Annotated in this window: 44 protein-coding genes and 1 pseudogene; 25 read left to right on the top strand and 20 right to left on the bottom strand. The window is 71.7% G+C overall.

Features of this window, described 5'->3' with window-relative positions; all coding sequences use genetic code 11:
* Both BXA11_RS38410 and BXA11_RS38405 read left to right on the top strand, forming a co-directional pair.
* On the top strand, positions 1 to 1321 hold a 1321-nt coding region (locus BXA11_RS38410; protein ID WP_143734769.1), incomplete at its 5' end, for an AAA family ATPase.
* 372 nt (positions 1322 to 1693) lie between these two features.
* Positions 1694 to 2629, top strand: a complete 936-nt coding sequence (locus tag BXA11_RS38405) for a TIM barrel protein (protein ID WP_076442641.1) — start codon at positions 1694 to 1696, stop codon at positions 2627 to 2629.
* 66 nt (positions 2630 to 2695) lie between these two features.
* Here BXA11_RS38405 and BXA11_RS38400 read toward each other — a convergent pair whose 3' ends face one another.
* The 3 genes from BXA11_RS38400 to BXA11_RS38390 all read right to left on the bottom strand — a co-directional run bounded on the left by BXA11_RS38400 (position 2696) and on the right by BXA11_RS38390 (position 4917).
* The gene (locus BXA11_RS38400) at positions 2696 to 3346 is read right to left on the bottom strand and encodes a hypothetical protein (RefSeq protein WP_076442638.1); all 651 of its coding nucleotides are present in this window, start codon (positions 3344 to 3346) and stop codon (positions 2696 to 2698) included.
* Positions 3343 to 3951, bottom strand: coding sequence for an RNA polymerase sigma factor (locus BXA11_RS38395; RefSeq protein ID WP_076442636.1), 609 nt, complete (start codon positions 3949 to 3951; stop codon positions 3343 to 3345). The genes BXA11_RS38400 and BXA11_RS38395 overlap by 4 nt, the downstream gene beginning before the upstream one ends.
* A 99-nt stretch (positions 3952 to 4050) precedes the next feature.
* Positions 4051 to 4917 carry an HhH-GPD family protein gene (locus BXA11_RS38390; RefSeq protein ID WP_030512301.1) on the bottom strand — a complete coding sequence of 289 codons (867 nt, stop codon included), beginning with the start codon at positions 4915 to 4917 and terminating at the stop codon, positions 4051 to 4053.
* Between the two features lie 139 nt (positions 4918 to 5056).
* Here BXA11_RS38390 and BXA11_RS38385 point away from each other — a divergent pair, with 139 nt between their 5' ends.
* On the top strand, positions 5057 to 5755 hold the full coding sequence (locus BXA11_RS38385; RefSeq protein ID WP_030512302.1) for a hypothetical protein: 699 nt from the start codon (positions 5057 to 5059) through the stop codon (positions 5753 to 5755).
* Positions 5756 to 5999: 244 nt separating this feature from the next.
* The gene (locus BXA11_RS38380) at positions 6000 to 6668 is read left to right on the top strand and encodes a Type 1 glutamine amidotransferase-like domain-containing protein (RefSeq protein ID WP_076442634.1); all 669 of its coding nucleotides are present in this window, start codon (positions 6000 to 6002) and stop codon (positions 6666 to 6668) included.
* Between the two features lie 103 nt (positions 6669 to 6771).
* On the opposite strand, the gene disA is transcribed toward BXA11_RS38380, so the two are convergent.
* The 6 genes from disA to BXA11_RS38345 all read right to left on the bottom strand — a co-directional run bounded on the left by disA (position 6772) and on the right by BXA11_RS38345 (position 12107).
* Positions 6772 to 7860: a DNA integrity scanning diadenylate cyclase DisA gene (gene disA, locus BXA11_RS38375; RefSeq protein ID WP_231514192.1), complete on the bottom strand. Its 1089-nt coding sequence runs from the start codon at positions 7858 to 7860 to the stop codon at positions 6772 to 6774.
* A 195-nt stretch (positions 7861 to 8055) separates the two neighbouring features.
* A complete protein-coding gene (gene radA / locus BXA11_RS38370; RefSeq protein WP_076442632.1) occupies positions 8056 to 9492 on the bottom strand; it encodes a DNA repair protein RadA in 1437 nt (478 codons plus the stop codon).
* 61 nt (positions 9493 to 9553) lie between these two features.
* On the bottom strand, positions 9554 to 10579 hold the full coding sequence (locus tag BXA11_RS45885) for a metalloregulator ArsR/SmtB family transcription factor (RefSeq protein ID WP_373320630.1): 1026 nt from the start codon (positions 10577 to 10579) through the stop codon (positions 9554 to 9556).
* Between the two features lie 73 nt (positions 10580 to 10652).
* Positions 10653 to 10967 carry a thioredoxin gene (gene trxA, locus BXA11_RS38355; RefSeq protein WP_030512307.1) on the bottom strand — a complete coding sequence of 105 codons (315 nt, stop codon included), beginning with the start codon at positions 10965 to 10967 and terminating at the stop codon, positions 10653 to 10655.
* Entirely contained in the window at positions 10964 to 11341 is a 378-nt protein-coding gene (locus tag BXA11_RS38350) for a MerR family transcriptional regulator (RefSeq protein ID WP_030512308.1), read from the bottom strand. The genes trxA and BXA11_RS38350 overlap by 4 nt, the downstream gene beginning before the upstream one ends.
* A gap of 67 nt (positions 11342 to 11408) precedes the next feature.
* Positions 11409 to 12107 carry a class I SAM-dependent methyltransferase gene (locus BXA11_RS38345; protein ID WP_076442630.1) on the bottom strand — a complete coding sequence of 233 codons (699 nt, stop codon included), beginning with the start codon at positions 12105 to 12107 and terminating at the stop codon, positions 11409 to 11411.
* Positions 12108 to 12270: 163 nt separating this feature from the next.
* Between BXA11_RS38345 and BXA11_RS38340 the strand changes: the two genes are divergently transcribed.
* The 7 genes from BXA11_RS38340 (at position 12271) to BXA11_RS38305 (ending at position 19907) form a co-directional block, all read left to right on the top strand.
* Complete coding sequence (locus BXA11_RS38340; RefSeq protein WP_036409336.1) at positions 12271 to 13086, top strand: sugar phosphate isomerase/epimerase family protein; 816 nt, start codon at positions 12271 to 12273, stop codon at positions 13084 to 13086.
* Complete coding sequence (locus BXA11_RS38335; protein ID WP_076442628.1) at positions 13083 to 13853, top strand: class I SAM-dependent methyltransferase; 771 nt, start codon at positions 13083 to 13085, stop codon at positions 13851 to 13853. Before BXA11_RS38340 ends, BXA11_RS38335 begins: the two co-directional genes overlap by 4 nt.
* Before the next feature lie 18 nt (positions 13854 to 13871).
* Complete coding sequence (locus BXA11_RS38330; RefSeq protein WP_239105145.1) at positions 13872 to 14489, top strand: TetR/AcrR family transcriptional regulator; 618 nt, start codon at positions 13872 to 13874, stop codon at positions 14487 to 14489.
* Positions 14490 to 14715: 226 nt separating this feature from the next.
* Positions 14716 to 16818 (top strand): (Fe-S)-binding protein, encoded by a 2103-nt coding sequence (locus BXA11_RS38325; RefSeq protein ID WP_076442626.1) that lies wholly within the window; start codon positions 14716 to 14718, stop codon positions 16816 to 16818.
* A 159-nt stretch (positions 16819 to 16977) separates the two neighbouring features.
* Positions 16978 to 17937 (top strand): hypothetical protein, encoded by a 960-nt coding sequence (locus BXA11_RS45150; RefSeq protein WP_239105144.1) that lies wholly within the window; start codon positions 16978 to 16980, stop codon positions 17935 to 17937.
* A complete protein-coding gene (locus tag BXA11_RS38310; protein ID WP_076442624.1) occupies positions 17934 to 19013 on the top strand; it encodes a glycosyltransferase in 1080 nt (359 codons plus the stop codon). The genes BXA11_RS45150 and BXA11_RS38310 overlap by 4 nt, the downstream gene beginning before the upstream one ends.
* Before the next feature lie 192 nt (positions 19014 to 19205).
* Positions 19206 to 19907: a hypothetical protein gene (locus BXA11_RS38305; RefSeq protein ID WP_076442622.1), complete on the top strand. Its 702-nt coding sequence runs from the start codon at positions 19206 to 19208 to the stop codon at positions 19905 to 19907.
* A 99-nt stretch (positions 19908 to 20006) separates the two neighbouring features.
* Here BXA11_RS38305 and BXA11_RS38300 read toward each other — a convergent pair whose 3' ends face one another.
* Entirely contained in the window at positions 20007 to 22541 is a 2535-nt protein-coding gene (locus BXA11_RS38300) for an ATP-binding protein (protein ID WP_076442619.1), read from the bottom strand.
* Between the two features lie 65 nt (positions 22542 to 22606).
* On the opposite strand from BXA11_RS38300, the gene BXA11_RS38295 reads away from it, so the two are divergent.
* Together BXA11_RS38295 and BXA11_RS38290 are read left to right on the top strand one after the other, a co-directional pair.
* Entirely contained in the window at positions 22607 to 23704 is a 1098-nt protein-coding gene (locus BXA11_RS38295; RefSeq protein WP_076442616.1) for a phosphotransferase, read from the top strand.
* A gap of 145 nt (positions 23705 to 23849) precedes the next feature.
* Complete coding sequence (locus BXA11_RS38290) at positions 23850 to 24389, top strand: RICIN domain-containing protein (protein WP_076442614.1); 540 nt, start codon at positions 23850 to 23852, stop codon at positions 24387 to 24389.
* 143 nt (positions 24390 to 24532) lie between these two features.
* On the opposite strand, the gene BXA11_RS38285 is transcribed toward BXA11_RS38290, so the two are convergent.
* Both BXA11_RS38285 and BXA11_RS38280 read right to left on the bottom strand, forming a co-directional pair.
* Positions 24533 to 24916 (bottom strand): STAS domain-containing protein, encoded by a 384-nt coding sequence (locus BXA11_RS38285; RefSeq protein ID WP_083744886.1) that lies wholly within the window; start codon positions 24914 to 24916, stop codon positions 24533 to 24535.
* A gap of 109 nt (positions 24917 to 25025) precedes the next feature.
* Entirely contained in the window at positions 25026 to 26102 is a 1077-nt protein-coding gene (locus BXA11_RS38280; RefSeq protein ID WP_204053858.1) for a PP2C family protein-serine/threonine phosphatase, read from the bottom strand.
* 81 nt (positions 26103 to 26183) lie between these two features.
* Here BXA11_RS38280 and BXA11_RS38275 point away from each other — a divergent pair, with 81 nt between their 5' ends.
* The gene (locus tag BXA11_RS38275; RefSeq protein WP_030512322.1) at positions 26184 to 26465 is read left to right on the top strand and encodes a metal-sensitive transcriptional regulator; all 282 of its coding nucleotides are present in this window, start codon (positions 26184 to 26186) and stop codon (positions 26463 to 26465) included.
* A gap of 213 nt (positions 26466 to 26678) precedes the next feature.
* Here the strand turns inward: BXA11_RS38275 and BXA11_RS43775 are convergent, their stop codons facing one another.
* Both BXA11_RS43775 and BXA11_RS38270 read right to left on the bottom strand, forming a co-directional pair.
* The gene (locus BXA11_RS43775) at positions 26679 to 26840 is read right to left on the bottom strand and encodes a hypothetical protein (protein WP_167538777.1); all 162 of its coding nucleotides are present in this window, start codon (positions 26838 to 26840) and stop codon (positions 26679 to 26681) included.
* Between the two features lie 174 nt (positions 26841 to 27014).
* Positions 27015 to 28463: a hypothetical protein gene (locus tag BXA11_RS38270; protein ID WP_204053857.1), complete on the bottom strand. Its 1449-nt coding sequence runs from the start codon at positions 28461 to 28463 to the stop codon at positions 27015 to 27017.
* 339 nt (positions 28464 to 28802) lie between these two features.
* Here BXA11_RS38270 and BXA11_RS38265 point away from each other — a divergent pair, with 339 nt between their 5' ends.
* Both BXA11_RS38265 and BXA11_RS38260 read left to right on the top strand, forming a co-directional pair.
* Entirely contained in the window at positions 28803 to 30047 is a 1245-nt protein-coding gene (locus BXA11_RS38265; protein WP_051762828.1) for a mannosyltransferase family protein, read from the top strand.
* Positions 30048 to 30133: 86 nt separating this feature from the next.
* On the top strand, positions 30134 to 31051 hold the full coding sequence (locus BXA11_RS38260; RefSeq protein ID WP_076442611.1) for an endonuclease/exonuclease/phosphatase family protein: 918 nt from the start codon (positions 30134 to 30136) through the stop codon (positions 31049 to 31051).
* Here BXA11_RS38260 and BXA11_RS38255 read toward each other — a convergent pair.
* Positions 30957 to 31487, bottom strand: coding sequence for a gamma carbonic anhydrase family protein (locus tag BXA11_RS38255; RefSeq protein WP_076442609.1), 531 nt, complete (start codon positions 31485 to 31487; stop codon positions 30957 to 30959). The two genes, BXA11_RS38260 and BXA11_RS38255, sit on opposite strands and share 95 nt — an antisense overlap.
* Before the next feature lie 152 nt (positions 31488 to 31639).
* Between BXA11_RS38255 and BXA11_RS38250 the strand changes: the two genes are divergently transcribed.
* A complete protein-coding gene (locus tag BXA11_RS38250) occupies positions 31640 to 32785 on the top strand; it encodes a hypothetical protein (RefSeq protein ID WP_076442607.1) in 1146 nt (381 codons plus the stop codon).
* A 127-nt stretch (positions 32786 to 32912) separates the two neighbouring features.
* Here the strand turns inward: BXA11_RS38250 and BXA11_RS38245 are convergent, their stop codons facing one another.
* Positions 32913 to 33125: a hypothetical protein gene (locus tag BXA11_RS38245; protein WP_030512525.1), complete on the bottom strand. Its 213-nt coding sequence runs from the start codon at positions 33123 to 33125 to the stop codon at positions 32913 to 32915.
* 115 nt (positions 33126 to 33240) lie between these two features.
* Positions 33241 to 33996 carry a GntR family transcriptional regulator gene (locus BXA11_RS38240; protein WP_030512526.1) on the bottom strand — a complete coding sequence of 252 codons (756 nt, stop codon included), beginning with the start codon at positions 33994 to 33996 and terminating at the stop codon, positions 33241 to 33243.
* Between the two features lie 262 nt (positions 33997 to 34258).
* Here BXA11_RS38240 and kynU point away from each other — a divergent pair, with 262 nt between their 5' ends.
* Entirely contained in the window at positions 34259 to 35497 is a 1239-nt protein-coding gene (gene kynU, locus BXA11_RS38235) for a kynureninase (RefSeq protein WP_076442605.1), read from the top strand.
* 6 nt (positions 35498 to 35503) lie between these two features.
* Here the strand turns inward: kynU and BXA11_RS38230 are convergent, their stop codons facing one another.
* Positions 35504 to 35923: a ClpX C4-type zinc finger protein gene (locus BXA11_RS38230; protein ID WP_159454903.1), complete on the bottom strand. Its 420-nt coding sequence runs from the start codon at positions 35921 to 35923 to the stop codon at positions 35504 to 35506.
* A 70-nt stretch (positions 35924 to 35993) separates the two neighbouring features.
* Here BXA11_RS38230 and BXA11_RS38225 point away from each other — a divergent pair, with 70 nt between their 5' ends.
* A complete protein-coding gene (locus BXA11_RS38225; RefSeq protein WP_204053859.1) occupies positions 35994 to 36422 on the top strand; it encodes a TIGR03668 family PPOX class F420-dependent oxidoreductase in 429 nt (142 codons plus the stop codon).
* Positions 36423 to 36463: 41 nt separating this feature from the next.
* Here BXA11_RS38225 and BXA11_RS38220 read toward each other — a convergent pair whose 3' ends face one another.
* Complete coding sequence (locus tag BXA11_RS38220) at positions 36464 to 37240, bottom strand: isocitrate lyase/PEP mutase family protein (protein WP_076442601.1); 777 nt, start codon at positions 37238 to 37240, stop codon at positions 36464 to 36466.
* Positions 37241 to 37403: 163 nt separating this feature from the next.
* Here BXA11_RS38220 and BXA11_RS38215 point away from each other — a divergent pair, with 163 nt between their 5' ends.
* Complete coding sequence (locus tag BXA11_RS38215) at positions 37404 to 38051, top strand: mycothiol-dependent nitroreductase Rv2466c family protein (RefSeq protein WP_051762905.1); 648 nt, start codon at positions 37404 to 37406, stop codon at positions 38049 to 38051.
* Between the two features lie 10 nt (positions 38052 to 38061).
* Here BXA11_RS38215 and BXA11_RS38210 read toward each other — a convergent pair whose 3' ends face one another.
* On the bottom strand, positions 38062 to 39000 hold the full coding sequence (locus BXA11_RS38210; protein ID WP_030512532.1) for a LysR family transcriptional regulator: 939 nt from the start codon (positions 38998 to 39000) through the stop codon (positions 38062 to 38064).
* A gap of 99 nt (positions 39001 to 39099) precedes the next feature.
* On the opposite strand from BXA11_RS38210, the gene BXA11_RS38205 reads away from it, so the two are divergent.
* The 5 genes and pseudogenes from BXA11_RS38205 to BXA11_RS38185 form a co-directional block, all read left to right on the top strand.
* Positions 39100 to 41178, top strand: coding sequence for an FAD/NAD(P)-binding protein (locus BXA11_RS38205; protein WP_076442599.1), 2079 nt, complete (start codon positions 39100 to 39102; stop codon positions 41176 to 41178).
* Positions 41175 to 42566, top strand: coding sequence for a nitrosuccinate lyase (locus tag BXA11_RS38200; protein WP_076442597.1), 1392 nt, complete (start codon positions 41175 to 41177; stop codon positions 42564 to 42566). Before BXA11_RS38205 ends, BXA11_RS38200 begins: the two co-directional genes overlap by 4 nt.
* Before the next feature lie 9 nt (positions 42567 to 42575).
* A complete protein-coding gene (locus tag BXA11_RS38195) occupies positions 42576 to 43655 on the top strand; it encodes a nitronate monooxygenase (RefSeq protein ID WP_275409731.1) in 1080 nt (359 codons plus the stop codon).
* 240 nt (positions 43656 to 43895) lie between these two features.
* Positions 43896 to 45080 carry an ROK family transcriptional regulator gene (locus BXA11_RS38190; protein WP_030512536.1) on the top strand — a complete coding sequence of 395 codons (1185 nt, stop codon included), beginning with the start codon at positions 43896 to 43898 and terminating at the stop codon, positions 45078 to 45080.
* Positions 45081 to 45316: 236 nt separating this feature from the next.
* Positions 45317 to 45586, top strand: a pseudogene (locus tag BXA11_RS38185) (hypothetical protein); the annotation flags it as partial.

Genomic DNA, 45586 nt, shown 5'->3' with positions numbered 1-45586 from the left:
GATCGACCTGATCGACGAGGCGGGCTCGCGGATGCGGATCCGCCGGATGACGGCGCCGCCGGACCTGCGCGAGTACGACGAGAAGATCGCGAATGTGCGGCGGGAGAAGGAGTCCGCGATCGACGCGCAGGACTTCGAGAAGGCCGCGGCGTTGCGGGATCAGGAAAAGCAGCTGCAGCTGAAGCGGGAGCGGCGGGAGAAGGAGTGGAAGGCCGGCGACATGGATGTCGTGGCCGAGGTGACCGAGGAGCTCATCGCCGAGGTTCTGGCCACCGCCACCGGTATCCCGGTGTTCAAGCTGACCGAGGAGGAGTCGCAGCGGCTGCTGCGGATGGAAGACGAGCTGCACAAGCGGATCATCGGTCAGGACGACGCGATCAAGGGGTTGTCGCGGTCGATCCGGCGCACCCGCGCCGGGCTGAAGGACCCGCGCCGTCCGGGTGGGTCGTTCATCTTCGCCGGCCCGTCGGGTGTGGGGAAGACCGAGCTGTCCAAGGCGCTGGCGGAGTTCCTGTTCGGCGACGAAGACGCGCTGATCATGCTTGACATGTCGGAGTTCATGGAGAAGCACACCGTCTCGCGGCTGTTCGGCTCCCCGCCCGGTTATGTCGGGTACGAAGAGGGCGGCCAGCTGACCGAGAAGGTGCGGCGCAAGCCGTTCTCCGTGGTCCTGTTCGACGAGATCGAGAAGGCCCACCCCGACATCTTCAACTCGCTGCTGCAGATCCTGGAGGACGGTCGCCTGACCGACGCCCAGGGCCGGGTGGTCGACTTCAAGAACACCGTCATCATCATGACGACCAACCTCGGCACCCGGGACATCTCCAAGGGCATCGGGGTCGGGTTCGCCCGCGCCAACGACACCGAGTCGAACTACGACCGGATGAAGTCCAAGGTGCAGGAGGAGCTCAAGCAGCACTTCCGGCCCGAGTTCCTCAACCGCGTCGACGACATCGTGGTCTTCCACCAGCTCACGCCCAAGGAGATCATCCAGATCGTGGACCTGATGCTCGCCCAGGTGGCCGAGCGCCTGAAGGACCGCGACATGGGCCTGGAGCTGACCCCGGCCGCCAAGCAGCTGCTGGCCGACCGCGGGTACGACCCGGTGATGGGCGCCCGTCCGCTGCGGCGCACGATCCAGCGCGAGCTGGAGGACACGCTGTCGGAGAAGATCCTCTACGGCGAGCTGCGGCCGGGCCAGGTCGTCAAGATCGACATCGAGGGCGAAGGCGACGCCGCGACGTTCACCTTCACCGGTGAGGCGAAGAGCCCGGCGGTCCCGGACTCGGCGGCCTCCATCGCCGAGGCGGTCCAGCGCTGATCCGCCTGCGATAACCCGTTCCACCCGAGGGGCGCTCCGTGAGGGGCGCCCCTTCGGCTTTTCGCCGTGCCTCGGTCACGGTGCGGTCACCTTCCCGCCGAGAGGGCGAGAACCGGTATCACGCCACCGGACGTAGTACTACACTTTGTAGAGTCCGCTCGCGGTATGTCCGAGCGCGGCCGGACGGAATGTCATCCCTGCGGCGTACCGGACAATCCGCTGCGGGGCGGACGCGGAGGACCGGGCACACGGGGGAAGCTCGGTCCGCCCGGGAGAGATCCCGGCGGTAGGAGGACCGGAGTCCCATGCGGTCGGGACACGCCCTGTGGGCGAATTGGCGGTCCGGAAGTGCACAAGCCTTGGAGGCACCTGATGCGCCTGTTGCACGACGACGGGACGCTGGTTCACCTGGCCTACAACGCGGGCGTACATCCCGCCGAGGATCTGGAGAACCTGATCGCCCACCTCACGCGCTACGCCGTGCCGGTGCGCAGGAAGCTGGGAGTCGACCGGCTGGGCATCGGGCTGTGGCTCGCTCCCGCCGTGGCGGACCACCTCATCGCCGATCGCATCGAGCTCGTACGGCTGCGCCGGTCGCTGGAGGAGCGCGGCCTGGAGTGCGTGAGCCTGAACGGCACCGGCGGGCGCAACCAGGAGGTTCCCGGACCCGACTGGGCCAAGCCCGAGCGCTACCGCTACACCATGGCGCTGGCGAAGATCCTCGCGTTCCTGCTGCCGGACGACGTGCAGTCGGGCGGCATCTCCACGATCCCCATCGGCTGGCGCCGCGACTGGCCGGCCGACCTGCACACCATCGCCTCCCGCCGGCTCGAACGGCTCTCGCGTGAGCTGCGCGGCCTCTACAGCGTCACCGGAAAGATCATCAGGGTCGGTTTCGAGCCCTGGCCCGGTTGCGTGCTGGAGACCACCGAGCAGGCCCTTGAGCGGGTCTGCGACATCGACTCCGATCACCTCGGCGTCTGCCTGGACGCCTGCCACCTGTCCTGCGGCGCCGAGGAGCCCGACGCGGCGCTGCGTGGCCTGGCCCTCGCCGGCGCCCCCGTGGTCAAGCTCAGCCATGTGCACAACCACAGCCAGGAGATCCCCAGCACCCAGCCGGTGATCGCCGACACGCTCACCGCGATCCTGTCCGGGGCGGTGAACGGCACCGCGCACGTCGAGGTGGAGGCCCACGACCTCACCTCCTCCAAGGCGAAGGGGCCCGCCGCCCTGGTGGCGAAGCTCGCCGACGAGCTCGACTGGACGCGCCGCAACCTCACCGCGCTCGGCCTCAAGCTCGCCGCCTGACAGGCGCCCGAGGCGGGGCGCCGGGCAGGCCGTCTTCGACTGCCGCCCCGGCGCCCGCCGAGGCGGTCAGTCGTCCCAGCCGGATGGGGGGCCGAGCGGCGCCTCGTCGCTGTCCACGAGCGTGCAGGGCGCGACGGGCCCACGGGAGATGTTCGCCCAGATGGCAGCGATCGTTTCGTCGGCGGAGACGTTGAACTCCAGCACCGCCGTCTGCCCGGGCTTGACCGCGGCCGGGTCGATGCGGAACCCCGGCTCGTCGGACGGCCAGATCAGGAACGGCCTGCCGTCGGCGGGGTGCTGCGCCTCCTGCCGGGACAGGAAGCTCGTGCTGCGGGGTTGAGGCGAGCATCGCTTCCCCATGGGGATGTAGTCGACGACCGCGTTCACCCCCATGCCGCGGAGCGTGGCCTCCAGCGGCTTGGGGTCCTTCGCCTGATCGATGGTGATCGTGAGCGTCCCGTCGGCGTTCCTCGACACGGCGTACGCGGGTGTCCCGCCGCCGAGAAGCGCTGGGACGCCCACGGCCGCCGCGACCCCCAGGGCCAGCGCGGAGGCCAGGAGGGCGGGGCGCAGCGGGCGTCGCCGGGGGCGCCCGGCCGACGTGCGGATTTCCGACATGATGAACTCCTTGAGTAGGCGACGCCGGTCGTTCGGGAGACGTGGTTCCGCCTCGAACGGCAGCAACCCGGCCAGCGCCTCGCGCTCGCCCTTGTTCATCGGCTCTCCTCCCCTATGGACCGGACCACGCTGTCGTGGTCACCCTTTACCTGTCGCCATCCGGAGGCCCGTTGCCGTTCCGCGGCGAGTTTCTCCAGCTTCTTGCGCGCCCTGGACAGGCGGGATCTGACGGTCCCGACCGCGACGCCCAGCGCCTGGGCCGCCTCGGCGTGGTCGAGCCCCGACCACACGCAGAGGGCGAACACCTCCTGCTCCTGGCGGCGCAGCGAGCCGAACGCCTGCCGGATCGCGGCCAACTGCTCGGCGGCGTCGATACGGCCGACGATCTCGTCGCTGAAGTCGGGGACGGGGTGGCCTCTGGGCATCCTCGCCAGCGCGTCGTCGTACCGCCTCGCCGCCCGGCGCAGATTCCGCGCCACGTTGGTCGCGATCCCGAGCACCCATGGCCGCAGGGACCCGCCGTCGGCGTCGATTCGATGCCGCAGCCGCCACGCCTCGAGAAAGGTCAGCGACAGCACGTCCTCGGCGACCGACCAGTCCCCGGTCAATCGGAAGGCGTGGCTGAATACCGGCCGTTCCATCTCCTCGAAGAGCGCTTCGAACGCCTCGGCATCCCCGTCACGTATCCGGGCGCGCAGTGACATGTCCACACACAAGCACTGTCCGGCCGGCCACCCTCGTTCCCGCCGGCTCCTCCGGAGCGCCGAGAAGGACGCCATGCTTCGCCTTCCGGGCGGCCGGGGTCAGGAGGGCAACTGGTAGGTGCCGTCGGGGAGGACCTCGGCCAGGCCGTCGTCCAGGAGGCCGTCCAGCGCGCGCTCGCGCTGCACGTGGTCGGCCCAGACGGCGTCCAGCGCCTCCTTGGGGACCGGCCCGTGCGCCTCGCGGAGCACGGCGAGCAGGCGGCCGCGGCACTGCCGGTCGGTCCCCGCGTACGTCTGGCCCTGCCGAGCCGGGCCGTCGTGGGCCGGACGTCCGGCCAGCCGCCACGCGCACTGCGCGGTGACCGGGCAGCGCTCGCAGCGGGGCGCCCTGGCGGTGCACACAAGCGCGCCCAGCTCCATCACGGCCACCGCCCAGCGGGGCGCGCCCACCGGGGGCACCAGCGACTCCGCGAGCCGCCGCTCGGCCGCCGTGGGCGCCTTCGGCGGATACTCCTCGCCGCGCACCGCCCTGGCCAGGACTCGCCGCACGTTGGTGTCGAGCACCGCGTGGCTGCCGCCGTACGCGAAGCTGGCCACGGCCGCCGCCGTGTAGTCGCCGATCCCGGGCAGGGCCCGCAGTTCGTCGTACGTGGCCGGCACGCGGCCGTCATGGTCGGCTGTGATGGCCCGCGCGCACGCGTGCAGGTTGAGTGCCCTGCGCGGGTAGCCGAGCCGGCCCCAGTGGCGTACGGCCTCGCCGGGGGACTCCTTCGCGAGCGCTTCCGGGGTGGGCCAGCGCTCCATCCACTCGGTCCAGATCGGCAGCACCCGGGCGACGGGCGTCTGCTGGAGCATGATCTCGCTCACCAGGATGCCCCAGGGGGTCGCGTCGGGACGCCGCCAGGGCAGATCGCGGTTGTGCTCGGCATACCAGTCGAGGATGGGCTCACGCAGGGAGGCGGACACGCCCCGACTGTACCGAGAGCCGCGCCGGCGCGCGTGGGACGCCCGATTGCGCAAAGACCCGGCGACGCTGTGATCTGGAGAAGGACAAGGTTCAGCGAGCCGTTCCCGGCTGCCCCCCAGGGCTCCCCATACTGTCCGTATGGATCCGGACACTTTCCGTGGTGACGTGGGCGTCGAGGGGGCGGACGTCTACTGGCGCCGCCGGGTGTCGGTGCTCACGGGGATGCTCGTCGTGGTGGCGGTCGTGGCATGGGCGTGCAGCAGCGCCTCCGGACGGCCTGACGAGACCGCCGCCGCTGTCAAGGCGACGCCCTCCGACCGCCTGGTCGTCTCGCTGCCCGCAGGGCTGGCCCCGAAGACGCCCGCCGTCTCCGGCGCCGTCGCGGGGCAGCCGTCGCCGTCCGCCTCCGCGAGCGTCTCGCCCTCGCCCGGCAAGCCGCGACGCCCCGGCGATCCGTGCGACGAGAAGGACCTCGTGCTGGCGCTGCAGACCGGCCAGGACGTGTACGGCAAGGGGGTCACCCCGTCCTTCCTGCTGACGGTGGTGAGCACGAGCAAGGTCGAGTGCACGGTGGACGTCGGGCCGCGCACGCTGGAGATGCGGGTGCTGTCGGGCGGCGATCGCGTGTGGTCGACGGCCGACTGCGTGGCGGGCGACGGCGTGGACAGGCAGCTGCTGGAGCGCGGCATCCCCTACGTCCGCTCGATCAAATGGGACCGCCACCGCTCGGGCAGCACGTGCGCCGGCAAGCGGCCGGCCGCCGACCCCGGCACGTACATCGCGACCGCCCACTCGGGCCGGTTGAAGAGCCCGAAGATCGTCTTCCATCTGCGCTGAGAGGGTGCCGGTCGTCCGGCGCCTCGATCGCCGCCTGATCGGGTATCCCGACCGGCGCACCGGGCGTCGTACGTCAGCCGGCAAATCTGGTGGCACTTCGCAACTGGTCGTGTTAGCGTCACTCCAACCGATTTCATTCTGCAATCAGTTTGGTCGTGGAGGGGATCGCCGTGCCGGTGACCGACGCTTCTGACACAGGCGTTTCTGACACAGGGCAGCGACAGAGCGCTCAGGAAAGGGCATCATGCGGCTCCTTCTCACATCCGCCGGCATCGCGAACGCGAGCATCCACGACGCGCTGGTCGACCTCCTGGGCAAGCCGATCGCCGAGTCCCACGCCCTCTGCATCCCCACCGCGTCATACGGGCACCCCCAGGGCACTCCTGTCGGCGCATGGCGTTTCATCAGTGGACAGTCCGCCCTGCCCATGTGCGAGCTGGGGTGGAAGTCCGTGGGAGTGCTGGAGCTCACCGCGCTGCCCAGCATCGGTGAAGAGCGCTGGATCCCCTGGGTCCGGGAGGCAGACGTCCTGCTGGTGAACGGCGGCGATGCGCTGTACCTGTGTCACTGGATGCGGCAGTCCGGGCTGGCGGATCTGTTGCCGTCGCTGAGCGAGACGGTCTGGGCGGGACTGAGCGCCGGGAGCATGGTGATGACTCCCCATATCGGGGAGGACTTCGTCCAGTGGAAGCCGCCCTCGGGTGACGACAGCACCCTGGGTGTCGTCGACTTCTCGATCTTCCCGCACCTGGATCACGAACTCCTGCCGGAGAACACCATGGCCGAGGCGGAAAGGTGGGCGGCCGGCATCCCGAATCAGGCGTACGCGATCGACGATGAGACCGCCATCAAGGTGATCGACGGCCATGTCGAGGTCGTCTCCGAGGGGCACTGGAAGCTGTTCACCCCCTAGATCATGAGCGTCGGCGACCTCTCCGTCCTCGTGCTCGCACCGCCGTGACCGAGCGCTCCTCAGCCGCTCCGGCAGGTCATCGAGTCGAACAGCCGCGCATCGATCAGAGGTAGCGCTCCAGGATGGACGACTCGGCGAGCCGGGACAGGCCCTCGCGGACGCTGCGCGCCCGGGTCTCACCCACGCCGCCGACGGCCTGGAGGTCGTCGGTGCTGGCCGCGAGCAGCTTCTGCAGGCCGCCGAAATGGCTCACGAGCCGGTCGACGATCGCCCCGGGGAGGCGGGGAACCTTGGTGAGCAGCCGGAAGCCGCGCGGGCTGACGGGCGTGTCGAGCGCGTCGCCGCCGTGGTGGCCCAATATCTGCGCCACCTTCGACAGGTCGAGCAGGTCGCCGGACGACAGTTCGTCCAGCTCCCGCATGGCGTCGGCGTCCCCGTACGGCCGCGCGCCGAGCGCACCGGGCGCGTAGTCGCGGATGATCTGCACGCGGTCGGTCTCCACGCCCGCGAACAGTTCGTCGAGCTGGAGGGACAGCAGCCGCCCGTCGGTGCCGAGCTCGACGACGTATCCCTCGATCTCGCGGGCGATGCGGCGGACCATCTCCAGCCGCTGGACGACGACGGCCACGTCGCGGACCGTGACGAGGTCCTCGATCTCCAGGGCCGAAAGGTTGCCGGAGACCTCGTCGAGCCGCTTCTTGTAGCGTTCGAGCGTCGCCAGAGCCTGGTTGGCCTTGGACAGGATCGCGGCCGACTCCTCCAGCACGTAGCGGATGCCGTCGAGGTAGAGCGCGATGATCCGCATCGACTTGCTGATCGCGATGACCGGGAGCGAGGTCTGCCTGGCCACCCGCTGCGCCGTGCGGTGCCGGGTGCCGGACTCGTCGGTGGGGATGGCCGGGTCGGGCACGAGATGCACGGCGGCCCGCACGATCCTCAGGTGGGCCGTGTCGAGCACGATCGCGCCGTCCATCTTGGCCAGCTCGCGCAGGCGGGTCGCGGAGAACTCGACGTCGAGCGTGAACCCGCCGGTGCAGATGTCCTCGACCGTGCGGTCGTACCCGAGGACGATCAGTCCGCCGGTGTGGCCGCGCAGGATGCGCTCCAGCCCGTCGCGCAGCGCCGTCCCCGGGGCGAGCGCGGCGAGCACGGCCCTTCTGCGGTCGTCGATCGCCTTGTCGTTGTCCAGCACATGCACCCCAGTGGGCTCGCCCGGTCGTTATCCGTCAGATCGTCTTCCTACCGATCCCTTGCCGCGGCGAGATCCGCGAGGCGCTCCGCAGGCGCCCTGTGAAGCCCGCCGGGGGCGCGGGGGCGAGGCCACGACCGACGGGACAGGCAACAGAGTTTACCGGCGTGATGCCGTGCTCACCGGTGTGACGGCCGATCACCCCGCGGATCTCATGAGGTTGAGCGCGTCCCACACGTTCTCCACCTCCGTGACCTCGAAGCCCGGCGCGAACGGCGTCGTACGGCCGGCCGGCGAGCGCAGCGCCACGAGCCGGCCGGGCTTCGCCGCCGCCTCCAGGCGCGGGCCTTCCTCCTCCAGCGAGCCGGTGGGCACCAGCGCCCGGGTGAAGCCGAGCCGGGCCGCCTCGGCCAGCCGCCGCCTGACGTCCCGCACGGGCCGCAGTTCGCCGGCCAGGCCGACCTCGCCCAGCGCGACGAGCCCGGCGGGCAGGGCCTGGTCGCCGGCCGCGCTGACGACCGACAGCATCAGCGCGAGGTCCACGGCGGGGTCGGTCAGGCGGATCCCGCCCACGGTGGCCGTGAAGACGTCGCACTTGCCGATCTTGGCGTGGAGCCGCCGCTCCATGACGGCGAGCACCATCGCCACCCGGTAGGAGTCGAGACCGGAGGACGTGCGGCGGGGCTGGGGGGCCTCGGTCGGGCCGACCAGGGCCTGCAACTCGGCCGGGATCGGCCGGGTGCCCTCGATGGTCACGGTGACGCAGGTGCCCGGCACCGGCTCGGGATGGCGGGAGACGAACAGCCCGCTGGGGTCGGCGATCCCGGTGATGCCGCGCTCGTGCAGGTCGAAGCAGCCCACCTCGTCGATCGGGCCGAACCGGTTCTTCACCGCGCGCACCAGGCGCAGCCGCGAGTTGCGGTCGCCCTCGAAGTGGAGCACGACGTCCACCAGGTGCTCCAGCACGCGGGGGCCGGCGATCGTGCCGTCCTTGGTCACGTGGCCGACGAGCACCGTGGACATGGCCCGCTCCTTGGCAAGGCGGACCAGGTTGCCGGCGACCTCCCTGACCTGGGTCACGCCGCCGGGCACTCCGGTCGCGTCGGCCGAGCCGATCGTCTGGACCGAGTCGACGATGAGCAGGCTCGGCTGCACCTTCTCGACGTGCGCCACCAGGGCCGACAGGTCGGTCTCGGCGGCCAGATAGAGCCTGTCCTCGATAGCGCCGATGCGGTCGGCGCGCATGCGCACCTGGGCGGCCGACTCCTCGCCGGTCACGTAGAGGACCGTCTCGCCCTGCGCGGTGCGGGCGGCGGCCTCCAGCAGCAGCGTCGACTTGCCGATGCCCGGCTCTCCCGCCAGGAGCACGACCGCGCCGGGGACGAGACCGCCGCCGAGCACGCGGTCGAGCTCGGGGACTCCGGTCGTCCGCGAACTGACGACCTCGGCCTTCACCTGGCCGATCGGGACGGCGGGGGCGGAGACCGCGCCCGGCTTGACCACGTGGACGCCCTGCCGGGCCCCGGCCTCCTCGACCGTGCCCCACGCCTGGCACTCCCCGCACCTGCCGACCCACTTGACCGTGGTCCAGCCGCACTCGCCGCACCGGTACGCCGGTTTCGCTGCCTTGCTCACGTGCGGGAGGTTACCGGCCGCCGCCGACAATCCCTTCAGGAAAGCGGCGGCGGGGCGGGAACTAGGCCTGCGGCTGCTCCGGCGCGTAGAAGGCGGTGGTGCCGGAGACCGCGGCGGTCACCACGTCGTCCGGCGCGCCGGAGGCCCGGTATGCCTCGCCCCACAGGGTGCTGCTGAGCCTCATGAGCTCCCGCGCCTCCTCCGACTGCTCCCACGCGGAGGGGTCGTCGATCATCTCGCCGCGCAGGTGCAGGCCGAGCCCGAGCAGCGCCAGGTCCCAGCCGACGCCCGTGGCACCCGGCCCGAACCGGTCCCAGAACTCGGGCGGCACCACGGCGACGTGCTCCAGCTCGAACACGGTGTGGCCATCGCCCTCCGGGCTCAGCCGCACCTCGACCTCGCTGAAGCCGGGGTTCTCGCCGAACAGCCAGCTCACCCGCAGCAGCCGCGGCGGCTCGCACCGCAGGATCTCCCCGCCCGCGTTGCCCTGGAGCTGGTAGTGCCCGCCGAGTTTCAGCTCGCCGCTCACCGGGAGGAACCAGCGGCTGATTCGCTCGGGGTCGGTGCAGGCGTCCCACACGTCCTCGACGCCGGCGTCGTAGGTGCGCCGCAGCAGCACCGTGCGGGCTTCGCCTTCGGGCAGGTCGCGCGTGCCGACCGTGCGATGGGCTTGGTTGATCATGTCGATGAAGTCGCTCATTGGCCGCTCTTCCTCGTCGGTCCGTCCGTCGTGGGCTGCGTGATGGGCATCGCCGCCGCCGTGCCGCCGCTCCCGTCTGCCCCGTGCCAGTTCGGTGCCGAGCGCGTCGATCCGCTGCTCCAGGAAGCCGCGGAACCGCTCCAGCCAGGCGTCGGCCTCCCGCAGAGGCGCGGGTTCGACGGCGTACAGCCGCCGCGTGCCCTCGGCGCGTACGGACGCCAGTCCGCACTCGCGGAGCACGCGCAGATGCTGGGAGATGGCCGGCTGTGAGATCCCGAACTCGGCACGGATGACCGAGGTGAGCGCGCCCGACGTCTGCTCGCCATGGGAGAGCAGCTCCAGGATCCGGCGTCGCACCGGATCCCCCAGCGCGTCGAATGCGTGCACGCGCCCACTATGCCGAGAGCCACTTATAAAAGTCAACGCTTATATAAGCAGCTCTCGGCAAGACAGGCGTGACCTAGAAGTGGCCCGCGAGGTCGGCGAGCAGCAGCCGCTTGGGCTTGGCGCCCCTGATCTGCTGGACGATCTCGCCGTCGCGGTAGAGGTTCAGCGTGGGGAAGCCCAGGACGTTGTAGCGCTGGGCGATCTCGGGGTGGTCGTCGGCGTTGATCTTCGCCACCGTGAGGCGGTCGCCGTACTCGGCGGCGATCTCCTCCAGGATCGGGGCGATCATCTTGCACGGCGGGCACCAGTCGGTCCAGAAGTCCACCAGCACGGGCTTGTCGCTGTGCAGCACCTGCTCGTCGAAGTTCTCAGCGGTCAGTGTGATCATGACTCTCCTCGTCGTAGGAGACAGCCGGGGCAGGCGTCGGCGAACTGGGCGGCCACCTCCGAGCGGCGGGCCAGCAGGTCGCGGATCTCCCGGTCGATCTCGGCGAGCTTGCGCCGGTAGACGGCCACCGACTCCGGGCAGGAGCCTCCGGACGGGTGTCCGGACCGCAGGCAGTCCACGAACGGGCGGGCGTCCTCCAGCGTGAAGCCGACCGACATCAGCTCGCGGATCTCGGTGACGATCCGGACGTCCGACTCGTCGTACTCGCGATATCCGTTGGCCGAGCGGCGCGACCGGATGAGCCCCCGCTGCTCGTAGTAGCGCAGCGCCCGGGTGCTCACTCCCACGCGCCGGGCCAGCTCGCCGATCCGCATCGGCCCCTCCTCGGCTGTCCTGGCACGACGGTAAAGCTTGACGCCGGTGACAAGGTCAAGCCCGGATTCAGAATTCCCGCCAGCGCAGGACGTTCGGGTAGTCGACGTCCAGGCCCTCGATCTCCCGCAGCGCCTCGCCGGCCACCTCGGGCGTGAACTCGATGCGCAGCACCGCCTCCAGGTCGGCCCTGGTACGGAACGTCATCCGCAGGTCCAGCTCCTCGCGCCGCCAGCCCTGCCGGGACCAGAAGCGTTCCACCGCCTCGGGGGAGTACGACGGCAGCGACCGGCGGAACCAGCGGCCGAACGCTCCGCGCGAGGCGTCCACGTCCACGACGAAGGCCGCGCCGCCCCGGCGCAGCACCCGCCCCAGCTCGCGCAGGCCGGGCTCGCAGCCGGGCCCGAAGAAGTACGCCCACCGCGCGATCGCCACGTCGGCCGACGCGTCGGGAAGGGGCAGCGCCTGCGCGGTGCCCGTACGCACCGAGACGCCGGGCAGCGACGCGCAGCGGGCGGCGGCCTGCGCGGCCAGGCCGCCGTGCGGCTCGACGCCCACGACCCGCCCGGCGGACGCGGCGAGCACGGGCAGATGGAAGCCGCTGCCGCAGCCGATCTCGACCACGGTCGCGCCGTCCCAGGGCCGTACGGCCCGCATCGCGGCCTCGGCCGCGCCCGCGGGTCCCACGGCGAGGTTCTCCAGCTCGTAGATCTGGGGAGTGTTCCAGATGTTCGGACTGGGTACGGCCCCGCTCACGATCCGTGCCATGCGCCCCACATTAGTTCGCGACCTTGGGTAGTTGATTGTGGCGAAGCGGCGCACGGCGCGGGTGCGGCTTAGGCTGGATCCGTGAACGGGCGCATGGAGCGAACGGACGGCCACGGCCACGGCACTGGAACGTGCCCGCGGGCCGCCAGGGGAGGCTGGCCTCATGAGTGACATCCGCGTGCCCAGCGGCAAGGTGGCGCTGTCGACGGCGTCGGTGTACCCGGAGCGTACGCCGGACGCCTTCGAGCTTGCCGCCCGGCTCGGGTACGACGGCGTAGAGATCATGGTGGGACAGGACCCGGTCAGCCAGGACATCGAGGTCCTCGAACGACTGCGCGACCACTATGAGATCCCGATCCTGGCCGTGCACGCGCCCTGCCTGCTGGTGACCCAGCGGGTATGGGGCCGCGACCCGTGGCTGAAGCTGCGCAGGGCCCGCGAGGCGGCCGAGCGGCTGGGCGCGCAGACCGTCGTGGTCCACCCGCCCTTCCGCTGGCAGCGCGACTACGCCAGGGAGTTCGAGAAGGGGCTGGCCCGGATGCGCGAGGAGACGGACGTCGTCTTCGCGGTGGAGAACATGTTCCCGCTGCGGGCCAGGGGCAACGAGGTCGTGCCGTACGCGCCGGACTGGAACCCCATCGACTTCGACTTCCCCGACGTGACGCTCGACCTGTCCCATACGGCGGTGTCCGGGTCCGACGCGATGGAGATGGCGACCAAGCTGGGCGAGCGGCTGGCCCACCTGCACCTGGCCGACGGGGTGGGCACCACGAACAAGGACGAGCACCTGGTGCCCGGCCGGGGGACGCAGCCCTGCGGGCCGATCCTGGAACGCCTTGCCGGCAACGGTTACCGGGGCCTCGTCGTCCTGGAGATCAACACCCGCAAGGCCACCAGCCGCAGCGAGCGGATCGAGGATCTGACCGAGGCGCTCGCCTTCGCGAGGCTCCACTTCGCCGCCTCCTCCACGGCCTCATGAACGAGCGGCTCGCGGACAGCCACCGGGTCTTCGACCGGGTCTCCCAGGAGTACGACGCGGCGAGGCCGCACTACCCGGAGGCCCTCTACGTCGCGCTGGAGACCCTGTCGGGAGTCCGGCTCGCGGGGGCGACCGTGATCGACGTCGGAGCGGGCACGGGCATCTCGACCCGGGGGCTGCTCGACCGCGGCGCCCGGGTCGTCGCCGTGGACCGCGGCGAGCAGATGCTGGCCCGCCTGCGCGCCCGCACGGCCTGCCCGGCGCTGCTGGCCGACGGGAACGACCTGCCCTTCCGCGCGGGCGCGGCCGACCTCGTGACGTACGCCCAGTCGTGGCACTGGCTCGACCCGGCGCTGTCGGTGGCCGAGGCCGTACGGGTGATCGTGGGCGGCGGCGCGGTGGCGGGCTGGTGGAACAGCGTGGATCCCGGCAAGGCCGACTGGCTGGCGGCCAACCAGGTGCGGCTCGCGGAGTCGTGCCCCGGCTACATCGGGCCGGTGCTGCCCGGGTGGAGCATGCCGCCGATCGCCGCGGCCATGTCCGACGCCGGCCTCGCCGTGGCCGACACCTGGGTCGACTGGACCAGGTCGGTGCGGCTGGAGGACTTCCTTGTCGACCTGCGCTCCCACTCGTACATGGCGAGGATGGAGGGTGACGTGGTGGCGGAGCTGCTCGCCAGGGAGCGCGCCGAACTCGGCCGGGTCTTTCCCGACGGGCGGCTGACCGTCCCCATGCGCGTGTATCTTGCGGTGGGCCGCAGGGGCTGAGCTTGAGCGGGGAGCGATGTGACGACGGAGGTGCCGGAGGTCTCGGGCGGCAGGCGGCGGCCGGGGCGCCGGCCCGGCCGGCGTCCGGGCTCGGCGGACACCCGCGGGGAGATCCTCGCCGCGGCGCGCAGGGTCTTCGCGGAGAAGGGGTTCGACAAGGCGACGATCCGCGGCATCGCCCGGGAGGCCGGTGTCGATCCGGCTCTCGTCCACCACTATTTCGACAGCAAGGAGGGCGTGTTCGTCGCGGCCATGCGGCTGCCGGTGGACCCCTCCGCGGTGCTTCCCCTCATCCTGTCAGGGCCGCGTGAGGAGGTCGGCGAGCGCATCGTCCGCTTCATCCTGACGATGACGGCCGACCCCGCGGCCAGGGAGCCGCTGCTGGGGCTGGTGCGGACGGCGATGGTGAACGAGCAGGCCGTCGGCATGGTCAGGGAGTTCTTCGCGACGGCCGTCCTCGGGCGGGTGGCCGAGGCGCTGGACGTTCCGCCGTTGCGGATGGAGGCGGCCTTCGCGCAGTTGTTCGGCGTGGTGATGACGCGGTACATCCTCAGGTTCGAGCCGATGGCCTCCGCCGACGTCGAAGAGATCGTCGTGTTGGTGGGCCCCGCCATGCAGCGCTACCTGGACGGATAGATTTACGGACGCCCCTCTCATACCCCTTTGTAGAGCTTTGTTCTAGTATCGAGCCGTCGGCGGGAAACGCAGTGACGAGCGCCACTCGCCGAGCGTGACGCAGGATAAGTTACTCGCCGGTACCATTCGGGAAGCGTAGGCGTTATCCACAGGGCGGGACACGACCGCCCACGTGAGGGCGCCGCGCCCCTACGCTGGCCGCCGACGTTCGATATGGGAGGGACTCGTGCTCTGGGTAGCGATTGTGGGCCTCATCGCGACCGCCGTGGCGGTCGGGCTGGCGGGCCGTCGCGTGCTGTTCCTCTATCGGCTCGCCACCAGCGGCCAGCCGGCCCCGGAGCGGATCGAGTACGCCAAGGAGCACGCCGGCGCCGAGATCAAGGCCCAGCTGGTCGAGGTCTTCGGCCAGCGCAAGCTGCTGAAGTGGACGCCGTCCGGCACCGCCCACTTCTTCGTCATGTGGGCGTTCTTCATCCTGCTGACGGTCTACATCGAGGCGTACGGCGCGGTCATCCAGGGTGCGATCACCGGGCACAGTGATTTCCACATCCCGCTGATCGGGACCTGGCCGGTGCTGGGCTTCCTGCAGGACTTCATCGCGGTCGCCTGTCTGCTCGGGCTGGTCGCGTTCACCGCCATCCGGATCAAGAACTCGCCGAAGAAGCTCGGGCGCGGCTCCCGATTCTCCGGTTCGCACCTGGGCGGGGCCTGGCTGGTCCTGTTCATGATCTTCAACATCATCTGGACGCTGTTCCTCGCCCGGGGCGCCGCGGCCGCCAACGGCAACTTCCCCTATGACTCCGGCGCGTTCGCCAGCCTGGCCATCGGGAAGGTCCTGCCGCACAGCGAGCTGCTGGAGCAGATCGCCCTCCTGCTGCACATCGGCCTCATGCTGGTGTTCCTGGTCATCGTGGTGAACAGCAAGCACCTGCACATCTTCACCGCGCCGCTGAACGTTCTGTTCTCCCGCCGTCCCGACGGGATGGGCCCGGCCCAGCCGATGCGCAGCAACGGCGCGGTGCTCGATTTCGAGGAGGCCGACCCCGACACCGACGTGTTCGGCCGCGGCAAGATCACCGACACGACCTGGAAGGGCTTCCTCGACTTCTACACCTGCACCGAGTGCGGCCGCTGCCAGTCCCAATGCCCGGCCTGGAACACCGACAAGCCGCTGTCGCCCAAGATGCTCATCCTCGACCAGCGGGACCACGCCTTCGCGGTCGCGCCCTACCTGCTGGCCGGGGACAAGGAGAAGGAGAGCTTCTCCGAGGACGTGCTGGCCCTGCTCGACAAGCCGCTCGTCGGTGAGGACGGGGTCATCCACCCCGACGTGTTGTGGTCGTGCACCAACTGCGGCGCCTGCGTCGAGCAGTGCCCGGTCGACATCGAGCACATCGACCACATCCTCGACATGCGCCGCTACCAGGTGATGATCGAGTCGTCGTTCCCGTCCGAGGCGGGCGTGATGCTCAAGAACCTGGAGAACAAGGGCAACCCGTGGGGCATGTCCGAGATGAAGCGCGCCGAGTGGATCGAGGAGCTCGACTTCGAGGTCCCGATCATCGACTCGACGATGCCCGAGGACGTCGAGTACCTGTTCTGGGTCGGCTGCGCCGGCGCGCTGGAGGACCGGGCGAAGAAGACCACCAAGGCCGTGGCGGAACTGCTCCACATCGCCGGGGTCAAGTTCGGCGTGCTCGGCCCGATGGAGGCCTGCACTGGCGACCCGGCCCGCCGCCTGGGCATGGAGTTCCTGTTCAACATGCTCGCCCAGCAGAACATCGAGACGCTCAACGAGGCCGGCGTCAAGAAGATCGTGGCCACCTGCCCGCACTGCTTCAACACCCTCGCCAACGAATACCCGCAGCTCGGCGGCACGTATGAGGTCGTGCACCACACCCAGCTGCTGGCGCATCTGGTGGAGGAGGGCAGGCTCACCCCGATCACCCCGATCGAGGAGAAGATCACCTACCACGACCCGTGCTTCCTGGGCCGGCACAACAAGGTCTACGCCCAGCCGCGCGACATCATGGCCAAGGTGCCCGGCGTTCAGACCCAGGAGATGCACCGCTGCAAGGAACGCGGATTCTGCTGCGGCGCCGGCGGCGCGCGGATGTGGATGGAAGAGCGAATCGGAAAGCGCATCAACACCGAGCGGGTGGACGAGGCGCTGACCACCGATCCCGACACCGTCTCCACCGCCTGCCCGTTCTGCCTTGTGATGCTCGGCGACGCGATCAACGAGAAGAAGAACGCCGGTCAGGCCAAGGAGTCGCTGGAGGTCGTGGACGTCGCCCAGCTCCTCATCAAATCCATCAAGCAGGAGTAAAGCGGCCTTTGCCGTGATCGTGAACTATTTGTGGAAATCCCCGGTCAAGGCGAGGGAATGAACGGTGTTTCACGGAAGAGTGACAAAGGCTTTCTCCACATAACAGGAAAATCACGGTAACCTCAACGTTGGCTCAATCGACGGGGAGGGGGCTGGACGGTGGGTGTGGTCGTCATCGACGCGGAGGTCACCCTGGCGGACGTCCTCTCCCTGCGTCTGTCCATCGCCGAGCCGCTGGCGGACGGCACCCGCCTGGTCCTGCGGCAACGGGGCACGGGTGAGGAACGGCGGGTGACGCTCGGCGCCTCCGGCGGGCGTACGAGGGACGCCAGCGTCGCGGTCTCCCTCGCGCCCCTCGGCCTCGGTCCCGGCCGCTGGGACACCTACCTCGAACAGGACGGCGTCCGCGCCCGCATCGAGAGCGCCGATCCCGGGTTCTCGCTCGACCGTCTCGACGCGTACGCGCTGGGCCGCCGGACGCTGGCCTACCGGGCCTACCGCACACGCAACGGATTTCTGGCCCTCAAGATAGACCCGGCGGAGCCGGTCGCCGACGTCCGCGCGGTGTGGTTCCGCGAGGGGCGCTTCGAGGTGACCGGGCTGCTGGCCTACACCGGCCTGGACGACGACGACCAGCACCGCCGCGCCACGCTCGCGCTGCGTCACAGCGACTCAGGCCACGGCGACCCGGGTCGCGGTGACTCAAGGCACGGCGACTCACGGCACGGCGACTCACGGCACGGCGACTCAGGGCACGGCGACCCGGGTCGCGGCGAGCAGGACCACAGCGACCCGAGGCACGGCGACCTGAGGCACGGGGAGCAGGGGCTCGACGACCCGGCCGCGACCGTGCGGTTCGCCGCCACCGTCCAGGGGGTCCGGTTCCACGCCGCGCTCTCGCTGTGCGATGTGCTGGCCGCCACCCCCGACTCCCAAGGCTCCTGGGAGCCCTACCTGGAGGTGGACGGCGTCGACGGCGCGCTGCCGCTGGGCGCCAGGCTCGACGACGTCGAGGGCAAGCGCCGCCGCGTCCACTATCCCCACGCGCTCGTGGACGGCGTGCCGATCCGGCCCAGCTTCACTCCGGGCGACGAGCTGCTGCTGGAGGTGGGAGCGTGAAGATCGCGTTCCTGCTCCCCTCGGCGTACGGCATGCGCGGCGACGTGCGGGCGATGCTCAACCTCGCGGGAGGGCTGGCCTCACGGCACGAGGTGGAGGTGGTGAGCGTCCGGCGCACCAGGGAGACGCCGTTCTTCCCGGTCGACCGCCGGGTGACGCTGCGCTGGCTCGTGGACGCCCGGCCGGGTGTCCATCACCTGCTTCCCCGGGGACAGGTGCGCACCGAGGTGGCGCTCTGGCGCATGCTGCGGGGCCTGCACGCCGACGTCCTGATCACCAGCCGGCCGTCGCTGAGCGTGCAGGCCGCCAGGTATGCCCCGCGGGACGTCGTCCGCATCGCCCGGGAGTGGAGCAGACCGTCGGTGCCCGGCCCGGTGCGCCGGTTCTATCCACGCCTCGACGCCGTGGTGGCGAGCACGGCCGGCCGGCGGGAGGAGTGGGTGCGGCTGCTCGACGACGATCTGTCGGTCCACGTCATCCCCGACGCCCTGCCCGGGACGCCCTGGCCGCGCTCCCGCATGGACAACCGGATCGTCAGCGCCGGGGGCAGGCTGGTGCCCGGCAAGTCGTACGACCAGCTCGTGCGGGCCTTCGCGATCGTCGCCGACAAGCGGCCCGACTGGCGGCTGCGGTTGTACGGCGGGGGCCCGGAGGAGCGGCGGCTGCGCGCCCTCGTCCGCGACCTCGACCTGCACAACCACGTGTACTTCATGGGCACCACCCCCGACCTGCCCGGCGAGTTCGCCAAGGCGTCCATCGTCGCGGTGCCGGCGCGGCACGAGGTGCTGGGCATGACGGTCATCGAGGCGTTGAGCTGCGGGGTGCCGATCGTGGGCTTCGCCGGAGCCCGCGGGCCCGCGGAGTTCCTCCGGCCGGGCCACGACAGCGTGCTGGTCCAGGAGGGGGAGGGCGGCGACGCCGAGTCGCTCGCCTGTGCGCTGCTCGCCCTCGTCGACGACGAACGCCGCCGCATGAAGCTGGCGGCCGGGGCGCTGGAGACCGCGTCCCCCCACGCCGTGGCGGCCGTCGCGATCCGCTGGGAAGAGCTCATGTACGGCCTGCGCTCCCGCCCCTGACGAGCGTCAGCGGACGGATGCCTTTCTTGATCGGTTCACGGCTTGTCGTCTTCAGGTCCGCGCTCCGGAGAGCCGGAATGTGAGTAGGGGGTTACTCATGTACCGGCGGTGGGGTGCGGGACAGGATGCGATCACGGGGGCCGGGAGTGTCCCCGCCCGCGATCCGTTCCTTGCTCTCTCCCGGAGGAAGACATGCTCACACGTTCCGGCAAGTTCGTGGCGATAACCGCATCGGGGTGCCTGGCGATGTCGGTGCTCGGGGTCACGGGGGCCGCCGCCGAGACGGCGTTCGCCCCTGACACCTGCGCCAGCGGGTACGTCTGGCGCGGCGCAAGGCCCAGCGACCACGTCTGCGTGGACCCGTCCGTGCGCGACCGTACGCGCTCGGAGAACGCCTCCGGCGTCTGGCACGCGTGCACGACCGGGTTCGTCTGGCGGGAGGCATACCCCGGTGACTACCGGTGCGTGGTCCCCAGCTCCCGCACCCAGGCGCGGCGCGACAACGACAGTGCGGTCCGCAGGCTGGCCTGGGTCATCATGGTGAAGCGCAACCACGCCGGCAGCAGGCCCTCCTGCGACGGTGGAAGCTGCTCCACCACCAACGAGGGGCCGTACCAGACCGTGGTCGTCCGCGGCTACTACCTGACGCCGGGTATCCAGGTCACCATCCAGGTCAAGCGCGCCTCGGATGACCGGGTGCTGTGGCAGGGCCGTACTACGGCGCAGGCGGGCGGTAAGGGACCGGCGGGCAGTTACTCGATCGACACTGAGCGGGTGCTGTGCGGTGGCAGCTCGTTCGCGCCGCCGCTCACCGCCTATGTGGTGGTGCGCGGTGACGGCGGGCAGTGGTCGCCACGTGTGCCGATCGCCTGGCGGCCCTGCGGACTCGTGTGATCAGGGGCTCTGGGCGTGCGGACGATGCTCACAACCTGACGGTGGTCGCCGGCTCTTCCTCTGTCAGGGCGGCAATCAGCGACTACGGATGAGCCGGTGCTATCCCTCCGGCCCGCCCAGGAGGGCGGCGAGGGCGGTGCGGTCGTTGACGCCTGTCTTGTCGTAGACGGCGTACAGCGTGTTGGCCACGGTCCGGACGGACACGACGAGCCGCTCGGCGATCTCGCGGTTCGTCAGCCCTTGGGCGGCCAGCACGGCGATCTCGCGCTGCCTCGGCGTCAGACCGGGGACGTCGAGGTCCATCAGCGCGAGCGTACGGGCGCCCTGGCAGCGCTGGGAGAGCCGCCAGGCCCGCGTTTCCGCCGTCCGCATGCCGCGCCACAGCCCGGACTCGCGGTGGCGGGCGGCTGCCTGCGCCGCCGCCTCGGCCGCGTAGAGCAGCAGGCCGAGCCGTTCGAAGCCTTCCGAGACCGCGTAGAGCTCCCCGCCGTCGCGGGCGGCGGCATGCCGCGCGAAAAGGGCGACCAGCGGACTCTCCACGTCGAGCGCGGCGAGCCGTGCGGAAACGAGGTCAGGACGGCCCAGTCTGACGACGTCGTGCAGCGCGAACGGCACGTCGCAAGGCAACGCGCTCTCGGCGGCCTCCAGGCAGATCTCGACAGCCCCGGCGACGTCGCCGCGCCCGGCCAGGGTCCATGCCTTGGCGAAGCGGAGGGGCAGGACGACGTACGGGCCGATCGGCATACCCGTGGCCTCCGCGCGCGCCAGGACCTCCTCGGCCGCGGCGGCGTCACCGAGCAGCGCGTACGCGTGCGCGAGCTCGCCCAGGCAGGCTCCGGCCAGCACGCTGCGGGCGGGCAGCCGCACGACGGTGTCGCGGGCCGACGCGAGGGCCTCGGTGAGCCGGCCGCGCAGCCGCAGCACGCGGGCCTTCGCTGCGCCGAACTCCAGGATCGCCCGTGTCCAGCTGCCGAACTGGCCCCCCAGGCCGTATCCCTCGTCGGCGAGCCGCTCGGCGGCGTCCAGGTCACCGAGCAGCAGCGCGGCGCTCGTGGCGTGCCCGGTCAGAGCGGCGGACAGGCTGCGCATGGCGTCGGGTTCCTTCGCGAGCCGGGCGCCGGTCTCCTTCACGCGGGCCAGGCATTCCGTGGCCCGGCCCCGCGCCAGCAGGACGGCCGCCTCGGCCCCGCCGATCATGCGTTCGCCGTGCGGGCTGAGCGGGCCCATGTCCCGCGTGCGCGCCAGCAGGTCCTCGGCGGCGGCGAGGTCGCCGGTGAGGGTGGCCAGGACGGCCTGCATGATGAAGATGCCCTGCCGTCCGTCGACACCGCGGGCCAGCCGGGTGGTCTCTTCCAGGACGGCTCGTGCCCGCGGAACGTCCCCGAGCCCGACGGTCAGGTTCAGCGCGCGCTGCACGCCGAGGTCGATCCGGGCCGTCTCGCTCATCTCCACCGCCCAGGCGGTGGCGTACATCTCCTCGGCCTCGGCGTGCCGGTCGGCGTAGAACAGCACGGTGCCGAGCGCGGCCAGCGCGGGCCTTCCGCCGCCGGCTGCCACGGCCGCGCGTCCAAGCCGTAAGGCCAGCTCCAGGTCGCGGACGACCCTGGCGCGCTCGCAACCGGCCAGCAGTAGCCCGGGATCGCCGGTCATGCCGCCGTCCAGCCGCCAGACCGCCACCCTGAGCACGTCCTCGCGCCGTCGTAGCCCGGCCTCGGTGACCGCCTGAGCCAGCCGGCGTGTCACCGTGCGGGCGCGCAGCACGCCACAACCGTCCCTGATGACCTCGCCGTAGAGGGGGTGCGCGAGCCGTACCTGGAGCCGCCGGCCGTCCCGCTGCACGGTGACGAGCTGCCGGTCCTCCAGGTGTTGGACGGCGTCGAGGGACCCGAGGACGGCTAGCAGGTCGGCGCCGAGCGGCTCGCCGTAGGCCAGCAGCTCCAGTGCCTCCCGCTCATGCGCGGTCAGTTCGCCGATGCGGCCGGCGATGGTCTCACGCAGCGTTGGTGTGATCGTCAGCGGCCCGCGCCAGCGCCACACGTCCCCATCCTCGGTGAGGATTCCGGACAGTACGAGCTCGTGCAGGTAGAGCGCGTTGCCCTGGCTGGCGCGCCACAGCCTGGCCACGGTCGCGGCCTCCACCCGGCCGCCCATGGCGGCCTCCAGGACGGCCGCGGTCTCCTCCAGGGAGAACGGCTCCAGCTCCAGCCGCGGCACCAGGCCGTCCTTCCACAGCGCGTGCACCGCGTCCGGCGCCGGTGTCCGGCTGCGCAGCGTCACGATCACGCGGGTGCCGCCCCTCGTCACGAGGTGGTGGACGAGCGCGGCCGAGGCCGGGTCGAGCAGGTGGGCGTCGTCCACCACCAGCACCGGCGCACGCAGCGCGGCGGCGGCCCAGCCCAGCGGGTTGCCGGCGGGCGGTGTGGCGGGCAGCAGCGGGGCGAAGGCGCCGAGGGGAAGCTCTCCCGCGGCGGCAGTGGCCCGCGCCCACGCGACCCGTTCGAGATCATGGACGGCCTGCGCCACCAGGCGGCTCTTGCCCGTCCCCGGCGGGCCGGCGACGACCATGCCGCGCCCGGCCGACCTGATCGCCGCCAGTTGCGCTGCACGCCCGATGAACGGCCAGGAGGCTGCCACGGCGAAAGCGTATTTGAGTAGGCCGTGCTCATGCGAGGGCGATTTCCGGGCGGCAGGCTGGGCCCATGATCCTGACACCGGCGACCGGTCTGACGGACCTGGTCCGCGAGAGCCTCGGCGATCCCCTGGCCGAGATCGCGGAGCAGCACGTCGAGCCCTTCCACTTCGGCTCCGGAGCGCTGTCGACGGCCTCGCTCCATCGCGTGCGCGGCACGACGACCAGCGGCGTGAACTGGTCGTTCTTCGTCAAGTCGATCCATGCGATCAAGCACTCGGCCTGGTTCGAGAAAATGCCCGAGGAGATACGGGCCGACGCGCTGGCGCAGTTCCCCTGGCGGGCCGACGCGGACGCCTATCTCGCCCGTCGCCCGATTCCCGACGGGCTGCGGCTGCCCCGCATGTACCGGTTGGACGACCTGGGGGACGACCGGCTCGTCATGTGGCTGGAGGACGTACCGGTCGCGCCCGCCACGTGGGATCTGGACCGCTACCGCGCCGCCGCCCGCCTGCTCGGCGATCTGGCCGCCGCACGGCCCGTGGCAGGCCGGTCCTCGACGCCGCGCGAGCCGCTGAACCGTGGACTCCACTGGTTCTGCGCGGGTCCGGTCGCCAACCTGTTCCTGCCGATCCTGCGGGACCCGGCGACGTGGCGCCACCCTCTCGTCGCCCGGCACGCCGACCCCCTGCTCCAGACCGACCTGCTCGCCCTCACCGACCGGATCGGCCCGCTGCTCGACGCGCTCGACCGCCTCCCGCACACCCTCGTCCACGGCGACGCCGGCCCCATGAACCTGCTGATCCCCTCCGACGGCTCGGCCGAGTTCGTGGCCGTCGACTGGAGCTGGCCGGACCCTGCGGCCGTGGGCTTCGACCTCGGCCAGCTCCTGGTGGGCCGGGCGCACACCGGCGAACTCGACCCCGCCGACCTGCCCGCCGTCCACGAGGCGATCGAGGCCGCGTACGCCGCCGCGACGGCCGGGATCGCGGACCCCTGCGAGGTCTCCTTCGGCTACGTCGCCGCGCTCGTGCTGCGCAGCGCGTGGACCGCGATCCCCCTCGAGCTCCTTGACCATGAGCCCACCCCCGAGCTACACGACCTGTTCCGCAAACGGGTCGCACTCGCCCGATTCATTGTCGACCTGGGGCGGTCGTTTCGTCTCTGAGACGGATGCCGACCACCGCGGCGGGCTCAGGCCCGAACGGGCCCCGGAACCGCCAAGAAACCGAGATCCCGGAAATGAGTAGGCCCTACTCATGAGGAATCCGCCCGTCACACCCACTCTGGATCACATGAAAGGGGAAAAAATCATGTCCTTCGCGAAAATACGTCGTGCCCTTGCCGTCGCCTCGACCGCGATCGCCGGCCTCGCTCTCACCGGAACCGGTGTCGCCCACGCCAAAACCACCTACTACGAGATCGTCGCCGAGCACAGCGGCAGATGCTTGGACGTTCAAGACGCCAGTCGCGCCCACGGCGCCAACGTCCTGCAGGCGTACTGCGTGAATGGATACAACCAGCAGTGGGCTCTCGTGCCTACCGACAGCGGCTACTTCAAGCTCGTCGCCCGGCACAGCGGCAAGTGCCTGGACGTACAGGATGCCAGCCGCTTCCACGGCGCCAACGTCCTGCAGGCGACCTGCTGGTCCCCGGGTTACAACCAGCAGTGGAAGATGCGGACGATGGGGGGACCTAAATGGCGCGGCACCGGCACCCCCTTCGAGCTGATCGCCCGGCACAGCGGCCTGTGCTTGGACGTACAGGACGCCAGTCGCGCCCACGGCGCCAACGTCCTGCAGGCGATCTGCAAGGGCCGCCCCAACCAGATCTGGCGTCTCCGAACCCCTTAAGCGTCAGTTCTCGGGCCGCCGATACCGTAGCGCCGGTGCCCCATCAGGACAGATCCACAGGCCGCAGGCCTCCGAGAGGCGGTCTCAGCGTCACCACGGTGACGCCATGCGGGGCGTGTGCAATGGGCGGGGGCGGGCTGGGGTCAGTCGCCGGGCTTGTTGAGGTACGCGATGGCGGCGACGACGGAGTCGTGGATCGGCAGCTCCGTGTCGAGGCCGGTGATCCTGAGCATCCGGGCGAAACGTCCGTGGGCGCCGCTCAGCGCCAGGCGCCCGCCGGCCGCCCTGACGGCGTTCAGGGCTCCCATGAGGACGCTCAACCCGGTCGAGTCGCAGAACTTGAGCCCTTCGGCGTCGACCACGATCAGGGGCGGCGTGCACAGCCCGACCGCCTCGGCCAGGCAGGTGCGCAGTGAGGCGGCGGAGCCCAGATCCAGGTCGCCGAACATCCGGATGACGACGACGTCCTCGTCCAGAACGGTGAGCATGGAGAAGATGCCGGGCTGTCCGTGCCTTTCCGGTTCCACTGCGCTCGCCTCTGCTCACCTGGCCCTGCCGTCGGGCCGTCGCCTCACGGCCCGCCGGAGCTGCTGTGCGTCAATGATTGCACATGGCAAAGAATGCCGGGGCCGACCGTCAGGGTCGTTCCCTGCGGACGAGCAGCATGGCGGCGTCGTCCGGGACGGGCCCGCCGACGTGCTCGACCAGGTCGCGTTTCAGCAGGTCGAGAGCGTCCTGCGGATCGCCGGTCCGCAGCAGGGAAGGCGCCCGGTCCTCCAGAGGATAGAAGTCTCCGCCCTGGTCGCGCGCCTCGCACACGCCGTCGGTGTAGAAGAGGATCTCGTCGCCCTCGTGGAACGCGCATCCGTACGGCTCGGGGCCCGCGGGGGCGAGCGCGACCAGGCCGAGCGGCGGCGCCTCCTGGCGCGGTTCGAGCCGCTGGACCCGGCCGTCGCGGCCGAGCAGCAGAGGCGGCGGGTGGCCGTAGTTGAGCAGTGAGATCTCGTGCTCGCGCACCTCCGCGAGCACGGCGGTGACGAACTTCTCCCCGCCCAGTCGCTGCGCGAGGTGGTCCTCCAGACGCCGGCCGACATCGGTGAGCGCCGGTGCGTCGTAGGCGGCCTCCCGGAAGGCGCCGACCACCGAGGCCGCCGTCTCCACCGCGTCCAGCCCCTTGCCCTGCACGTCGCCGACGATCAGCCGGACGCCGCCCGGCCCTCTCGCGATGTCGTACAGGTCCCCGCCGATGCGGGCGTCCTGTGTGGCAGAGGTGTAGGACAGGGCGATGCGCAGGTCGCCCGCGCGGCGGGGCACCGGGTGGAGCAGCACGCGCTGGGCCGCCTCGGCGACGAGGCGGGCGTCCGCCAGCCTGCGCTCGCCCTCGGCCCGGAGCCGGCACGCCAGCATGGCGGCCGCGGTGACCCCGACGATCGCGACCAGTGTCACGGTGATCCGCGGATGGGTGAGCAGGTGGTCGTGGTAGGCCAGCGGCGCGGACAGGACGAGCGCGACCAGCCCGGCCAGCGCCGTGTGGCGCATGCCGCCCGTCACCGTGGCCAGCGCGGGCCCGAGGGTCAGCAACGGCAGCAGGCCCAGGGACGGCCCGACGAGCAGGTCGAGCACCACCACCGCCGCCATGGCGGCGAACGGCAGCGTACGAAGGACAGCCTGGGTTCCCATCCGCGACTCCGGGGTCGCCTCGAACCGGTTCATGGATGCATTCCCGCGACCGCCCGCCCTACCCGCCGTATCGGGGCGGCGACGCTCGATACCGGTTCTGGGTATCGTTGAAGGATGCACGGGTACAGCGGGGACAAGCAGGCGTACCTCACCCGGCTGCGCCGGATCGAGGGACAGATCCGGGGGCTGCAGCGGATGGTGGACGAGGATGCCTACTGCATCGACATCCTCACCCAGGTCTCGGCGGCCACCCGCGCACTCCAGGCGGTGGCGCTCGGGCTGCTGGAGGACCACATCGCCCACTGCGTCGCCGATGCCGTCAAGAGCGGAGGCCCGGAGGCGGACGAGAAGGTGAAGGAGGCCTCGGCGGCCATCGCCCGGCTCGTCAGGTCGTGACTCGGGCCTGTCAGGTGCCGCGTGCCAGGTCGTGATCCCGGCTCGTCACCGCCGGTTCGCCACTGCGGCTCGTCGCCGTCGGTTCGTGACGATCCGTTCGTCAGGACCTGTTCGCAACGGCCGATCGCCCGTCCGGCCGACCGCACGGATCATTTCGGTTGAGCAACCGTCCCGGGCCCACCAGATGCCCGGGACGGTCCGTGCTCAATGCCTTCAGCGGCTCGCCGAAGTCCGCAATCCGAGCGCGTTGTCGAGCTCTTCCAAGGTCAGTCGGTTCTCCGTGATGTTCACGGCCTCCAGCACCTCGGCGTAGAGCGCGATTTCGTCCAACGCGACACGGTCGTGGACCCGAGAGTCCAGGTCGTCGTGCCCCACCGCGTCGTCCTTCCTTCCGCAGCCCACACCCATCACGAGGTTACGTCCGGGTACCCTGCCGCGACATGGCCCATCGTGACCATTCCGACCCGCACCCCTCGTCCCTTCGGGACCATTTCCCCGATACCGAGATCACAATTCGATGAAAAAGACGGTGATGGGGGGAAGGTATTGCTAAAGCGGAGGTAACGACGAAATATCCGAATTGGAGGTTTCGAACAGCCAGCCGCCCGACTCGTCCAGGTCGGGCTTGCGCCGCTCCGCCGTCTCCTGCGGACGCGGGTCGTCCCGCTGGTGGATCAGGCACTTCACGACCGCGGAGCATACCGTGAAGCCCTCGGACGGCGCGGGCGTGCCGGTCAGGGCGCACCAGGCGAGTCCGGCCGCGTACGCGGAGCCGAGCAGGGCGGCGGCCGTCTCCCGATCGGGCGGGACCAGCCCCGGCGGCAGCTCGCCGCCGGCGGGCCAGCAGCCTCGCAGCGGGTGGGCGGGCTCGGCGAGCGCGAGGTAGAGAGCCTGCCGGAGTTCGTCGTCCATCCACGGATAGAGCGCGGTGACCACCTGCGCGGTGCGCGAGCTGCCCGGCGCGGCCCAGGCGGGCTCCGACACGCCGCACACGCCCGCCACGTCGGCGGCGAGCAGCGCGGCCGCCACGGCTCGCGGATCCATCCCGCGGGCGGCCGTGTAGCCCAGGGCCTCGACCAGGTCGTACAGGGTGTGCCGGAAGTGCTCGCCCGGCGCCCATTCGGGGAGCGTGGCAGGGACGAGGTGCGGCGGGCAGCGTGACAGCCAGGCCTGCCGTACGGCGCCGCCGGGCATGGCGTGCTGGTCCAGCCAGGGGCTGCCGAGCAGCGGCTCCGCCATCGCGATCAGCGCGTCGGCGCGCGGGCGGAACCGGGGGTCGGCGCGCAGCACGGTGGCGGTCTCGGCCATCAGCCCGGCCAGCCGCAGGCCCGCCTCCCGCGCGCCGGAGCGCATCCGCTCGGCGTAGAGGGCCACGAGCGCGTCGAGCGAGCCCATCGGCAGCCAGCGCACCCAGTCGTCCCCGGGCAGCGGCCTGGCCAGGAACTCGCCGAACATCGACAGCATGACCTCGTTGCCGTCGAAGGCGGGCGCGTAGGCGCACCACATGATCGTGCCCCATACGGCGGCCACCGTCGCGGCCACGTCGCGGGCGAAGACCTGCTGGTAGACGCTGCCGGCGAGGGGGAAGTCCTCCCGGCGCAGCCCGCGGTGGGCGAGCAGCAGCGCGCGGAGCCGTTCGGTGATCTCGTGCGGAACGTCCGGGCCGACGAACCCCTGGGTGGACCCGCGGTCGTACGCGAAGTCGGGTCCGGCGGGGATCAGCGCGGGCGGGATCGGCACGCCCGGCGGACTCGGCCGCGCGCCGGAGCGGACGGCCGGATGCAGCGGGGGAGCCGACAGGTGCCAGCGGCCGTCGACGCGGTCGAGGCGATACCAGCGGGCATGCGCGCCGAACAGCCACCGGGCGCCGTCGGGAGTGACCAGAGCCCGCTGGGCCAGGGTGTGCGCCCGGGTGACCGGGGGAAGTAGCGCCCACCGGGGGTCGCCGACGACGGCGCGTACGTCGCGCTCCATCGTCGTGAACCCGTCCCAGTACACGCGGCAGTGTCCTCCGTCCTCGGAGAGGACGGTTTCTCGCTGATCCCGGATGAGGCAGCCGGAGCAGGCGGCGGCCGGGCCCTCGACCGATGCCCTCCGGGGCACACGATGCCGGGACGAACTCCGGCGGTCCCCTCGCTGGATCCGATGGTAGCTCGCCGGTCCGGGAGGCGGCGGGAGCGCGTGGGGTGGAGGAGCGGTGCGGCGGAGCCCGTCGTGAAAGTTTCACGCCCCGCGATGGGCTGAGCAGCACATTTGCGTATTTCTCCGGGTTGTGGGGTATCTCGGCGAGGTCCGGCCACTTGGCATGGGCTCCCGTGGCGTATTCCATAGGTGCTCGTGACGGAGATCCAGGAGGCCGGAGCCGCCCGTGAGCGGGACGCGGACGAGGCATCGGAGAAGATGACGCCCGTGGACACCTCTGGCGGCGCGGCGACCGGCGAGCAGACGGGGCCGCATTCGCGCAGGGAACGCTGGGCGGTGTGGTGGCTCAGCCGGTCGTCCGACCGCACGGCTCTGCTCATCTGGTTCTTCTGGCAGGTCGCGTCGTACATCTATCTGATCCTCGCGGCGCCGGGCCGTACGGAGGACGCGATCCTCGACCGGTTCAACCGGTATGACTCCTACAACTTCATGGACATCGCGAAGTACGGCTACGACGGCCGGCCGGAGGACCAGGACTCGCCGCGGCTTGTCGCGTTCTTCCCCGGCCTGCCGCTGCTGCTGCGCGTCGTGCACCTGGTCATCCCGGACCTGCGGCTCGCCCTCGTCCTGATCTCGCTCGTCGCGAGCGCCGTCGTGGCGGTGGCGCTGTCGCGGCTGAGCGAGTCCTACCGGGAGGGCAGCGGCCCCTGGGCCGTGCTGGCGTTCTTCCTCAGCCCGTTCGCGGTGTTCCTGCTCGCCGGTTACACGGAGGGGCTGTTCCTCGCGCTGGCCATCCCCGCGTGGCTGCTGGCCCGGCGGGGCCGGTGGGAGTCCGCCGCCGTGTGCGCCGCCTTCGCGTCGTCCATCCGCATCTCCGGGCTCTTCCTCGCCCTCGGCCTGGTCGTGCAGTTCCTCGTCTCGCGCGACGGCCTGCGTGCCCCGAGGGGATGGCGGAAGGCGCCGTGGCTGGTGCTGCCGGGTGTGCCGGTGCTGGCCTACATGATCTACCTGTGGAACCGCACGGGTGACCTGATGGCCTGGAAGTCGGCGGAGGCACAGTACTGGGGCCGCTATCCCGAGTTGCCCTGGAACGTGTTCATCGACACCTGGCACAGGTCGCTCAACGAGCCCATCCTGGCGACGTCGTACCGCGAGGAGATCCTGTCGGCGATCGTGCTGGTCCTGCTGATCATCGCGCGGCTGGTCCGGCGCAACTGGCCCGACGTCGCCTACCTGGCGCCGCAGGCGGTGGCGCTGCTGGCGATGTCGTCGTTCTACATGTCGGTGGGCCGGGCGTCGCTGCTGTGGTGGCCGCTCTACATCTCGGTCGGCGTCGTCGGCAGCCGAAGGCCCTGGGTCATGATGGCCTACCTCGCGGTGGCCGCGCCCATCTGGGCAATCAATGTCGGAAATTTCACCACAGGCGCCTGGGTGGGTTGATCCACCTCTGACTAGCTTCTCCATGTATGGGGGCATTTGTCGCAGGAGTGGCGGTTGTTGCGGTTGTGGTAGCCGGTCTTCCATCGGTGGCCGACACCTATCGGGTGAACGTCCTCACCTACAACGTCTGCGCGGCGGGCAACAGCGCCGGCACCTGCGTACGCGACCTCACCCCTGAACGCCGCAGGACCTGGGCCGGTCAGGTCTCCGCGCTGATCCGGTCGAGGGACGTGGACGTCGCCTCGTTCACCGAGATGTGCTACGCCCAGGTGAGCCTGCTCCGGCGTGAGCTGCCCGGCTATCGGCTGGTCTGGTACGGCTACGCGAAGGGCGGCGGGCCGGGCCGCGAGGACCGGTGCCGCACGTTGTGGAGCGACCTCACCCCGGACACCGTCCCGCCGGACGGCAAGACCTTCGGGGTGGCGCTCGCGCTGAAGAACGGCGCCGAGGGCCCGCCGTTGCGGCGGCTGCTGCACGCCGACCACGCCCCGGCGACACCGGACGAGAAGATCCACCCCCGCGGCCTGCTGTGCGCCCCCGGCCGGGTCGGCCCGCGCCGCTCGGTCTGCTGCGTGACCCACATCTCCGACACCGAGACCCCGCGACAGGTCACCGGACTGGTGTCGGCGTACGCCGGGAACGCCCCGGTGATCCTCACCGGAGACTTCAACCGCGAGCCCGTCCACGACCAGCTGACCGAGGTGTACGGCATGGGCCTCGGCGAGGGCGGCTACACCGAGGTCGACGCCGAGACCTGCGGGATCGCGCGCCGGGGCGGCGAGCCCACCACGCGCGGCGGCCGGAAGATCGACTACATCTTCGCGACCGAGGCCGACTACCGTCCGGGCGGGGCCGAGATCGTCAGAACGGACCCGGAGCTGTCGGACCACCTGGCGCTGGCCGGGACGCTCATCGGGACCGAACCGAGGCCGCGGCGTGACGGCGGGCCTTGGCGAGGTAGTTGTCCGGCGTACGCGCGAAGGAGGCGCGGTCGTCGTCGGTGAGCTCGCGGACGACCTTCCCCGGCACGCCCGCGACCAGCACGCCCGCCGGGATGCGGCGGCCGGGCGGCACGACGGCCCCGGCCGCGATCAGGGACCCGGCCCCGACGACCGCCCCGCCGAGCACGACCGCCCCGATGCCCACGAGCGCGCCGGTCTCGACGTGCGCGCCGTGCACCATCGCCCGGTGGCCGAGACTCACCCGGTCTTCCAGGATCGCGGGCTCACCGGGGTCGGCGTGCAGGCAGCACAGGTCCTGGATGTTGACCTCGTCGCCGACCTCGATGCGTTCGTCGTCGCCGCGCAGCACCGAGCCGTACCAGACGTTCGCGCCGCGTCCGAGCCGGACCCTCCCGACGACCACCGCCCCGGGTGCCACCCATGCCTCGGGGTGGATGATCGGTGTGGCGTCGTCGTCCAGGTCGGCGATGTACGGCATGGGCCCATGATCCCACGGGCCCCCGCGCCTGGCCCGGCCCGGCATCCCGTTTCGCCGGCGGCTCGGGCGTTCAGGTTGCGATGTGCGACGGATAGCAGGAAAGTCGTGTCCTGGCTGCGTTACCGTCGTTATCTCCAACCCCAGGGTTTCTCATGACGAATCAGACCGACAACTTCCCCGACCTGATGAGTGACGACTCCTTCGAAGTCGTGATGCGTGGCTACAGCCGCCGGCAGGTCCACGACTACATGATCCGGACCCGCAACCAGATCCGGGACCTGGAGGAACGGCTCGCCCGCACGATCGACCAGGCGGAGCAGAGCCGCCTGGAGCTGGCCGAGGCGCGGCGGAGGATGACGGATTCGCCGCAGAACCCCGACGAGCTGGGGGAGCGGCTGAGTCAGATACTCAAGCTGGCGCAGGAGGAGGCGGCGGCCAACAAGGAGGCGTCCGAGGCCGAGGCCAGGAGACTGCGCGAGACCTCGGCGGCCGAGGCCGAACGGCTCGTGACGTCGGCGCGTGAGCAGGCCGACGCGATCAGGGGCGCCGCCCAGGAGGAGGCCGAGCGTCGCGTCGCCGACGCCACCGCCACGTCGGAGCGGCTGCTCGCGCAGGCGGGCGCGGACGCGGAGGAGACGCTGGGCACGGCCCGCGCGGAGGCGGAGGAGACCCTGCGCTCCGCTCGCGCGGAAGCGGAGCGGCAGCTCACCGCCGCCCGCATGGAGGCGGAGCGGCTGCTCGTCGAGGCGCGCGGGCAGGCCGAGGCCATGCTGACGGCGGCGCAGCAGCGGGTGAACGCGCTGGACGAGCACACCGGCCGCCGGGTGGCCTACCTCACCGACACCCACACGGAGGTCGTGCGCCGGCTCAACGAGATCGGCTCTGTGCTCGGCGACCTGATGCACCGCGAGACCGCGGCCGGCCCGCTGATCGACGAGGCCGCCGTGCTTCCGCCCCCGCCGCAGGTGCACGCCATCGCCGCGGGCGCGCCCGACCAGCGACACGACCAGCGGCAGGACCAGTCGTACGAGCAGCCGCACGAGCAGTCGCACCAGCAGTCGCACGGGCCGGTCGAGGACCCGCGGCAGGCCCTGGAGGCCGGGCCGTCCGGGCAGCAGGCGCATGACGCCGGCGATCAGGGGCGGATGGACGGCGACGAGGACGACGCGGTCCTGATCGTGGACGACGGACGCCACGAGGACGGGCACGACGTGACGTCGTCGCCCGAGGACACCGACGTCAACCTCGGCCGGGTGCGGCGTGCCATGCCGGACGGGGAGTCGGTCGCCGGCAAGTAAGCGGGCATGCGAGTCGGCATGCGAGCCGGCCAGTGAGCGGGCATGCGAGCCCGTTCCGGCCGGCGCGACGCATGTGAGGACTGGTAGCGGAAGCCCCCGCCCCCGATCGGGTCGGGGGCTTCCGCGCTCATGGATCGGCGGCGCGTGCCTCCTGTTCGCGCAGCAGCTCACGCAGTCCGTCGGGCTCGTCGGCGTCGATGGTCATCGCGCATCCCGCCGCCCGCTGCGCCGAGCTGAGCGGGTGGTGCCGGGTCGCCCACCACCGCCCCGCGTCGCTCCGCCAGATCGTCCACTCCGGAAACTCCCGGGCGATCTCGGCGAGGCGTCGGTCCAAGGACATCCGTACACCCTCCCTCGCCGTATGCCCGGGTGCTCTTGACCTGTCCACCTCAAGGTGCGGGACATCTCTAGAGAAATCAATGATCGGGATGGTCAGGTCAACGTTGCCTCTTGACCTAGGCGTCGAAGTCGTATTGGAGTACATACGACGCCGCGTCCAGGATCATCTCGTTGACCTCGACCGGCACGCCCCCTTCCGCGAAGGCGACCCGGGTGACGGAGATCACCGGCGTGCCGGCCGGAAGGCTCAGCGACTCGGCCTCCCCGGGCAGGGGCATCCGGGCCCGCACCTCCTCGCTGAAGTGGACGGGGGCCCGGCCGAGCTCGCCCAGCCGGGCGTACACCCCGCCCGGGCCCGTGTCGGGCAGGACGACCGCCGTGCCCTCCACGAGGTCGGCGGGAAAGCAGGAGGCCGCGAGCTGCACCGGGCGGCCGTCCACCGAGTAGCGGCGGCGGCGCACCCACACCTCGCCGGTGCCGAGCACGCGGGCGACCTGCTCGCTCGCCGGCTCGCGCAGGATGGTCACCTCGTCCACGACGTACGACCGGCCCCGGGTGTCGGAGTCCCAGATGGCCAGGCCCTGGGCCCACTGCTCCCGGGAGAGCCGGCGGGACCCGTGGCGGCGGATGGGGCGGAACAGCCGCACATAGACGCCCGATCCCCGCTTCGGCACGGCGAGTCCTTCGTTGATGAGCACGGCGAGAGCCTGCCGTGCCGTGGCCCGTGCGACGCCGTGCTCCTTCATGAGCGCGTTCTCGCCCGGTAGCCGGTCGCCGTCACCGAGTGCTCCGGACAGGATCTGGTCGCGCAGCCTGTCGGCTATACGGCGATAGATCGGGGACTCGTGATGCACCGACGGGGATTCCGTCACGTTTGATCACCCTCTGTCACCAACGGGGGTTTGGCGTCTCCAGAGAACTTGCCCCGTCTTGTCCACGATCGCACAGAGTCTTGGGTGCGTCTTGTGCTTACTTTTGGCTGATCGTGCCGGTGTGGCGATCTCTGGGGGTTATAGCCGTCCGCATCCGTGGAACGGTCCCTTCCGGTATTGCCGATGCCGGGAACGCTCCGTCATCACGACTACGACAAGATCGGATATTTCGGTACATAATGCGGTGACGAAGGAGTTGCCGATGGTACTCAGCCGGGCCGAATGCCAGGACCTCGACGCCAAGGACCCGCTCCGGGAGTTCCGGGACGAGTTCTCGCTGCCCACCGGGGTCGTCTACCTGCTGGGCAACTCGCTCGGCGCGCTACCGAGGCGTACGCCGGAGCGGGTGGCTCACACGGTCGAGACCGAGTGGGGGGTGCATCTCGGGGCGAGCTGGAACACGGCCGGCTGGTGGGACATGCCCCAGAGCACCGGCGACCGCATCGCGCCCCTCATCGGCGCGCGCCCCGGCGAGGTGCTGGCGGGCGACTCCACCTCGGTGAACATCTTCAAGGTGGTCACGGCCGCCCTCCCGCTGCGGCCCGGCCGCCGCGTGATCGTCTCCGACCTCGATAACTTCCCCACCGACCGGTACGTCGTGGAGGGCGCCGCCCGGGCGCTCGGCGCGTACGAGATCCGGGACGTCGGCGAGGCCGGCCCTTCGCTGGAGGACGCCCTCGGCGACGACGTCGCGCTCGTGCTGCTGTCGCACGTGGACTACCGGACCGGTGCGGCCAGGGACATGGCGGCGGTGACGGAGCTGGTCCGGGCGGCCGGCGCGCTCATGGTCTGGGACCTGTGCCACAGCGCCGGGGCGCTGCCCGTACGGGTGGGCGAGGCGGACTTCGCCGTCGGCTGCACCTACAAGTACCTGAACGGCGGGCCCGGCGCTCCCGCCTACCTGTACGTCGCGCCGCGCCACCAGGACGCCGTCCAGAACGTGCTGTCCGGCTGGCACGGCCACGCCGCGCCCTTCGACTTCGAATCTCACTACCGTCCCGCGCCCGGTGTGCGGCGTTTCGCCACGGGCAGCCCGCCGATCCTGTCGTACGCCGCGCTCAACGCGTCCCTCGACATCTGGGGGCGGGTGGACCTGGACGAGGTCAGAGCCAAGAGCGTGGCCCTGACCTCGCTGTTCATCGACCTGCTCGACGAGCTCGGCGGCCCCGGGCTCGGGCTCGTCCTGGCCTCCCCGCGCGACCCGGAGCGGCGGGGAAGCCAGGTCAGCTACCGTCACCCGCACGGCTACCCCGTGGTGCGCGCGCTCGCCGACCGGGGGGTGGTGGGGGACTACCGCGAGCCGGACTTCGTCCGTTTCGGCTTCGCCCCGCTGTACCTGCGCCACGTCGACGTGTACGACGCGGCGACGGCGCTGGCCGAGGTGCTCCGCGAGGAGCTGTGGCGGGACGAGCGCTACGCGCGGCGGCTCACGGTCACCTGAGGCGCGTCAGCGGCCGCGGCGGGCCAGCCCGGCGACGATGTCTCCGGCCAGTGCCACGCAGCGGTCGCAGATGCGCCCGCCCTCGCCGTGGACCATGTGGACGCGCGGACCTGGCGGCCTGCGGCAGAAGGAGCAGGCCGCGTCGCGCTTCATGCGGCGGTTGACCAGGTGCCGGTGGGCGAAGGCGGGCGTGAAGCGCCTGCGCGGGCTTCGCCTGACGTATCCGAACCGCTCACCGATGGCGGTCCAGGACGCGCCGGCCTCACGGGCCCGGCACACCGCGAGATCGAGCAGGGCGTCCACCTCGCCGCCCGCTTCGCCGGACAGGTCCCGGCACAGGGCGATCGCGGCGGACAGGATTTCCAGAGGGTTTTCGGGGTCGGATGCGCGCGAGCGGGCTCGCTCGAGTAACTCAGATGCCTCCATGGCGGACACCATAGGCCGCCGTACAAAGACGATCAAGCGCGGCCGCGACGCGTAGGCTGGCCTGGTGAGGATGCCCGAGGAGCGGGCCCGGGAGCTGTTCTCGGCGGCCCGCGTGGCCCGCCTCGCGACCGCCGGGGCCGAGGGCGCGCCGCGGCTCGTCCCGGTCACGTTCGCCCTGCTGCGGGACGGTGGGAAAGGCACCGTGGTGACGGCCGTGGACCACAAGCCGAAGGCCACGACCGATCTGCGACGGCTGCGCGACATCCGCGACGATCCCCGCGTCTGCCTGCTGGCCGACCACTACGAGGACGACTGGGAACGGTTGTGGTGGGTGCGCGCCGACGGGCGCGCCCGCGTCGTGGAGGGCGGCGACGAGCGCGAGCGGGCCGTGGCGTGGCTGGCGCGCAAGTACGCCCAGTATCGCGAACGGCCCCCGTCCGGGCCCGCGATCCTCGTCCGGGTCGAGCGCTGGTCGGGCTGGTCGTACGGCGAGCCGTAGGCCGGCGGGCGTGTCAGGCGGGCGTGGCCCTGCGGATGTGGTCAGGCGGGCGGGAAGGGGTCGTCTCCCCGGGCGATCGCGTCCAGCATGCGGGCCGTGAACGCCTGCGCCGCGCGGTGGATGCCGGGACCGTAGCTGACCCTGGCCACGCCGAGGGCCGCGAGGTCGCGGATGGCCGGCACACCGGGCCGGAACAGCACGTTGATCGGTCCGCCCATCTCCTTGGCGAGCGCGCCGATCACTTCGGGATCGCCCGCGAAGATCGGGTAGACGCAGTTGGCGCCGGCCGCGAGATAGCGGCCGCCCCGGTCGAGCGCCTCCGCGAGTCTCTCGCCGGGAGTCCCCGAACCGTGGATGAAGGTGTCCACGCGGGCGTTGATCACGAGGCCGGTCCCGGCCTCGTCCGCCGCCGCCCGCACGGCGGCCAGGAAGTCCGCCTGCTCGCCGGGGTCGATCAGTGCTCCGGTCGCGGGGTCGGAGTCCTCCAGGTTGCAGCCCACGGCGCCCGCGGCGGCGAGGCGCTCGACGAGTTCGGCGGGCTCCAGGCCGTAGCCGCGCTCGACGTCGGCGGTGACGGGGACCGCGACGGCCCGGGAGATGCGGGCCACGGCCGCGAACATCTCGTCCGCAGGCGTGTCGTGCCCGTCTTCGTAGCCCAGGACGGCGGCGACGGACGCGCTGCCGGTGGCGACGGCGGGGAAGCCCGCCGCCTCGACGGCGCGCGCCGACGCGGCGTCCCAGGCGTTGGGCAGCACGACGGGGTCGCCGGGCACGTGGAGCGCCCGCAGGGCCGCCGCCTTCTCGTGGATCTCAGCCATACGGACACCCTAGAGACTCCGGCCGGGGAGAACGCCACCCGCTTACGGGGGAATGAGGGGAGATCGCCGCGGGTCTGAGGGGTCGAGTGCGGTGTCGTGGCCTTGCTCACATTGGATACGCTCGCGAAACCGGCCCCCGACCCCCGTTCGTCAGGAGAGTTTCATGAGCGACATCGACAGCGCCGCCGACCAGGCCGGAGCGGACAGCCGTCCCCGCGTGGACTTCTACTTCGACCCCGTCTGCCCGTTCGCCTGGGTCACGTCCCGGTGGATCCTGGAGGTCGAGAAGCAGCGCGACATCGACCTGCGGTTCCGGGTGATGAGTCTCTCCGTGCTGAACGAGGGCAAGGAGGACCTGTCCGACTTCTATCGCGAGGCGGTGCCCAGGTGGCGGGGTCCGGTCCGGGTGTGCGTCGCAGCCGCCCAGCACCACGGTGAGGGCGTGCTGCGCGACCTGTACACCGCGATGGGCACCCGCATCCACAACCAGGACAACAAGGACTACGGGGTTGTGGCCAAGGAGGCGCTCGCCGAGGTCGGGCTGCCGCTCGAACTGGCCGACGCCGCCGGCACCGACGAGTACGACGAGGCCCTGCGCCGCATGCACCACGAGGGCATGGACCCGGTCGGCGACGAGGTGGGCACGCCCACGATCCACATCGACGGCGTGGCGTTCTTCGGCCCGGTGATGACCCGCATCCCGCGCGGCGAGGAGGCGGTCCGCATCTTCGACGGCGCCGTCGCCATGGCGAAGTTCCCGTACTTCTACGAGATGAAGCGCAGCCGCACCACCGACCCCGAATTCGACTGACCGGCGCCCCTCACCTCGGCGGCTCCTCCTGGGGCCGCCGGGGCGCCGCCTTGCCGGTGTTCCTGAACAGCGAACGCATGGTCGCCAGCGCGGGAGATCTGTCGTCGGACCGCCAGGCCAGGCTGATCGTCCGGTGCAGGCCCGGCGGGGCGAGCCGCCGTACGCTGAGGGGGTTTTCGGCCAGGTCGGCGACGGTTCTCGGCACGAGGGCGAGGCCCATGCCCCCGCTGGCGAGGGCGCAGGACATGCCGTAGTTGCCCGTCTCGTACGCCACGACGGGCGGCGCCAGCCCCTCGCGGCGGAACAACGCCTCAAGGGCTTCCCGGTTGGCCAGCCCGCGCGAGCCGCTGATCAGCGGCCGCCCGGCGAGCTCGGGCCACGGCAGCGGCTCGGCCGGATCGGTGAGCGCGTGCCCGGGGGCGGCCACCAGCACCAGCTCCTCCACCAGCAGCGCCTCGACGGCGACCCCGGAGGGCAGCGCCGGGGCGGGCTGGTGTTCGTAGGTGTGCGTGAGCACGAGATCCGCCTCGCCGGAGGCCACCGCGGGCAGCCCCGACGGCGGTTCGTACTCCCTCACATTCACCTCCACGGCGGGGTGAGCCCGCCGGAACGCGGCGAGGACCGGCGGTAACAGGTGGATGCCGGCGGTTGTGAACGTGCCGACCGTGATGTGCCCGCCGGACAGGCCGGCGAGCGCGGCCAGGCCGTGCCGGGCCCGTTCCAGCTCGTCGAGCACCCGCCGGGCGTGCTCCACCAGCAGTTCGCCCGCCGCCGTGAGCGTGGCTCCGCGGCGGTGCCGGATCACGAGTGCGGCGCCCGCCTCCCGCTCCAGCTTGGCGATCTGCTGCGACAGCGCGGGTGGCGTGTAGCCGAGGCGGGCGGCCGCCCGGGTGATCGAACCGGCCTCGGCGACTGCCACCAGCGCCGCCAGGCGTGTCACGTCGTGCATGAAGCAATGCTTAACACCGCCTCGCCAAATGTGACATACCTCACGAAGGCTCCGCTCCCGCATCCTCGTCTCACGACCCGAAGGGAACTGGAGGAGCGGATGAGTACAACGCGATCGACCCGGCCGTTCGAAGTGTGCGTGATCGGAGCGGGGCCGCGCGGTATGTCGGTGATCGAGCGGCTGTGCGCCAACGCGCGTCGGCTGCCGCCGCGGGCACGCGTCCTGCTGCACGTGGTGGATCCGTACCCGCCGGGAGCGGGACAGGTGTGGCGCACCGACCAGCCGGGTCAGCTGCTCATGAACACCGTCGCCTCGCAGGTCACGCTCTTCACCGACCCCAGCGTCGACATCCGGGGGCCGCTGGAGACGGGCCCCAGCCTGTACGAGTGGGCGCGGCACCTGGTGCTCTTCGCGGACGGCGTGCTCTCCCCTGACGGCGAGCTCTCGCCGGACGGCGCGCTGCTCCCGGACGGCGTCTCTGAGGACATGCTCGCCGAGGCGCGGCGGCTCGGGCCCGACACCTATCCCACCCGCGCCTTCTACGGCCGCTACCTGCGCTGGGTGTTCGAGCGGGTGGTCGCGCGGGCGCCCCGGCAGGTGGAGGTGCGGGTGCACGCCGGCCGGGCGACCGCGCTCGACGACGTGCCCGGCACCGGGGCGCAGCGGGTGGTGCTGGAGGACGGCACCGTGCTCGGCTCGCTCGACGCGGTGGTCCTGGCGCAGGGGCACCTGCCGGTCGAGCCCACGGACGCCGAGCGGGAGGCCGCCGCGTACGCCGCCGCACACGGCCTGGTCCACATGCCGCCCGCCAACCCCGCCGACGCCGACCTGAGCACCGACATGAGCAGGGTGCGGCCGGGGGAGGCGGTGCTGCTGCGCGGCCTCGGGCTCAACTTCTTCGACCACATGGCCCTGCTGACGCTCGGGCGCGGCGGCCGGTTCGAACGGGGTGAGGCGGGCCGCCTCGTCTACCGGCCCTCCGGCCGCGAGCCTCGCCTGTACGCGGGATCGCGCCGGGGCATCCCCTACCAGTCCAGGGGCGAGAACGAGAAGGGGGTCGAGGGCAGGCACGAGCCGCTGCTGCTCACGCCGGGCCGGATCGCGTCGCTGGCCGCGCGCTCGGCCGCCCGCGGCGGGCTCGACTTCCGCGCCGACCTGTGGCCGCTGATCGCCAAGGAGGTGGAGACCGTCTACTACGCCACGCTGCTGGCGCAGCGGGAGTGCGAGTGCGTCGCCGGCCGCTTCCGCGCCGCCTACCTCGCCCATCCCTGGGGCGATCCCGGGGAGGCCCTGGTGCTCGACGCCTTCGGCATCGGCCCGGCGGTGCGGTGGGACTGGGAGCGCGCGGCCGAGCCCTACCGGGGGATCGGCTTCGCCGGGCCTGACGACTGGCGCGAGTGGCTGACCGCTTATCTGCGCACCGACCTGGCGCAGGCCCGCGCGGGCAACGTGAGCGGGCCGCTGAAGGCCGCCCTCGACGTGCTGCGCGACCTGCGCAACGAGGTCAGGCAGGTGGTCGACCACGGCGGGCTCACCGGGCGCTCGCACCGCGACGACCTCGACCGGTGGTACACGCCGCTCAACGCGTTCCTGTCCATCGGGCCGCCGGCCGAGCGGGTGGAGCAGATGATCGCGCTCATCGAGGCGGGTGTGCTCACCGTCATCGGTCCCGGCATGCGGGTGCACGCCCGCGACGGCGCCTTCGAGGCCGAGTCGGCCGCCGTGCCGGGCTCCGCCGTACGGGCCAGGGTGCTCGTCGAGGCGCGGCTGCCCGAGATCGACCTGCGGCGCACGGCCGACCCGCTGCTGCGCCACCTGCTCAGGACCGGCCAGTGCCGGGCGTACGTGATCGGCGGGCGGCGTGGTGACGCCGGCCACGAGACGGGCGGTCTCGCGGTGACCCGCCGGCCCTACCGGCTGCTGGACGCGGACGGCCGGGCCCACCCGCGGCGGTTCGCGTACGGCGTGCCCACCGAGTCGGTCCACTGGGTGACGGCCGCGGGCGTGCGGCCGGGGGTGAACTCCGTGATCCTGGGCGACTCCGACGCCATCGCCCGCAGCGTGCTCGCGCTGACCCCCGCGCGGGCCCTCGCGAGCCGCCGCCGTGTCGTGCGCGTGGTCGCCGGGCCCCGTACGGCTCTCGCCGCCTCCGGCGCGACCGGGGCGGGTGTGCGATGAACGACCTGGGCGGTGACCTCGATCTGGGCCTGCTGTCCCCGGTCCGGGTGGGTTCGGCGGCGGAGCGGGCGACCGGCGACGGCGCGTGGCTGCGCGCGATGCTCGACGCGGAGGCCGCTCTGGTCCGCGCGCAGGCCCGGCTGGGGGTCGTCCCCATGGAGGCCGCGGAGACGATCGGCAAGGTGGCGGAGGCGGGCGGTCTCGACCTGGCGGCCCTGGCCCTGCGTGCCCGGGAGGCGGCCAACCCCGTCGTGGCGCTGGTCGAGGACCTGACGGCCGCCGTGGCGGTGGTGGACCCGGCAGCGGCCGAATACGTGCACCGCGGCTCGACGAGCCAGGACATCATGGACACGGCCGCCATGCTGGTGGCCGTCAGGACCCTCGATCTGATCACCGCCGACCTGGACCGGGCCGCGACCGCGATCGCGGGCCTCGCGGCGCGGCACCGCGACACGCTGATGCCGGGCCGCACGCTGACCCAGCAGGCGGTGCCCACCACGTTCGGCCTGAAGGCGGCCGGGTGGCTGCACGCCGTACGCGAGGCCGCCGTCCGGCTGCGCCGGGTGCGCGCGGAGCTGCCCGCCGAGCTCGGCGGCGCGGCCGGCACGCTGGCGGGCTACGTGGAGTACGCGCGGATCGCGGGGGTGCCCGACCCGGAGTCGTACCCGGAGCGGCTGATCGCCGCGTTCGCCGCGGAGGTGGGACTGTCCGAGCCGGTGGTGCCCTGGCACGTCCTGCGGATTCCGATCGCCGACCTCGCCGGGGCGCTGGCCCTCACCTCGGGGGTGCTCGGGAAGATCGCGGTGGACGTGCAGTCGCTGTCGCGCACCGAGGTGGCCGAGGTGGTGGAGCCGGCCGCCCCCGGCCGGGGCGTGTCGTCGGCGATGCCCCACAAGCGCAATCCGGTCCTCGCCACCCTCGTCCGGTCGGCGGCGATCCAGGTGCCCGCGCTCGCCGCGAGTCTCCACCAGTGCCTGCTCGCCGAGGACGAACGGCCCGCGGGCGCCTGGCACGCCGAGTGGCAGCCGCTGCGCGAGTGCCTGCGGCTGGTCGGCGGGGCCGCCGCCGTGACGGCCGAACTGGCCGAGGGACTGGTCGCGTTCCCCGAGCGCATGCGGGCCAACCTCGCGCTCACCGGCAGCCTGACCGTCACGGAACGGGCGGCGGCCGTGCTCGCGCCGGTCTTGGGGAAGGGCGCCGCCAAGCGGCTGCTCGGGGAGGCGTCCGCGGCCGCCGCCGCGTCCGGGCGCCCCGTGGCCGAGGTGCTGGAGGAACTCCTGCCCGTGCCCGAAGGGCTGGACCTGGCCCGGCTGTTCGATCCCGCCGATTACACGGGGGCCGCGGGAGCGCTCGTCGACCGCGTTCTACGCTGCTGTTCAGACGAGTGAGGAGGTCCCGTGACCGGTCGCGTCCTTCCCTTCGGGCCGTCGAGTCCGATCATCCAGGCGCCCATGGCGGGCGGCGGATCCACTCCGGCTCTGGCGGCGGCGGTGTCCGGGGCCGGCGGCCTCGGGTTCCTCGCCGCGGGTTATCGCACGGCGGAGGACGTGCGCCGGGAGATCGCCGCGGTGCGCGAGCGGACGGACCGGCCGTTCGGGGTGAACGTCTTCGTCCCCGATTTCGCGGCCGCACGGCGGGAGCCGGGTGACGACGCGGCACTGGCCCGCTATCGCGACGAGCTCGCCCCCGAGGCCGAGCGGTACGGCGTGACGCTGCCGGAGGCCCCCGCGTGGGACGACGACGGGTGGGACGCCAAGATCGACGTGCTGGTGGACGAACGGGTGCCGGTGGCCGGGTTCACCTTCGGCTGCCCGCCGGCCGAGGTGACGGCCCGACTCCACGACGCCGGAACGGTGATCGTGGTCATGGTGAACACCCCGTGGGAGGCGGTCGCGGCGGAAGAGGCCGGCGCCGACGCGGTGGTGGTCCAAGGCACAGGAGCGGGCGGGCACCAAACGGCCTTCCTGGCCCCGCCGCCGGCCTGGCCGAGCTCCTGGAAGGCGCCCGACGACCTGCCGGAACTCGTGGGCCTCGTGCGGGAGGCGACCCACGTGCCGCTCGTCGCAGCCGGGGGGATCATGGACGGCGCGGACGTCGCCGCCGTCCTCGCCGCGGGCGCGGTCGCCGCGCAACTGGGCACGGCGTTCCTGCGCACCCCGGAGAGCGGCGTGCACCCCGTGCACAAGGCCGCCCTCGCCGATCCCCGCTTCACCCGCACCGCGTTCACCCGGGCCTTCTCGGGACGTACGGCGCGCGGCCTGGCCAACCGGTTCATGGCGGAGCACGAGGCGTCGGCGCCCGCGTACTACCCCCAGGTGCACCACCTGACGAAGGGGCTGCGCCGGGCGGCGGCGGAGCACGGCGACCCCGAGGCGATGGCCCTGTGGTGCGGCCGCGGCTACCGCCGCTGCCGCGACCTGCCCGCCGCCGCTCTCGTCGGCACCCTCATGAAGGAACTCGCGACCGCCCGCGTCTGACCACGACGCCGCTTCAGCGAGAAACGACCCGCGCCTGCACCCCCGGCAGGTCGTCGAAGGCCGCGGACGACTCCATCGTGGGTCGAGGTTGGTTCAGGACCTGGAAGAAGGGTGGGGACGACACCGCGTCGTAATGGACGGGTAACCGGGAGATGGCACGGTGAAGAGGCCGGAGGAGGGCGGAGGTGCTTGTTTTCGCCTCTGAACTAAGATGACCCTGTCGCGACGGGGAGGGTGGTCATGGCGAGGCCTCAGCGCAGGACGGTTCGGGACATCCGCAGAGGCAACCGGGCCGTGTTGCTGCGCGCGCTCTACTTCTCCGGCCCGACCAGCCGCAACGACCTCACCGCGCGCACCGGTCTGAGCGCCGCCACGGTCAGCACGATGACCGCCGACCTGCTGGGCGAGAACATCGTCGTCGAGGCGGGCCAGGTGGAGTCCGATGGCGGGCGGCCCCGCGTGCTGCTGCGCGTCAACCCCGAGTACGGCTTCGCGGTCGGCGTCGACGTGGCGGAGACGCACGTCAGGGTCGGGTTGTTCGACCTGGAGATGACCGAGCGGGCCAAGGTGGACTACATGCTGCGGCCGGCCCGCCACGACCCCGAGCTGATCGCCCGGCACATCCTCGCGGGGGTCGAGGTCGTGCTGTCGGACGCCGGGGTGTCCCCCGAGCAGGTGCTCGGCATCGGCGTGGGGGTGCCCGGCATCGTCGAACCGGGGGCCGACGGCGTCATCCACGCCACGACCTTCGGCTGGGACGGCGTTCCGCTTGGAGCGCTCCTGCGCCGCGGGACCTCGCTCCCGCTGTACGTGGACAACGGCGCCAAGACGATGGGCCAGGCCGAGCTGTGGTTCGGCTCGGGCCGGGGCGCCTCGGAGGCGGTCATCGTGCTGCTCGGCGTGGGGGTGGGCGCGACCATCGTGGCCGACGGCACCACGTTCCGCGGGGTCAGCAGCAGCGCCGGGGAGTGGGGCCACACGAAGATCGTGGCGAACGGGCGGCCCTGCCGCTGCGGCGGACGCGGCTGCCTGGAGGCGTACATCGGGATCGAGGCCATCCTCGACCGGGCGGGCGTCACCTCGCGGGGCGACTGGGAGGAGGACCTCGCGGGCGTGCTGGCCTCGAAGTCCCCGGTGGTCGAGGAGACCGTCACCTACCTGGGCGTGGGCCTGGCCAACCTGGTCAACCTGGTGAATCCCGAGAAGATCGTGATCGGCGGCTGGGTGGGGGTCCAGCTCGGCGAGAGTCTGCTGCCCGACATCCGCCGCGCCACCGCGGCCAACTCGCTGGCCGAGCCGTACGCCGCGACGTCGATCGTCCTGGGCCGTCTCGGTCCCGACGCGGTCGCGCTGGGGGCCGCCACGCTCGTCCTGGAGGAGTTCCTGAACGCGCCGCAGGTGGCGAGGATCACCGCCGCCGGCTGATCGCCGAGGGAGATTCCGGCGGGCGGCGGATCGGTGGGCCCCCGCGGAGTGGTGGACCCATCGATAGGAGAGCGCTCTCCCGGAGACTAACATCCATCGGGGCGTCGCAGTCAAGACATAATTCTGATCGTGAAATAAGCATTGACATAAGCGGACCGGGGGCGCACGCTCATGCCGCTGGACCTCTCTCATCCCCCGAACCCTCGCCCGAGGGGCTCCGCACCGAGGAGACGTACATGCCTCCATCCTCCCCGCCTCACCCCGCGTACGGAAGATCGCGCGGACGGCGCGGGCGCTCCGGCCTGGTCGCCGCCGCGCTCGTCGCGCTGTCGACCTTCGCGGCCGTGACCGGCGTCGTCCCCACCACCTACAGCGCCGCGGCGGCGGCCTGCGGCACCGCCAACGTCGCGGAGGGCAGGCCGTCGTCGGCCTCCTCGGCGGAGAACGCCGCGTCGCCGGCGTCGGCGGCCTTCGATGGCAACACCGGCACGCGGTGGTCGAGCGCG

It is taken from the genome of Microbispora rosea (assembly GCF_900156315.1).
GTDB classification, from domain to species: Bacteria; Actinomycetota; Actinomycetes; order Streptosporangiales; family Streptosporangiaceae; genus Microbispora; species Microbispora rosea.
The sequence above is the reverse complement of the archived record's forward strand: the minus strand, read 5'-3'. Positions and strand labels throughout refer to the sequence as shown.

Coding starts and splice junctions, on each gene's coding strand:
- BXA11_RS38405 (WP_076442641.1), top strand. CDS start 1,694: ATGCGCCTGTTGCACGACGACGGGACGCTGGTTCACCTGGCCTACAAC.
- BXA11_RS38400 (WP_076442638.1), bottom strand. CDS start 3,346: ATGAACAAGGGCGAGCGCGAGGCGCTGGCCGGGTTGCTGCCGTTCGAG.
- BXA11_RS38395 (WP_076442636.1), bottom strand. CDS start 3,951: ATGTCACTGCGCGCCCGGATACGTGACGGGGATGCCGAGGCGTTCGAA.
- BXA11_RS38385 (WP_030512302.1), top strand. CDS start 5,057: ATGGATCCGGACACTTTCCGTGGTGACGTGGGCGTCGAGGGGGCGGAC.
- BXA11_RS38380 (WP_076442634.1), top strand. CDS start 6,000: ATGCGGCTCCTTCTCACATCCGCCGGCATCGCGAACGCGAGCATCCAC.
- trxA (WP_030512307.1), bottom strand. CDS start 10,967: ATGATCACACTGACCGCTGAGAACTTCGACGAGCAGGTGCTGCACAGC.
- BXA11_RS38350 (WP_030512308.1), bottom strand. CDS start 11,341: ATGCGGATCGGCGAGCTGGCCCGGCGCGTGGGAGTGAGCACCCGGGCG.
- BXA11_RS38345 (WP_076442630.1), bottom strand. CDS start 12,107: ATGGCACGGATCGTGAGCGGGGCCGTACCCAGTCCGAACATCTGGAAC.
- BXA11_RS38340 (WP_036409336.1), top strand. CDS start 12,271: ATGAGTGACATCCGCGTGCCCAGCGGCAAGGTGGCGCTGTCGACGGCG.
- BXA11_RS38335 (WP_076442628.1), top strand. CDS start 13,083: ATGAACGAGCGGCTCGCGGACAGCCACCGGGTCTTCGACCGGGTCTCC.
- BXA11_RS38305 (WP_076442622.1), top strand. CDS start 19,206: ATGCTCACACGTTCCGGCAAGTTCGTGGCGATAACCGCATCGGGGTGC.
- BXA11_RS38295 (WP_076442616.1), top strand. CDS start 22,607: ATGATCCTGACACCGGCGACCGGTCTGACGGACCTGGTCCGCGAGAGC.
- BXA11_RS38290 (WP_076442614.1), top strand. CDS start 23,850: ATGTCCTTCGCGAAAATACGTCGTGCCCTTGCCGTCGCCTCGACCGCG.
- BXA11_RS38280 (WP_204053858.1), bottom strand. CDS start 26,102: ATGAACCGGTTCGAGGCGACCCCGGAGTCGCGGATGGGAACCCAGGCT.
- BXA11_RS38275 (WP_030512322.1), top strand. CDS start 26,184: ATGCACGGGTACAGCGGGGACAAGCAGGCGTACCTCACCCGGCTGCGC.
- BXA11_RS38255 (WP_076442609.1), bottom strand. CDS start 31,487: ATGCCGTACATCGCCGACCTGGACGACGACGCCACACCGATCATCCAC.
- BXA11_RS38250 (WP_076442607.1), top strand. CDS start 31,640: ATGACGAATCAGACCGACAACTTCCCCGACCTGATGAGTGACGACTCC.
- BXA11_RS38245 (WP_030512525.1), bottom strand. CDS start 33,125: ATGTCCTTGGACCGACGCCTCGCCGAGATCGCCCGGGAGTTTCCGGAG.
- kynU (WP_076442605.1), top strand. CDS start 34,259: ATGGTACTCAGCCGGGCCGAATGCCAGGACCTCGACGCCAAGGACCCG.
- BXA11_RS38230 (WP_159454903.1), bottom strand. CDS start 35,923: ATGGAGGCATCTGAGTTACTCGAGCGAGCCCGCTCGCGCGCATCCGAC.
- BXA11_RS38225 (WP_204053859.1), top strand. CDS start 35,994: ATGCCCGAGGAGCGGGCCCGGGAGCTGTTCTCGGCGGCCCGCGTGGCC.
- BXA11_RS38220 (WP_076442601.1), bottom strand. CDS start 37,240: ATGGCTGAGATCCACGAGAAGGCGGCGGCCCTGCGGGCGCTCCACGTG.
- BXA11_RS38215 (WP_051762905.1), top strand. CDS start 37,404: ATGAGCGACATCGACAGCGCCGCCGACCAGGCCGGAGCGGACAGCCGT.
- BXA11_RS38210 (WP_030512532.1), bottom strand. CDS start 39,000: ATGCACGACGTGACACGCCTGGCGGCGCTGGTGGCAGTCGCCGAGGCC.
- BXA11_RS38205 (WP_076442599.1), top strand. CDS start 39,100: ATGAGTACAACGCGATCGACCCGGCCGTTCGAAGTGTGCGTGATCGGA.
- BXA11_RS38200 (WP_076442597.1), top strand. CDS start 41,175: ATGAACGACCTGGGCGGTGACCTCGATCTGGGCCTGCTGTCCCCGGTC.
- BXA11_RS38190 (WP_030512536.1), top strand. CDS start 43,896: ATGGCGAGGCCTCAGCGCAGGACGGTTCGGGACATCCGCAGAGGCAAC.